General features: G+C 72.3%; 45 protein-coding genes, 2 tRNA genes and 2 pseudogenes (2 of these 49 running past the window's edge). 25 read left to right on the plus strand and 24 right to left on the minus strand.

Features of this window, described 5'->3' with window-relative positions; genetic code table 11:
- Positions 1-2562 carry the 3' portion of a PAS domain-containing protein gene (locus ACGFYV_RS11240; RefSeq protein ID WP_393878091.1) on the plus strand. Its footprint begins 2133 nt before the window's first position, so the window shows 2562 of its 4695 coding nt (coding positions 2134-4695); its start codon lies beyond the left edge, outside the window; the stop codon is at positions 2560-2562.
- Between the two features lie 108 nt (positions 2563-2670).
- On the opposite strand, the gene ACGFYV_RS11245 is transcribed toward ACGFYV_RS11240, so the two are convergent.
- The 6 genes and pseudogenes from ACGFYV_RS11245 to ACGFYV_RS11270 form a co-directional block, all read right to left on the minus strand.
- Positions 2671-4326, minus strand: a complete 1656-nt coding sequence (locus tag ACGFYV_RS11245; protein ID WP_393878092.1) for a long-chain fatty acid--CoA ligase — start codon at positions 4324-4326, stop codon at positions 2671-2673.
- 789 nt (positions 4327-5115) lie between these two features.
- Complete coding sequence (locus tag ACGFYV_RS11250; RefSeq protein ID WP_393878093.1) at positions 5116-5712, minus strand: SigE family RNA polymerase sigma factor; 597 nt, start codon at positions 5710-5712, stop codon at positions 5116-5118.
- 201 nt (positions 5713-5913) lie between these two features.
- A pseudogene (locus ACGFYV_RS11255) lies at positions 5914-7077 on the minus strand (lipid-transfer protein); the annotation flags it as partial.
- Positions 7078-7172: 95 nt separating this feature from the next.
- A pseudogene (locus tag ACGFYV_RS11260) lies at positions 7173-7556 on the minus strand (MaoC family dehydratase); the annotation flags it as partial.
- Positions 7553-8479 (minus strand): bifunctional MaoC family dehydratase N-terminal/OB-fold nucleic acid binding domain-containing protein, encoded by a 927-nt coding sequence (locus ACGFYV_RS11265; RefSeq protein ID WP_393878094.1) that lies wholly within the window; start codon positions 8477-8479, stop codon positions 7553-7555. The gene ACGFYV_RS11265 and the pseudogene ACGFYV_RS11260, both read right to left, overlap by 4 nt.
- A 276-nt stretch (positions 8480-8755) precedes the next feature.
- Positions 8756-9067, minus strand: coding sequence for a hypothetical protein (locus tag ACGFYV_RS11270; RefSeq protein WP_393878095.1), 312 nt, complete (start codon positions 9065-9067; stop codon positions 8756-8758).
- Positions 9068-9433: 366 nt separating this feature from the next.
- Between ACGFYV_RS11270 and ACGFYV_RS11275 the strand changes: the two genes are divergently transcribed.
- Positions 9434-10363, plus strand: coding sequence for a bifunctional DNA primase/polymerase (locus ACGFYV_RS11275; RefSeq protein WP_393878096.1), 930 nt, complete (start codon positions 9434-9436; stop codon positions 10361-10363).
- A gap of 50 nt (positions 10364-10413) precedes the next feature.
- Here the strand turns inward: ACGFYV_RS11275 and ACGFYV_RS11280 are convergent, their stop codons facing one another.
- Positions 10414-11550: an MFS transporter gene (locus ACGFYV_RS11280; RefSeq protein ID WP_393878097.1), complete on the minus strand. Its 1137-nt coding sequence runs from the start codon at positions 11548-11550 to the stop codon at positions 10414-10416.
- Between the two features lie 352 nt (positions 11551-11902).
- Between ACGFYV_RS11280 and ACGFYV_RS11285 the strand changes: the two genes are divergently transcribed.
- The 3 genes from ACGFYV_RS11285 to ACGFYV_RS11295 all read left to right on the plus strand — a co-directional run bounded on the left by ACGFYV_RS11285 (position 11903) and on the right by ACGFYV_RS11295 (position 14452).
- Positions 11903-12469: a heme-binding protein gene (locus ACGFYV_RS11285; protein ID WP_393878098.1), complete on the plus strand. Its 567-nt coding sequence runs from the start codon at positions 11903-11905 to the stop codon at positions 12467-12469.
- A 163-nt stretch (positions 12470-12632) separates the two neighbouring features.
- Positions 12633-13247, plus strand: a complete 615-nt coding sequence (locus tag ACGFYV_RS11290; protein WP_393878099.1) for an ankyrin repeat domain-containing protein — start codon at positions 12633-12635, stop codon at positions 13245-13247.
- Entirely contained in the window at positions 13244-14452 is a 1209-nt protein-coding gene (locus ACGFYV_RS11295) for a YncE family protein (RefSeq protein ID WP_393878100.1), read from the plus strand. Before ACGFYV_RS11290 ends, ACGFYV_RS11295 begins: the two co-directional genes overlap by 4 nt.
- A gap of 81 nt (positions 14453-14533) precedes the next feature.
- On the opposite strand, the gene ACGFYV_RS11300 is transcribed toward ACGFYV_RS11295, so the two are convergent.
- The 5 genes from ACGFYV_RS11300 to ACGFYV_RS11320 all read right to left on the minus strand — a co-directional run bounded on the left by ACGFYV_RS11300 (position 14534) and on the right by ACGFYV_RS11320 (position 22368).
- Positions 14534-15415 (minus strand): GNAT family N-acetyltransferase, encoded by an 882-nt coding sequence (locus ACGFYV_RS11300; protein ID WP_393878101.1) that lies wholly within the window; start codon positions 15413-15415, stop codon positions 14534-14536.
- Between the two features lie 160 nt (positions 15416-15575).
- Entirely contained in the window at positions 15576-15950 is a 375-nt protein-coding gene (locus tag ACGFYV_RS11305) for a hypothetical protein (protein ID WP_393878102.1), read from the minus strand.
- Positions 15951-16952: 1002 nt separating this feature from the next.
- Positions 16953-20174, minus strand: coding sequence for an FG-GAP repeat domain-containing protein (locus ACGFYV_RS11310; protein ID WP_393878103.1), 3222 nt, complete (start codon positions 20172-20174; stop codon positions 16953-16955).
- A gap of 374 nt (positions 20175-20548) precedes the next feature.
- Positions 20549-20635 (minus strand) — tRNA-Ser (locus ACGFYV_RS11315).
- A 143-nt stretch (positions 20636-20778) separates the two neighbouring features.
- Positions 20779-22368 carry a S1C family serine protease gene (locus tag ACGFYV_RS11320; RefSeq protein ID WP_393878104.1) on the minus strand — a complete coding sequence of 530 codons (1590 nt, stop codon included), beginning with the start codon at positions 22366-22368 and terminating at the stop codon, positions 20779-20781.
- Between the two features lie 337 nt (positions 22369-22705).
- Between ACGFYV_RS11320 and ACGFYV_RS11325 the strand changes: the two genes are divergently transcribed.
- The 3 genes from ACGFYV_RS11325 (at position 22706) to ACGFYV_RS11335 (ending at position 25902) form a co-directional block, all read left to right on the plus strand.
- The gene (locus ACGFYV_RS11325) at positions 22706-23533 is read left to right on the plus strand and encodes a glycerophosphodiester phosphodiesterase (protein ID WP_393878105.1); all 828 of its coding nucleotides are present in this window, start codon (positions 22706-22708) and stop codon (positions 23531-23533) included.
- A 211-nt stretch (positions 23534-23744) separates the two neighbouring features.
- Positions 23745-24383 carry an ATP-binding protein gene (locus tag ACGFYV_RS11330; protein ID WP_393878106.1) on the plus strand — a complete coding sequence of 213 codons (639 nt, stop codon included), beginning with the start codon at positions 23745-23747 and terminating at the stop codon, positions 24381-24383.
- Positions 24384-24936: 553 nt separating this feature from the next.
- Positions 24937-25902, plus strand: a complete 966-nt coding sequence (locus ACGFYV_RS11335) for a DUF5926 family protein (RefSeq protein ID WP_393878107.1) — start codon at positions 24937-24939, stop codon at positions 25900-25902.
- Between the two features lie 206 nt (positions 25903-26108).
- Here the strand turns inward: ACGFYV_RS11335 and ACGFYV_RS11340 are convergent, their stop codons facing one another.
- Complete coding sequence (locus tag ACGFYV_RS11340; RefSeq protein ID WP_393878108.1) at positions 26109-26633, minus strand: hypothetical protein; 525 nt, start codon at positions 26631-26633, stop codon at positions 26109-26111.
- A gap of 223 nt (positions 26634-26856) precedes the next feature.
- A complete protein-coding gene (locus ACGFYV_RS11345) occupies positions 26857-27522 on the minus strand; it encodes a bifunctional DNA primase/polymerase (RefSeq protein ID WP_393878109.1) in 666 nt (221 codons plus the stop codon).
- A 495-nt stretch (positions 27523-28017) separates the two neighbouring features.
- Between ACGFYV_RS11345 and ACGFYV_RS11350 the strand changes: the two genes are divergently transcribed.
- Together ACGFYV_RS11350 and ACGFYV_RS11355 are read left to right on the plus strand one after the other, a co-directional pair.
- Positions 28018-29709, plus strand: a complete 1692-nt coding sequence (locus ACGFYV_RS11350) for a PP2C family protein-serine/threonine phosphatase (protein WP_393878219.1) — start codon at positions 28018-28020, stop codon at positions 29707-29709.
- A gap of 222 nt (positions 29710-29931) precedes the next feature.
- The gene (locus tag ACGFYV_RS11355; RefSeq protein ID WP_393878110.1) at positions 29932-31416 is read left to right on the plus strand and encodes an aminopeptidase P family protein; all 1485 of its coding nucleotides are present in this window, start codon (positions 29932-29934) and stop codon (positions 31414-31416) included.
- Positions 31417-31511: 95 nt separating this feature from the next.
- Here ACGFYV_RS11355 and ACGFYV_RS11360 read toward each other — a convergent pair whose 3' ends face one another.
- Together ACGFYV_RS11360 and ACGFYV_RS11365 are read right to left on the minus strand one after the other, a co-directional pair.
- Positions 31512-32060, minus strand: coding sequence for a GNAT family N-acetyltransferase (locus tag ACGFYV_RS11360; RefSeq protein ID WP_393878111.1), 549 nt, complete (start codon positions 32058-32060; stop codon positions 31512-31514).
- A 79-nt stretch (positions 32061-32139) separates the two neighbouring features.
- The gene (locus ACGFYV_RS11365) at positions 32140-32583 is read right to left on the minus strand and encodes an ATP-binding protein (RefSeq protein ID WP_393878112.1); all 444 of its coding nucleotides are present in this window, start codon (positions 32581-32583) and stop codon (positions 32140-32142) included.
- 261 nt (positions 32584-32844) lie between these two features.
- Between ACGFYV_RS11365 and ACGFYV_RS11370 the strand changes: the two genes are divergently transcribed.
- The 10 genes from ACGFYV_RS11370 (at position 32845) to ACGFYV_RS11415 (ending at position 43534) form a co-directional block, all read left to right on the plus strand.
- A complete protein-coding gene (locus ACGFYV_RS11370) occupies positions 32845-33765 on the plus strand; it encodes a hypothetical protein (RefSeq protein ID WP_393878113.1) in 921 nt (306 codons plus the stop codon).
- Positions 33766-33895: 130 nt separating this feature from the next.
- Complete coding sequence (locus tag ACGFYV_RS11375; protein WP_393878114.1) at positions 33896-34714, plus strand: YcnI family protein; 819 nt, start codon at positions 33896-33898, stop codon at positions 34712-34714.
- 91 nt (positions 34715-34805) lie between these two features.
- Positions 34806-35459 carry an SCO family protein gene (locus ACGFYV_RS11380; protein ID WP_393878115.1) on the plus strand — a complete coding sequence of 218 codons (654 nt, stop codon included), beginning with the start codon at positions 34806-34808 and terminating at the stop codon, positions 35457-35459.
- Positions 35456-35956: a copper chaperone PCu(A)C gene (locus tag ACGFYV_RS11385; protein ID WP_393878116.1), complete on the plus strand. Its 501-nt coding sequence runs from the start codon at positions 35456-35458 to the stop codon at positions 35954-35956. Before ACGFYV_RS11380 ends, ACGFYV_RS11385 begins: the two co-directional genes overlap by 4 nt.
- 42 nt (positions 35957-35998) lie before the next feature.
- Complete coding sequence (locus ACGFYV_RS11390; protein WP_393878117.1) at positions 35999-37924, plus strand: copper resistance CopC/CopD family protein; 1926 nt, start codon at positions 35999-36001, stop codon at positions 37922-37924.
- 8 nt (positions 37925-37932) lie between these two features.
- Entirely contained in the window at positions 37933-39219 is a 1287-nt protein-coding gene (gene efeB / locus ACGFYV_RS11395) for an iron uptake transporter deferrochelatase/peroxidase subunit (protein ID WP_393878118.1), read from the plus strand.
- Between the two features lie 118 nt (positions 39220-39337).
- A complete protein-coding gene (gene pheA, locus ACGFYV_RS11400; protein WP_393878119.1) occupies positions 39338-40267 on the plus strand; it encodes a prephenate dehydratase in 930 nt (309 codons plus the stop codon).
- 647 nt (positions 40268-40914) lie between these two features.
- A complete protein-coding gene (serS, locus tag ACGFYV_RS11405) occupies positions 40915-42243 on the plus strand; it encodes a serine--tRNA ligase (RefSeq protein ID WP_393878120.1) in 1329 nt (442 codons plus the stop codon).
- On the plus strand, positions 42240-43058 hold the full coding sequence (locus ACGFYV_RS11410) for an HAD family hydrolase (protein ID WP_393878121.1): 819 nt from the start codon (positions 42240-42242) through the stop codon (positions 43056-43058). The genes serS and ACGFYV_RS11410 overlap by 4 nt, the downstream gene beginning before the upstream one ends.
- Before the next feature lie 74 nt (positions 43059-43132).
- Positions 43133-43534 carry a hypothetical protein gene (locus ACGFYV_RS11415; protein WP_393878122.1) on the plus strand — a complete coding sequence of 134 codons (402 nt, stop codon included), beginning with the start codon at positions 43133-43135 and terminating at the stop codon, positions 43532-43534.
- Between the two features lie 106 nt (positions 43535-43640).
- Here ACGFYV_RS11415 and ACGFYV_RS11420 read toward each other — a convergent pair.
- From ACGFYV_RS11420 to ACGFYV_RS11445, 6 genes are all read right to left on the minus strand, one after another.
- A tRNA-Ser gene (locus ACGFYV_RS11420) sits at positions 43641-43725 on the minus strand.
- Positions 43726-44047: 322 nt separating this feature from the next.
- Positions 44048-44290, minus strand: coding sequence for a hypothetical protein (locus ACGFYV_RS11425; RefSeq protein ID WP_393878123.1), 243 nt, complete (start codon positions 44288-44290; stop codon positions 44048-44050).
- A gap of 82 nt (positions 44291-44372) precedes the next feature.
- A complete protein-coding gene (locus tag ACGFYV_RS11430; protein WP_393878124.1) occupies positions 44373-45092 on the minus strand; it encodes an ABC transporter permease in 720 nt (239 codons plus the stop codon).
- 10 nt (positions 45093-45102) lie between these two features.
- Entirely contained in the window at positions 45103-46014 is a 912-nt protein-coding gene (locus ACGFYV_RS11435) for an ABC transporter ATP-binding protein (RefSeq protein WP_393878125.1), read from the minus strand.
- Positions 46011-46931, minus strand: a complete 921-nt coding sequence (locus tag ACGFYV_RS11440) for an ABC transporter permease (protein WP_393878126.1) — start codon at positions 46929-46931, stop codon at positions 46011-46013. Before ACGFYV_RS11440 ends, ACGFYV_RS11435 begins: the two co-directional genes overlap by 4 nt.
- Positions 46921-47889, minus strand: coding sequence for an ABC transporter ATP-binding protein (locus ACGFYV_RS11445; protein ID WP_393878220.1), 969 nt, complete (start codon positions 47887-47889; stop codon positions 46921-46923). Before ACGFYV_RS11445 ends, ACGFYV_RS11440 begins: the two co-directional genes overlap by 11 nt.
- A gap of 269 nt (positions 47890-48158) precedes the next feature.
- Here ACGFYV_RS11445 and ACGFYV_RS11450 point away from each other — a divergent pair, with 269 nt between their 5' ends.
- From ACGFYV_RS11450 to ACGFYV_RS11470, 5 genes are all read left to right on the plus strand, one after another.
- A complete protein-coding gene (locus ACGFYV_RS11450; protein WP_393878127.1) occupies positions 48159-49001 on the plus strand; it encodes a M24 family metallopeptidase in 843 nt (280 codons plus the stop codon).
- The gene (locus tag ACGFYV_RS11455; protein ID WP_393878128.1) at positions 48998-50752 is read left to right on the plus strand and encodes an SDR family oxidoreductase; all 1755 of its coding nucleotides are present in this window, start codon (positions 48998-49000) and stop codon (positions 50750-50752) included. Before ACGFYV_RS11450 ends, ACGFYV_RS11455 begins: the two co-directional genes overlap by 4 nt.
- Positions 50753-50960: 208 nt before the next feature.
- On the plus strand, positions 50961-51548 hold the full coding sequence (locus ACGFYV_RS11460; RefSeq protein ID WP_393878129.1) for an RNA 2'-phosphotransferase: 588 nt from the start codon (positions 50961-50963) through the stop codon (positions 51546-51548).
- Between the two features lie 93 nt (positions 51549-51641).
- Positions 51642-52544 (plus strand): LLM class flavin-dependent oxidoreductase, encoded by a 903-nt coding sequence (locus tag ACGFYV_RS11465; RefSeq protein ID WP_393878130.1) that lies wholly within the window; start codon positions 51642-51644, stop codon positions 52542-52544.
- A gap of 173 nt (positions 52545-52717) precedes the next feature.
- Positions 52718-53644, plus strand: a complete 927-nt coding sequence (locus tag ACGFYV_RS11470) for an HAD hydrolase family protein (RefSeq protein ID WP_393878131.1) — start codon at positions 52718-52720, stop codon at positions 53642-53644.
- Positions 53645-53776: 132 nt separating this feature from the next.
- On the opposite strand, the gene cydD is transcribed toward ACGFYV_RS11470, so the two are convergent.
- A complete protein-coding gene (cydD, locus tag ACGFYV_RS11475; RefSeq protein ID WP_393878132.1) occupies positions 53777-57409 on the minus strand; it encodes a thiol reductant ABC exporter subunit CydD in 3633 nt (1210 codons plus the stop codon).
- Positions 57410-57469: 60 nt separating this feature from the next.
- Positions 57470-57671 carry the end of a cytochrome d ubiquinol oxidase subunit II gene (gene cydB / locus ACGFYV_RS11480; RefSeq protein ID WP_393878133.1) on the minus strand. Its footprint extends 803 nt past the window's final position, so the window shows 202 of its 1005 coding nt (coding positions 804-1005); the start codon falls outside the window, past its right edge; the stop codon is at positions 57470-57472.

Below are 57671 nucleotides of genomic sequence, written 5' to 3' on the forward strand. Positions count from 1 at the left end.
GGCGGGGGAACCGCCGGGGACGGTGTGAGCGAGGGTGCCGTGGTGACGGCGGCCGAGCATGCCGCGGGTGCCGCGGCCTCCGGTACAGGACTCGGCGCCGCCGTGCCGCCGCAGGGCGTGCCCGTGCCCACGGGCCGGCGTGCCCGGCGCGATTCCGGCGAGCCGCAGGCGGCCCTGCCGCCCGCGCTGCCGGTGTCCACGGGTGGCGCGGGGACGGGCCAGGACGCGAACGCCGTTCCGGCGCAGGGCGCTCAGAGTGCACAGGGCACTCAGGGCACTCAGGGCACTCAGGGCGAGGACGCCCAGCCGACGGGGCGGCGCCGGCGTGCGCTGGCCGCCGCGGCGGAGCGGGCGGAGGCGCTGTCGCAGGCGCAGGAGGCGGGCGGCCGTACGGTCTTCGCCCTGCCGCCGGCCGAGGCCGACCGTTCGCCCGAGTCCGCGCAGACGGCGACGGGCGCGGTTCCGGTGCCCGGTGCGGTCACCGACGCCGACGCCGATGCCGACGCCCACGCCCACGCCGACGCGCAGGGACCGGGTACGGCGACGGGTGCGCCTACGAGTGCGGCGACGAGTGCCGTGCCGGGCCAGGCACCGGTGCCCTTCGGCGGGATTCCCGGCGACGACGGCCGGCACGACGCCGTACCGCACGACCAGGCCGAGGACCACACCCCGCCCCAGCCGCATCCCACCAGCGCGCCGACCGGCCGACGCCGGCGCGCCGTTGTCCAGCAGGCGGAGGCCGCGCAGAACGGCGTACCGGCACAGGCGGCTCCGGTTCAGGGCGTGCCGGGCCCCGGTGCACCGGTTCAGGGCGTTCGGGCCCCGCAGGCTCCCGGGCAGCCCACCCCCGGCCACGGAGTTCCGGCGCAGGCAGCGGCGCAGCCCGGTGCCGTGGCGCAGCCCGGTGCCGTGGCGCAGGCCGGTGCCGCTCGGCAGGCGCCGGTTGCCGATGCCGTCGCGTCCGCGCAGGGCACCGACGGTCAGGGCATCCCCATGCCGGTGCCGCCGGGGCTGCCGATCCCGGCGCAGGCCGCCCCCGCCCAGGCCGGTGCCCCCGCGCTGCCGGCCCAGGCCCAGCAGCCTCAGCCGGTGGCCGTTCCGGCAGGTCAGACCACTCCGCCGGCCGGTACGGCGACGGCGGGCGCGGCGGCGGGCCCCGGCGCGCAGCCGCTCCCGGCGGAGGCCGCCGGCAACCCGACCGCGGCCGCAACCCCCGCCGCCGGTGTCCCCCAGCAGTGGCCCGGTGTCGACGACACCTCCGGTGGCACCTCCGGCGCGGGTACACCCGTCGCTCAGACGGCTCAGACGGCTCAGACGGCTCAAGCGACGCAGGTCCCCGGTGCCCCCACCCCGGCCCCCGGTACGCCGCTGCGGGCCGCGCAGCCGTTGCCCGCCGAGGCCTCCGGGAACGCGGCGGACCCGAACTCCACGCAGGGGCGGGCGATCAGCGTGCGGACGCTGGGGCAGGGTGTGCCGTTCGCCCGGCAGGCCGCGCAGGTGCAGCAGTCGACCACGACCGCGACCCCGCCGCCGCACGCGCCAGGTGGTTCCGGCCGCCGGCGCAAGCTGGGCACCCCGCCCGACCCGGCCGCGCGCCCCGAGGGGCAGCCGGAGCAGACGGCCCGTCCGCACCCGAGCACCGAACCCCAGCCCGCGCAGTCGTCCCTGGCCGGGCAGTCCCGGCTCGCCCCGGGCACCGAGGGCGCCGGACGGTCGTACGCCATAGGGGCGCCGGACGCGAACGCCGCCGAGGGACCCGAACCGCTGGACGGGCCCGGCGGGGCCGTCGAGATCTCGGACGCCCCGCGCCCGCAGCCGATGGACGACGAGCTGCCCCCGGAGCCGCTGGACAACCCGCGCCGGCTGCTGGTGTGGCCCGCGCCGGACGTGACGACCCAGCAGGCGCTGAGCGACCGCGGCTACCGGCCGGTCATCGTGCACTCCCGCGAGGAGGTCGACGCGCAGATCGCGGCGTTCCCGGCCGCGCTGTTCGTGGACCCGCTGACCGGGCCCATCACGCGTACGGCGCTGCAGTCGCTGCGCCAGGCCGCCGTCGCGGCCGAGGTGCCGGTGCTGGTCACGGCCGGGCTCGGACAGGCGACGCGCGAGGCGGCGTACGGCGCCGATCCCGCCGTTCTGCTGAAGGCGCTGGCGCCGCGCGACAGCGAGCAGCATCCGCCGCGGGTGCTGCTGATCGAGGAGCACGCGGAGATCGCGCTCGCGCTGACCGCGACGCTGGAGCGGCGCGGGATGCAGGTGGCGCGGGCGGCGAGCGACGGCGACGCGGTGATGCTCGCGGGGCAGTTCCGGCCCAACCTCGTGGTGATGGATCTGATGCAGATGCGTCCGCGGCAGGCCGGGGCGACCGGGATCATCGACTGGCTGCGCGTGAACGGGCAGCTGAACCGGACCCCGCTGGTCGTCTACACCGCGGCCGTCGACCAGGCCGAACTGCCGCGGCTGGCCTCGGGCGAGACGGTGCTGTTCCTCGCGGAGCGGTCCACCAGTTCCGAGGTGCAGTCGCGGATCGTGGACCTGCTGGCGCGGATCGGCACGAACTAGCCGGACGGGGCTTGGCCGACGAGGCTTGGCCGACAAGGCTTGGCCGACAAGGCTTGGCCGACGGGGCTTGTGGGGGGGGCGCGACACCCCCCGCAAGCCCCGCAGGTGTCAGAGCGTCGTCACTTCCAGCTCGCCCTGCGCGTACTGCCTGCGCAGCACCTTCTTGTCGAACTTGCCCACGCTGGTCTTCGGCACGGACGTGATGACCGTCCAGCGTTCCGGCAGCTGCCAGCAGGCGATGCGGCCCTCCTCGGCGAGGAAGGCGCGCAGGGTCTCGAAGTCGATGCTGACGCCCTCCCTGAGGACGACCGTGGCCAGCGGGCGCTCGCCCCACTTGTCGTCGGGGACGGCGACCACGGCGGCCTCGGCAACGTCCGGGTGGGACATCAGCGCGTTCTCCAGCTCGACCGAGGAGATCCACTCGCCGCCGGACTTGATGACGTCCTTGGCACGGTCGGTGAGGGTGAGGAAGCCGTCGGGGGAGATGGTGCCGACGTCGCCGGTCTTCAGCCAGCCGTCCTCGCTGAACTTGTCCGCGGGGCGCAGGGGTTCGGCGTCGGGGCCGTTGTAGTAGGCGCCCGCGATCCAGGGGCCGCGTACCTCCAGCTCGCCGGCCGAGACGCCGTCCCAGGGCAGGCGCTCGCCGCCGGGGCCGGTGAGGCGGGCCTCGACACCGGCCGGGAAGCGGCCCTGGGTGAGGCGGTAGGCGAACTCCTCGTCGGTGCCGACCGCGTGGGCCGGCGGGCGGGAGACCGTGCCGAGCGGAGAGGTCTCGGTCATGCCCCAGGCGTGGCAGACGCGCATGCCGAGCGCGTCGAAGGCCTCCATCAGGGAGGGCGGGCAGGCGGAGCCGCCGATGGTGACCTGGGTGAGGGTGGAGACGTCCCGGGGGCGGGCGGTGAGTTCGGCGAGCAGGCCCTGCCAGATGGTGGGGACGGCGGCCGCGTGCGTCGGCCTCTCGCCCTCGATGATCTCGGCGAGCGGGGCGGGCTGCAGGAAGCGGTCGGGCATCAGCATGTTGACGCCGGTCATGAAAGTGGCGTGCGGCAGGCCCCAGGCGTTGACGTGGAACTGGGGGACCACGACCAGCGAGGTGTCCTGGTCGGTCAGGCCCATCGACTCGGTCATGTTGACCTGCATGGAGTGCAGGTAGATCGAACGGTGGCTGTACACGACGCCCTTGGGGTCGCCGGTGGTGCCGGAGGTGTAGCACATCGCGGCGGCCCGGCGTTCGTCCAGCTCGGGCCAGTCGTAGCCGGTGGGGCGGCCGGTGAGGAGGTCCTCGTACTCGTGCACCCGCGCGCCGGTGCCCGCGAGCGGGGAGCGGTCGCCGGGGCCGCAGACGACGAGGTGCTCCACCGTAGGAAGCTGGTTCAGCAGCGGCGCGAGCAGCGGGATCATCGAGCCGTTGACGATGATCACGCGGTCGGCGGCGTGGTTGACGATCCACACCAACTGCTCGGCGGGCAGCCGCAGGTTGAGGGTGTGCAGGACCGCGCCCATGGAGGGGATGGCGAGGTACGCCTCGACGTGCTCGGCGTTGTTCCACATGAGCGTCGCGACCCGGTCGTCGTCGCGGACGCCGAGTTCGTCCCGCAGGGCGTGCGCCAGCTGGGCCGCGCGGTCGCCGATCTCGGCGTAGCTGCGCCGGTGCGGCTCGGCCTCACCGGTCCAGGTGGTCACCTGTGACGTTCCGTGGACCGTCGACCCGTGGGTCAGGATCCTCGAGATCAGCAGCGGTACGTCCTGCATGGTGCTCAGCACGGTGGTCCTCCCGGGGGCAGCGTCGCCTACGCATCGCTAACGGCTGCGCAGATTCTGCGCACATACCGCCCGGTATGTCACTAGGCGGAAGCGACAAACGCCGTTTGGGTTAGGGAAGGGACCCCTACGGGGCCGGGGCCAGGGAGGTAGGGGCCGGGGGCCGGGACCGGACGACTACGCGGCCAGGGGTTGGGAGCCGGCAGCCTACGCGGCCAGGGGCTAGGAGCGGGGAGCCGGGGTCCGGGAGCTTGCGCGGCCACGGGTCGAGGGCCGGGGGCCACGGGTCAAGGGCCGGGAGGCAAGGACCACGGGCCGGGAGGCAAGGGCCACGGGCCGGGAGGCAAGGGCCACGGGCCAACGGCCGGGAGGCAAGGACCACGGGCCAACGGCCGGGAGCCAGGGACCAAGAACTGGGAGCCAGGAGCCGGAGCCGGGGCCACGGGCCAAGAGCCAGGAGCCAGGAGCCGGAGCCGGGGCCACGGGCCAAGAGCCGGAGCCAGGGGCCACGGGTCAAGGGCCAGGGGGCAGGGAGGGCACGGGCCAACGACCAGGAGCCAAGGGTCAGGAGCCAGGTCCGGGCGCCTACGTGGCCAGGGGACCGGGCCGGACGCCCACCGACCGGGTGCCTATCGCCCGGACGCCACCGACTGGGCGCCCACCGGCCAGGTGCCCTCCGACCGGGTGCCTACCTGCTGGGGCCCACCGACCAAGTGCCCACCGACCGGGTGCCCATGGACCGGACGTCCACCGACCGGGTGGCCGCCGACCGGACGCCCACCACCCCGACGTCTACCGGACCAGGTCCAGTTCCGGGTCCTCGCGGAGTTTGCCGAGCGCACGCGACACCGCCGACTTCACCGTGCCCACCGAGACGCCGAGCACCTCGGCGGTCTGGGCCTCGCTGAGGTCCTCGTAGTAGCGCAGGACGACCATCGCCCGCTGGCGGGCGGGGAGTTTGGCTATCGCCCGCCACATGGCGTCGTGCAGCGCCTGCCGCTCGGCGGGGTCCTGCTGCGCATCGGGCGCGGGCTCCGGTTCGGGCAGCTCGTCGCACACGAACTCGTCGACCCGGCGCTTGCGCCACTGCGAGGTCCGGGTGTTGAGCAGCGCCCGGCGCACATAGCCGTCGAGCGCCCGGTGGTCCTCGATGCGCTCCCAGGCGACGTACGTCTTGGCGAGCGCGGTCTGCAGCAGGTCCTCGGCGTCGCTCGGGTTCGCGGTCAGCGAGCGCGCGGTGCGCAGCAGGACGGGCTGGCGGGCCTGGACGTACGAGGAGAAGGACGGGTAGAGCAGGGGTCCCGCACCCGGGCGGAGGCGGGGGAGAGGGAGAGCCTGTCCCGCTGGCGCGGCAGCGGCCGAGGCGCTGGTGCAGACGGCTGTGGTCATGGCTCCACGCTAGAAGCGGACATGCCCCGGCGGATCGGTCGCAGGTCCCGAAGCGGGCTCCCCCTCAGGTTGTAGGCGTGGTGCTGCCCCCACCTCCTGAGGGTGGAGTACGGCTCCACCTCCCCTGAGGGTTCCACCCTGAGTCCCTGAGCCCCTGAGGGGTCGACCCTGAGTCCCTGAGGGGTCACCGCTGAGGGGCCAGCCGTCCGCCGTCAGGACCAGGCCCGACGTGGGCACCCCCGTGCCGGCCGTCACCAGGGTCCGCCGCGCCCCTGTTATCTGGTTCACGGCCGTGCCCCGCAGCTGGCGCACCGCCTCCGCGATCCCGTTCATGCCGTGCAGATACGCCTCCCCGAGCTGGCCCCCGTGCGTGTTCAGCGGCAGCCGCTCACCGGCGACGAAGCCGGCCGCCTCCCCCTTCCCGCAGAACCCGAACTCCTCCAGCTGCATCAGCACGAACGGGGTGAAGTGGTCGTACAAGATGCCCACGTCGATGTCGGCCGGGTCCAGCCCCGAGGTCCGCCACAGCTGGCGGGCCACCACGCCCATCTCCGGCAGGCCGGTCAGGTCGTCGCGGTAGAAGCTGGTCATCTGCTCCTGGCCCCGGCCGGCCCCCTGCGCCGCCGCCGCGATCACGGCCGCCGGGTGCGGCAGGTCGCGGGCCCGCTCCAGGGAGGTCACCACGAGGGCCTGGCCGCCGTCGGTCTCCTGGCAGCAGTCGAGCAGGCGCAGCGGCTCGGCGATCCAGCGGGAGGCGGCGTGGTCGGCGAGGGTGATCGGGCGGCCGTGGAAGTAGGCCGCCGGGTTGGTCGCCGCGTACTTCCGGTCGACGACGGCCACGTGCCCGAACGCCTCCGGGGTCAACCCGTACGTGTGCAGATAGCGCTGGGCCGCCATCGCCACCCAGGAGGCCGGCGTGAGCAGCCCGAACGGCAGGGCCCAGCCGAGCGCCACCCCCTCCGCGGAGGGCTCGCGCCGCGTCACGCCCGCACCGAACCTGCGGCCCGAGCGCTCGTTGAACGCCCGGTAGCAGACGACCACCTCCGCGACGCCCATCGCCACGGCGAGCGCCGCCTGCTGGGCGGTGGCGCAGGCCGCCCCGCCGCCGTAGTGGACGCGCGAGAAGAAGGACAGGTCGCCCATCCCGCAGGCCTGGGCGACCGTGATCTCCGGGCTGGTGTCCATGGTGAACGTGACCAGGCCGTCCACGTCGGCCGGGGTGAGCCCGGCGTCGTCCAGCGCGGCCCGTACCGCCTCCACCGCCAGTTTCAGCTCGCTGCGCCCGGAGTCCTTGGAGAACTCGGTGGCCCCGATGCCGGCGATCGCGGCCCGGCCGCCGAGCGAGTCCCGCCGCCGCACGCTCATGAGAGAGACTCCCGCGAGCCGGACTCCCGTACGACGGACTCCCGTACGACAGACTCCCGGTAGCCAGCCTCCCGTGAGAGGACCTCCCCTGAGATCGCCTCCGGGACGGTGACCCGCACGGTCCCGGTCACATGCGTGCCGATCCCGTTCGCCCCGACGACACGGACCGTCGCCGTGTCGCCGTCGACCTCCTCGATCCGTCCGGTCAACACCATCGTGTCCCCGGGGTAGTTGGGCGCACCGAGCCGGATGGCGACCGCGCGGAGCGTCGCCGTGGGGCCGAAGTGGTCCGTGACGTACCTGCCCACCAGGCCGTTCGTCGTCAGGATGTTCATGAAGACGTCCGGTGCGCCCTTCCGCCGGGCCAGCTCCGGGTCGTGGTGCACGTCCTGGTAGTCCCGGGAGGCGATCGCCCCCGCCACGATCAGCGTGCGCGTCACCGGGATCTCCAGCAGGGGAAGCTCCTCGCCGGCCTTCACCGCTCCACCCCCTCGAACACGGGAAGGGTCACGTCGTCGTAGGACCGGAACGCGAGCCGCACCGGCATCCCGATGCGCACCTTGTCGTACGGCACCCCGACCACGTCGCTCACCATCCGCACGCCCTCGGCGAGTTCGACCAGGCCGACGGCGTACGGCGGATCGAAGGCGGGGAAGGGCGGGTGGTGCATGACGACGTACGAGTACACCGTGCCCTCGCCGCTCGCCTCGACCGTGTCCCAGTCCGGGCAGCCGCAGGCGTTGCAGCCCGGCAGCCAGGGATGGCGCAGCGTGGCGCAGCCCGTGCAGCGCTGGATGAGCAGCCGGTGTCCGGCCACGCCTTCCCAGAAGCCGGCGTTGTCCCGGTTGACCACGGGACGGGGGCGGGTGCCCGGGGATCTTCGGGGCTCGGTGTCCTTCGGGGCCGGCGTCCGGGGCGCAGGCGCGTACTTGAGGATGCGGAAGCGGTGCGTGCCCACCGGTTCGCCCGCCACCCGGACCTCGGTGCGGGTGGTGACGAAGTAGCCCGTGCCCAGCTTGGTGGTCTTGCGGCCGGAGACCGACTCGACGACCGTGTCGAAGGTGACCTCGTCGCCCGGACGCAGCGGACGCAGGTACTCCTGCTCGCAGTCCGTCGCCACCACGGACGTACAGCCCGACGCGTCGAGCAGGCCGAGGAGTTCGTCGTAGGCGCCGGTGCGGCTCTCGTGACCGGACAGGCCGCCCATCGTCCACGCCTGGAGCATCGTGGGCGGGGCGACGGCGTCGGGGCCCGCGTAGGCCGGGTGGGTGTCGCCCGTCGCCTCGCACCAGTGCCGGATCATCGCCGCGTTCACCGGGTCCTTGCCGACGCCGGTCGAAGCGGCGGGCCGCCCCTCGTACGCCTTGAGCCGCGTTCCCAGCTCGTCCGACTCGCCGCCCACCACGGCCCCCTCACCGTCCGGCTCACACCCCGATCAGAACCGTTTCTGACTGTCCGTCAGATACGGTTCCCTGTCAAGGAATCCACCGATCCGCACGCCCCGGCACCAGCCGCACGCCCCCACAACCCCCCAGGCAGCCCCGCACACGCGGCCCCCACACCTCCAGACAGCCCCGCACACGCCTGCGCGGCGGCACCGAAGTGCCGCCGCGCGGACGTCTTGCGACCCCGAAGCACACCCCTGAGGGCCCTCCCCACGAGGGACCTCAGCCGTGGGTCACCACAGGTGGGTGAAGTGGATGGCCACGTTCTCGTTGCCCTGCTGGATGGCGGTCCACGCGGAGCCGTTCACCTGCGCGGTGTTGCTCTGGTTCGAGGCACCGGAGCCGACCGCGTTCTGCTGGGTGGTGGACGAGTTGCCGTTGTTGTCGTGACCGACCCCGCTCCCGATGATGCTGGCCACGCCCGCGTTCGATCCGTCGTCCGCGATGGCGCCGTTGTCCGCCGCCGCCACGCCGGTGAACAGAGCGGCTGCGAGCGGGAGAGCGGAGACGGCGGCGAGAACGCGGGCGGTACGGATGCTTGCCATGTTGTTCCTCCAGAACCAAGCACTCAGGCCCAAGCGGCCGGATGCGCATGAACTACTGCTTGTGTCAAGGCAGTTGGCCGACCGCCTCGACTTCGTGGACGACGTCGCGAGTCCAGAGTTGCCCACCGAATCCCCGGCGAACCACATCGGAAGCCATGATTAGCACGCAAGCGTGATGACAAGTCGATAAACCCCTATCGCCACCTTTAGTCATTTCACGCCGCAAGAACGGGCAGGATGGACCTTCACTCCCCAAGCGGCACGAGCGAGGAACCGTTCCGGCCCATTTCCGGCCACCTGCGCCCGACGGGCGCGCCCCGACCGGCCCCCCTTCCCTTTTTCGAACGTACGTACGAACATGGAGGCATGGCCACCCCCGACCGGCAGGCCACGACGCTGGCCCTCGCACACGCCCTGTCAGCCGCCGAACGCGGACTGGCCGTCATCCCCCTGTCCCGGACGAAACTCCCGGCCCTGCGCTCCCCGCACCGCGACGCCTCCGGCCCGGCCGGCCCGCCCGGATCACCCGGATCACCCGGATCGCCCAGACCGCCTGGCCCGCCCGGACCTCCCTGCCACGGCGAGTGCGGCCGCTTCGGGCACGGCGTGTACGACGCCTCCACCGACCCCGTCCGCATCCGCGAACTGTTCGCCGCCGCGCCCTGGGCCACCGGCTACGGCATCGCCTGCGGCCTGCCCCCGCACCACCTCATCGGCGTCGACCTCGACACCAAGACCGGCACGGACTCCTCGGCCGCCCTGCGTGAGCTGGCCCTGCGGCACCTGTTCACGATCCCCGAGACGGTCGTCGTCCTCACCCCCAGCGGCGGCCGTCACCTGTGGCTGACCGGCCCGCCGGACGTCGTCGTCCCCAACTCCGCCGGCCGGCTCGCGCCGGGCATCGACATCCGGGGCGCGGGCGGCTACCTCGTCGGCCCCGGCTCCCGCACCGAGCACGGCGTCTACGCCACCGCCCCGGGCACCGCGCACCGCGCCCCCGCCGCCTGCCCGCCGGCCCTCCTCCGGCTGCTCCTGCCCCCGCCCCGCACCACCACCCACCAGGCATCGCCGTCCGCCGGCGACCACGGCCGGGGCCTGGTCCAGTTCGTGCTGACCGCCCACGCGGGCCAGCGCAACACCCGCCTGTTCTGGGCGGCCTGCCGCGCGTACGAGAACGGCATCGGCCCCGCCCTCACCACCCCCCTCGTCGAAGCGGCCCTCTCCACCGGCCTGACCGAACACGAGGCCCTCGCCACGATCGCCTCGGCCGCCCGAATGACGGGCCACCGGGCCTGAGCAGGTGTTTTTGACCTCTGACCGTGATGCGCGAGCATGGAAATCAACCCTCAGGCAAGAGCAGGGGCCGCTGCCAAGGTCGCCACCAGAGTGCCGACTCCTGCCAGTTGAAGGGCACCGGCCCCGCCCAGGAGGCCGGCCATCGGGGCTCCCCACGCGGTTCCCGCGAGGTTGGCGCCGTTGAGAACGGCACCGGAGGACGCGAAGGCGCGGCCTCGCACCTCGGGCGGGACGCGATCGTGAATGAGGTTGCGGATGGCCAGTCCCTGCAGCGAGTTGGCGACGCCGGTCAGGATGAAAGCGGCTAGTGCGACGGCGAACACCGGCACGCCGGCACTGGTGAACAAGGCACTTCCCATGAGTGCCCCGGCGCCGACGAGAACCCGGGGCTGCCAGGACAGAGGGATCCGCGGGGCCAGCAGGAGCGAGGCGAGCAGCATGCCCACGGTGTGAGCTGTCACCAGCCATCCGTAGCCTGCGTCCGAAGCGTGCAGGTCGTCGCGGATGAAGAAGACCCGGGCCACACTCAGCATGGCGGTGAAGACGATCGCACAGGCCAGAGCCCCGATCGCCGTCCGCAGCAGCCGGTCACCGGCGAGTACGCCGACGCCTTGGCGGACCTGGGCCGGCCAGCCCATGGCGCTGGAGGCGGACGGCACCGGTTCGCGGCGTACGGAAAGAAGCAGGAAGGCCGCGGTCATCACAGCGAAGGTCCCGGCGTTCATGAGCAGGGCGACGCGGTCGCCGGCTGCTGCGACGAGCACACCGGCCAACGCCGGGCCGACGACATTGCCCGCCGTACGGAACGCCTCCAGCCGGGCATATCCGTGCGCTGCCTGTCCGGATCCGACCGGCTGCGGTACGAGCAGTTGCAGGGCGGGTGAGACCACGGAAAGGCCGGCTCCCAGCAGCACCAGCAGGCCGATCGTCACCGCCACGTCCTCGACCACCACCAGCCCTGCGGCGACAAGTGTCTGCACGGCGGTCACGACGACGACCAATCGGCGGCTCTCCATTCGGTCCACCAAAGGGGCGGCAAGCGGTCCCACCACCACGGCAGGTACAACGCTCGCGATCACGAGAGCCGAGATCAACGATGCGGGCTGCCCCTGGTCGTGGAGCCGAAGAGTCAGGGACACGACCGCCAGCTGATCACCCATCGACGACAACCCGTACGAGGTGGCCACCACCAGCAGCGCCGCGTTCCATCGTCGAAGCATCCGCAGATGCTGCCATCGCCACTTCGAAAAACCCACTGAGCACACCTGGGTCGTAGCCGGTCACAGCTCCCCGGGAGCTTCGCCCTCTCCCCGAAGCTCCCCCAGAGCCCCTCCCTCCCCCCGGAACTTCCCCGGAGCCCCCTCTCCCTCGCACAGCCCGCCCGCGTCCGGGGTCATCCGATCGGATGACACCGCCGTCACCCGACCCGCTCGCCGGGAGCACCCGGAACGCCGACGGGCGGGGTGGGTTCCGGGCGGGAAGCTGGAAGCACGGCGCGAGAGGAACACGCCGACACGACACGAGAGGGAGTTGCTCACCATGCAGCACAAGGCCAGGAAGTTCTCCACCCGCGCCCGGATCGTCACCTCCGCCGCCGCCGTCGCGGTCGTCGGTGCCGGCGTCTTCGGCACGGTGTCCGCCTCCGCGGCCACCCCGGCCGCCACCCCCGCCGCGGCCTCCGTGCCCGCGAGGGCCACCACCACCAGCACCCACCTGACGGTCCAGGCCGCGACCCAGGCCGCCCAGGCCGCGCTGCAGGCCGCCCAGAAGGAGGGCCAGCGGGTGAGTGTCGCGGTGGTCGACCGCAACGGCAACACCATCGTCACCCTGCGCGGCGACGGCGCCGGCCCGCAGTCCTACGAGTCCGCGGCCAAGAAGGCGTACACCGCCGTCTCCTGGAACGCGCCCACCTCCGAGCTGACCAAGCGCCTGGAGTCCGCGCCGACCCTGAAGGACATCCCCGGCACCCTGTTCCTGGCCGGCGGCGCCCCGGTGGACTACAACAACGCTCCGATCGCCGGTGTCGGTGTCGCGGGCGCCCCGTCCGGCGACCTGGACGAGAAGTTCGCCCAGGCCGGTGTCGCGGCCCTCGGCAACGGCCGCTGACCCGCGAGCCCCTCGGATGAGCGCCCACCCCCTCGGGCAGGCCGCTTTGGCACCGGCGGCGTGCGGACTCCCCCCGGTCGCACGCCGCCGGCCGATTCGGCGCGGGCTGCCGCACCGCCGTACGGTCCTGACGCCTGTTCTCACCGTCTGGAGGAGTTACCTCATGACCAAGAAAGCACCGTCCGCGGCCGGTCTCGCCCTGCTGGACGCCGCCGACCGCGGTGACGTGGCCGCCGTGCGCGCCGCCCTGGCCGACGGCGCGGATCCCGGGACACGCGACGCGAACGGCCGTACGCCGCTGCTGCGCGCCGCCCTCGCCGACCGGGTCGAGGCGGCGGCGCTACTGGTCGCCGCCGGTGCGGACGTGAACGCGCAGGACGACCGCGAGGACAGCCCGTGGCTGGTCACCGGCGTCACCGGCAGCGTGGCGATGATGCGCGCGCTGCTGCCCGGCGGCCCGGACGTCACGCTGACCAACCGGTTCGGCGGCGTGTCCGTGATCCCCGCGAGCGAGCGCGGCCACGTGGCCTACGTACGGGCCGTGCTCGCCGAGACCGGCATCGACGTCGACCATGTCAACCGGCTGGGCTGGACGGCCCTGCTGGAGGCCGTGATCCTCGGCGACGGCGGCCGCACTCACCAGGAGGTGGTCGAGGTGCTGCTCGCCGCGGGCGCCGACCCACTGCTGCCGGACGCCGACGGTGTCACGGCGCGGGAGCACGCCGAGCGCCGCGGATTCCAGGGGATCGCGGCAGCGCTGCGAAAGGCAGAGGAGTGAGCGGCGCGCGGCGCGGCAGCACGTACGCCCTCGGAACGAACGCCTTCGGAACGAGGGCCTTCGGCGCGTACGCCCTCGGCGCGCTGGCCGCCGCCGTACTGCTGGCCGGGTGCGCGTCGGACTCCGACGCCCCGGCCGCGACCTCGTCATCCCCCGCTTCCCCGGCCGTGACCCGGCCGTACCTGCCCGAGCCGACCGCGGGGGCCGGAACCGGAGCCGGGGCCGGGGAGACCCTGGTGGTCACCGACTTCGGCGCCGACACCGTGACCTTCGTCGACCCGTCGCAGCGGGGCGCGAAGGCCGTGCTCGGCTCGGTCACGGTCGGCACGGCCCCCTACGGGATCGCCCTCGGAGACGACGGAACGGCCTGGGTGGCGACGGCCGAGGGCGTCGCGGCGGTCGACACCGCGAAAGGGCGGCGGACCGCGCTGATCCCCTACTCCACGGACGTCGGCCCGGTGACCACCGGCGAGTACCGGGGCGGCGGCATGGGCATCGCGCTCTCCCCCGACGGCCGGCACGTGTACGTGGGCGTCAACGTACCCGGCGGCAACGGCACGTTGGAGGTCATCGACACGCACAGCCGCGAGGTGGTGCGCAGCGTCCCGGTCGGACGCCGTCCCTTCGACGTCGACGTCTCCGCCGACGGCCGGCAGGTGTACGCCACCGACCACGACTCCTTCGACGTCACCGTCGTCGACACCGGCGACTGGACCACGCGGCGCATCGAAGTCGCCCCCTACGGCACCGAAGGCGGCCTCGGCTCCTGGCTCAAGCCGCACTACACCGCCGTACGCCCGTCCGACGGAGCGCTCCTGCTGCCCTTCGAGGGCGAGCGGCTGGCCGTGGTCGATCCGGACACCGGACGCGTCCGCGTCGAGCGCATGACCGCCGACACCCACCAGCACGGAGCCACGGTGGGCGCCGACGGCACGCTGTACGTGGTCGGCACCGGCCCGATCGACCCGTCGAAGGACGAGGGCCCGTCCCTGACCGTCCGTGCCCCCGACGGCCGTGAGCGCGTCATCCCGCTGGACGGCCCGCACGAGGACGTGACCCTGTCCGCCGACGGCCGCACCGCCTACGTCTCGGGCGGCTTCACCCGCGACGGCTTCTGGAACGGCCTGAGCCTCGTCGACCTGCCGTCGGGCAAGGTGACCCGACTCCCGGCCGGAACAAGGCCGTTGGGCATGGCGGTTCTCTGACGGAGCCCTCCGGAGTTCCCCCCGGTTCCCCGGAATCCCCCAAAATCCCCCGGAGTTCTCAGGACGCCGCCCCCGGAGAACTCAACCGCCCTCCGGTGCGGGGTACGAGAACGTGTACCCCGCCCAGTCGCCGAGCGCGCGATAACCGAGGCGCTGATAAAGGGCGTTGCTGGTGGGGTTGGACACGTCCGCGAACAGGACGACGTCACGCGCGCCCGCGGCCAGCGCGGCCCGGCTCACCTCCGCCGTCACGGCGCCCGCGTATCCGCGACCGCGCAGGCCGGCCGGGGTGTAGACGATGTCCACCTGGATCTGGCCGCCGATCAGCGGGTTCATGCCCGCGACGGAGACGGGAGTACTGTCCGGGGTCTCCCAGAGCGTGTAGACCTTGTCGGCGTAGCGCGTCCGCGCCCACGTGCCGGCGTCGATGGAGACGTCCTCCCCGACGGCCTTGGCGAACTCGCCGCACCAGAACATGACTTCCTCGAGATCCCGTTCGCCCAGGACACGGCCCCGGCCCGCCGGAAGCGGCTGCGGCGGGGTGAGCGTGCCGAGGCGGTACAGACGGACCCGTGCGTCGCGCGGGTGCGGCATCGCCCCGGTGTGCCGCCGCCAGGCGTCGGCGAACGCGGCGGCACTGCCGTGGTCCGCGCCGACGGAGTGCGGACGGTGCCCGAGATCGGCCAGGCGGGCGGCGAGGGAGTCGGCCTGTTCGGCCGTGAGCGGAGAAAGCCCCAGCCCACCGGGCCGAAGCCAGTAGAAGGTGGCACACACCTCACCCGCCCTCTCCAGCACACCGAAAACGGGGGCTCCACCGCCGAACGCCGCCGCCCCGCGCCTTCGCACCCTCTCCGCCCACGTCAGCTGCATGACGTGCGCGGCGGGCCGGGAGCGCAGGAACTCTCCGGCCAGGGCGAGGAATTCGTCGACGTCTTCGGTGAGGTGCCAGTCATCCGGTCGCATGCCTCATGCTTTCCCAGGCCGCGCCCGCACGAAAGGGGTGCCCCCACCGAGGGGCACCCCTACTGGTCCCGGTACTGGTTCCCGTACTGGTTCCCGTACTGGATCCGTTACTGGATCCGTTACTGGTTCCTGCCTGCGAGACGGTGCTACCCGACCCGGATCAGGGAGTGGTCAGGGTCGGGTTGTTGACCACCTTCGCGCAGATGGCATAGGCCCGAAGGGTCCCCGCGTTGGCGGTGTCCGTGTTCGTCGCGAAGGCCCACCACCGCTCCCCGCTGATCGGCGCGCTCGCGTGCAGCAGGTACCGCTCGGCGTGCGAGTTGCCGGCGGTCACGATGGCGCCGCCACCGGTCCGGGTCTCTCCGGTCGGGCAGTCGGCCACGGCCGCGGCCCGGCCGGGGTAGCCACCGGAGGCGACGGGGATCGTCACCGCCGGGCCCTCCACGACGCGCACGACGTCGTCTGCCTGCGCCAGCGTGGCCGGCCCGACGACCATCGCCACGGCTGCGGCGGCTACGAATGTCTTCTTGAGCACGGGTACTCCGCTCTCGTTCGGTTCTTGGGGAGCCATCACACTCGGTACGAACCGCACGACTCTTCGAGCCACGCTCACACAGATGGAAGGTTCACCCTGCCAGCCGAGGTGATCAAGCCCCCGCCCCCGCGCCCGCCCTCCTCGCGATACGCCAGGATTCGCCACCCCCTGCGACGCGCCTACCTGGCAGTTCATTTTTCCCCGCCCCGAAATGGGCTCGCGCCACCTCTCAACGCCACCGACAGCCACGGCCTTCGCCAGGGGACAAATCAGGGCACCCGACACGGATGCTTGATGCGGGCGACAACTTGGGGTTCCCTCGTCCTGCGGGCCGAAAAGAGTCAGCGACGTTCGGCCCTCCCGCAGCGCGCAAGGGAGCCCGGCCCCGGGAGGCACCCCGGGGCCGGGCCCCGCGCGCGGGTTCGGGGATGGGTCCGGCCGAACACGTGTCGGCCGGGCTCATTCACGCCCGACCAGCCGTCCGGCCCATCGTTCATGCGTTACACGAAGTGTTCGACGCAACCCGCGATGGCAGTGATCGTGGTGAGGACCAAGGTCGCCAGCTGTACCCAGTCAGGTAACCCGCTCCGCCTGCGACACCTCTTGCTCCTAGTCGATCGCGCCATCTGATCCGACCTCCCGTCCCTCAACGTTCCCAACTCGGTTGGGACCCACCTGGTTCAGGCGGGCGCACAGGGAGAGACGCCATCGGACCCTCCGGACGCTACAGGCGGCCCGACTGCCGAACCGGCGATTCCAGGGTGGCGAATCATGGCGAACTCCCCTCTCACCGCTGCCTCATCCGAAGCGGCACCATCCGGACGCCGACGTGGCGTCGACGCGACGCCGAGCAAAGTCGAGAGCCACCGATCACGGACCGACGGCCGCAGTACGCACGACACGAAACGGCGAAACGGCCCCCGACCGAGTTTCCCGGTCAGGGGCCGTTCTCACTCCGGCTCCCGGTGGAGGTGCGGGCCTGGAGGCTGCTGTTCCGGGGCGTCAGTACAGCGTCTTGTAGACGCCCCAGCCGCCGCTGATCTTCACGCGTCCGCCGAAGCCGCCCTTGCCGTTGCCCGACCAGCGGTACAGGTTGCCGGCGGTGTCGCGGGTGAGGAGGTCGTTGCGCCCGTCCTGGGTCAGGTCGCCGATACCGACCAGGGCGTTGTACGTGTTGAAGCCCGAGGCGATCTTCACGCGCCCCCCGAAGCCGCCCTTTCCGTTGCCGTACCAGCGATAGAGGTTCCCGGTCTTGTCCCGGCCGAGAAGGTCTCCGGTTCCGTCGCCGTTGAGGTCGCCCATGCCCACCAGCGCCGTATAACCGGACAGCCCGGTGCCGACGCGCACCCGGGCCTTGAACGTGCCCTTGCCAGTGCCGGCGTAGAACCACAGGACTCCGGACCGGTCACGGGCCAGCAGGTCGGACCGGCCGTCACGGTTGAGGTCCCCGGCCGATGTCAGCAGGTTGTACGTGTTCCAGCCCTTGCCGATGACGGTGGACTTGTTGGTTCCCCGGGCGAAGTACACCTGCCCGAAGCCCCAGTACGCACGCAGTTCGCCGGTGGAGTCGCGGACCAGCATGTCCGCGAACCCGTCACCGTTGAGGTCGCCTGCCGGCACCAGGGTGGAGGAGGTCGGCCAGTCCGCGGTGTCGATGCCGTTGCGGAAGTACCCCTTGGGATGCCCCTCCCATGAGTCGGTCCGGCCGTCCTTGCGGACCGCCACCAGGTCCGGAAACCCGTCGCAGTCGTAGACATGGGTCGGCAGGGCGCCGCACATCACGTCCAGGCCGCCGCTTCCCACCCGCACCGGCGCGGTCCCGCCGCCGGACTTCGCGGTCAGCTGCCAGGTGTAGAGACCGCTCGGGGCGGGAGCGCCGTTCGACTCCCGGCCGTTCCACGAGGCCGAGATGCCGTCGAGACCGCGTTCGGCCCCACCGCGCACCACGGCCACCCGGCGCCCGGTCGTCTTCTGGACGATGCTCAGTTCCCAGGAGTCCACGGGCCGGCTCAGCAGCAACGAGGCCGTCCAGGTCGAGTAGTACGACGAAGTGGTCCTCGGCGCGACGCTCCCGGTGGTGTACGCCTCTCCGATCACCGGAGCGGAGTCCGCTACCCCGTCCGCTCTCACATGCACGCGGCGATCGGCGTCCACGTAGGCGATGTGGCCGCTGTACTTGTCCACGGTCCACGTGATCCTGCGGTCGTCCGCGAGCGTTCCGGCCGGGAGGGCGGCGACGGAGCGCTCCGCAAGCGGGCTGCCGGTGTGGAAGTCCGTCAGCTTGAGCTCGCCCGCGTTCCGGTCGTGCCGGACCACGTAGCCGTCGCCGAGCATGGCAGGGCCCGACGGAACGGTGAAACCACGGTTGTTCGTCAGGTCGTACACCCCGGCCTGCTTGTCGGCACCGCACGACCAGTAGAGCCAACGCGCTGTCGCCTGGAGCTCGGTGGGCACGCAGGCGGCACCGGTCCGCACGGTGCGGACGGGCTTGCCGGGAGTGGTGGCGTCCGAGGTCAGCCGCTCCGCGGTCAGCGTGCCGGGGCTGCCGGGGGTCGCGCTCCACAGGGTGGAGTACCAGAGCGCCGCGGCCTGCACCGGGCGACTGCGGATCACCTTGTTGTAGCCCGGGTCGATCAGGTACTGGGTCCTCGGGGAACCGCCGTCCACCACCACGTACGAGGAGGACGCGTCCCTGACCTCGCCGCCGCTGCCGGGCACCTTCATCTCCACGTGCGACGTGTAGGCGTCCACACGGGTCTGCAGGTACGTCTGCCCGCCCGTCTCGGACAGGAAGGACAGCCCGTACCCGTTGCCCTCCACGATCCGTACGCAGTCCTCACCCGTCGCACAGCGCACGGTGGAAGAGGGCATGCCGGCGGGCAGGGGCTTGGCGGCTCCCGCGACGGGGACCGGCCCGGTACCGACGTCCTGCTGGTGGATGGAGAGCTTGCCCTCGGTGCTGTCCACCCGGTTGAGGGTGCCCCGGTACAGGTTCAGTCCCAGGACCTTGCCGATCACCGGGGGCAGCGGCTGGACCACCTCGTGCGCCGGCGTCCCGTCGGGGCCGGCGGCGAAGCGGTGCACCGCCCAGTCACCGGTGCCGGAGCCGCCGACGAGCAGGGCGCTCCCGTCCGCCGTCTGCGGCGGGGAGTCCGACACGAGCGCGATGTGGTCGAGTGCGGTGCTCGGGTCCCCGCCGTCGAGCGGCCGGGCCGTCAGCCGCCGGCCGAGCGTGGTGCCCGAGGTGGTGTCCGGATCCGAGGTCAGGAGGGTGCCGCCGAGGAGGGCCACGGGGGCCGCGTCGTCGGGGAGCGGGAACTCCTGCGCCCCGGAGGAGACGTCACCGCGGGGCAGCCAGCGCAGCCCGGTGAAGCCGTGCCCCCACCAGGCGATGCGGTCGGCGCTCAGCAGGATGCGCAGGCCCTCGCCGCTCATCGCCTCGGGGAGAGGGGTGATCACGGCGGTCTCGGGGTCCAGCAGGCCGTAGCGGTACGCGCCGTCCTGCCGGAAGGAGATCACCGCGCCGTGGTCGTCCGTGGCGCCCTGCTGCAGGGAGAGGCTGCTCAGCTGAGCGCCCGCGGGCAGGCCGGTGACGGGCAGCGGCTGCGCGGGATCGGTGCCGGTGTCGAGGAGCACACCGGCGGAGCTGGTGGTGCTGGTCGCGGACTCCAGGGCCAGCACCTTGCCCGCGACGGTCCCCCGGAACGTGTAGTACGCCGGGAGCTGCACCTCCCGGCGCTCACCGGTGTGCGGATCGAGCAGGGTGTACCAGGCGGAGCCCCGGGCCGGGCTCGGTGAGACGGCGAGCAGGTCCGCGCCGGCACCGACGGGGCGTACGAGCGCGTTGGCCGGCAGGCTCTGCAGGCCGGGCACCTCCGTCGAGGTGCCGCTCGCGAAGTCGGTCCAGGTGTAGCCGTCCCGGCTCTCCTGCTGGTGCAGGAAACCGGTGCCGCCCACCGCCAGCGGGGTGTCCACACGGGGTGTGGCCCGGTCGGCGGGCGGGATCACGACCTCCTGGGACGAGTCCGCCGCAGTCGCCGACGACGAGTCCGCCGCGGTCGCCGACTGGGCGGCCCACGCGGGCGGCGCACCCACGGCGAGCGGGACGGCCGTTCCCGCGACCGCCAGAATCGTGACGGCCGCACCGGCCGCGAGGCCCGCGCCACCTCTGCGGCGGCGGCCTCCGTGCAGTGGTTCAGTCGACGTCCGGGTCAATGCCCCCACGTCTCCCCCCTCATTGATGCGATGATCTGCCGCCGCACGGCGCCCCGCCGTGGCCGGTCGCGCTGCCGCGCCACCCCCCGGTGGCTGCGGTGGATCTTGTCGATCGCTTGTGCGGTAGACGCTAGCCGATCAGCGAGGTCCCGGTCCGCCCTGGCGGGATTACGATCAGACAACCCGACGACACCCTGGCGGGGCGGCCCCCGACGACACCCTGGCGGGGCGGCCAGGGAGCAACCAGGCTCTTCTCACGGCGACTTGGCCGCCGGGTAACCGGACGACGTGACAGAGCCGGATCAAGGTGAGGCAGAACCCACGCAGAAGGGGTGCCCCTCATCGAGGGGCACCCCTTCTGACCAGCACGTCTATGACCTGTGCGGAGGCGGTGGGATTTGAACCCACGGTGACATCGCTGCCACGACGGTTTTCAAGACCGTTCCCTTCGGCCGCTCGGGCACGCCTCCCCGCGTCGCCCACCTGGGGCGGAGCGGGGTACAGCGTACCGGGGATCGGGGCGGGGCGTGGGGGCCGGGCGGGAGTCGGTACGGGTGAGCGGTGCCTCCCCCCGAGGGAGGCACCGCTCACGCGCGCGTGCGAGGCGGACGCGTCAGCTGTCGCCGACGCGCGAGCCGAGGGTCAGGGAGACCGTGTGGTCCTCGCCGCCGCGCTTGTAGGTGACCGTGACCTTGTCGCCGGGCTTGTGGGTCCAGATCTCGCCGATCAGGGTCGGGCCGCTGTCGATCACGGAGCCGTCGAGCTTGGTGATGACGTCCCCGGGCTTGAGGCCGGCCTGGTCGGCGGGGCCGCCGGACTCGACCGGGGAGGCGCCGCCCGCGCCCTGGTCGGTGATCTTCGCGCCGTCCGTGGAGTCCTCAAGGGAGACGGAGGCGCCGATCTTCGCGTACACCGGCTTGCCGGTCCTGATCAGCTCCTGGGCGACGTACTTGGCCTGGTTGATCGGGATGGCGAAGCCCAGGCCGATGGAGCCGGACTGGCCGGAGCTGCCGAGGCCGCCGTTGCTGGAGGACTGGATCGCCGAGTTGATGCCGATGACCGCGCCGGAGGCGTCCAGCAGCGGGCCGCCGGAGTTGCCCGGGTTGATCGACGCGTCGGTCTGCAGGGCGCTCATGTACGACGCCTTGCTGCTGGCGCTGCCGTCGCTGGAGGCCACCGGACGGTTCTTGGCGCTGATGATGCCCGTGGTGACCGTGTTGGACAGGCCGAAGGGGGCGCCGATGGCGATCGTCTCGTCGCCGACGGCCACCTTGTCGGAGTTGCCGAGGGCGAGCGGCTTGAGGTCGGACGGCGCGTTCTTGAGCTTGATGACGGCGACGTCGTAGCCCTGCGCGTGGCCGACGATCTCGGCGTCGTACTTCTTGCCGTTCGGGAACGTGGCCGTGAGCTTGCCGCCGTCGACGGCGTCGGCCACGACGTGGTTGTTGGTGACGATGTGGCCCTGGGTGTCGAACACGAACCCGGTGCCGGTGCCGCCCTCGCCGCTCGTGCTCTCCGCCTCGATGGTGACGGTGCTGGGCAGCGCCCTGGCGGCCACGCCCGCGATCGTGCCGGGGGCGCGCTTGACCTGGGAGGCGCCGCTGTCGGAGGAGACGGTGGTGGAGGAGCCGCTGTCGTTGTCCTTGGCCAGGGTGTAGCCGAGGCCGCCACCGATGCCGCCCGCGACCAGCGCGGCCACCAGGACGGCGGCGATGAGGCCGCCGCGCCCGTTGCGTTGCTTGGGGGCGGGCTGCTGGTACGACGCTCCCCAGCCGGTGCCCGCGCCGGCGTCGGCGCCGCCGTAGCCGGGCGCGGGGTGTCCGCTGGAGGGCGGGGGCGGCCAGGCGGCGCCGGGGGCGGGGTTGCCGTAGGACTGGTGTGCGTCCTGAGCCGGGCTGCCGTAGGGCTGGTGTGCGTCCTGGGCAGGGCTGCCGTAAGGCTGGTGCGGCGCGTTCGGGGCCGCCGGTCCTGCGGGGTGGAGGGCGATGGGCGTGGTGGGCGCGGTGCCGTCGGCCGGGCTCTGGTGGGCCCCTGCCGCGGGGGGCGTGCCTTCTGGGGCGGCCGGGGGTGCCGGGGGCAGCTGGGCTGTCGGCGCTTCGCCCTCGGGCGCGGGGCCCTGCGGGGAAGCAGCGGGAGATTCCACCGGCACGGGAGGTGCGGACGGGGCCGGGGGTACCGCGTTGCCCTCGTTCTCGGTGCTCACAGCTCTTCTCCTCGATCCACGGCTGTTGTCGTCGGTCGCATTCGGTCACACTCGCTCATGCTCGGTCACGCCGGTCGCGGCGTGGCTCATGCGTCGTCCGAGAGGCGGGAGCCCGGTGCGGTACGGCTGCGCATGGTTCCGTGTTCCTGTTGTATGCAGTCAGCTTTTCCCACGGGCCGTCAGAGCACCATAAGCGGTGGCTGTGGGTCCGAGGCCATCCTTTATATAGGACTGTTCCGGCAAAAGTTACATAAACGAGCAGGCCGTATGCGCACGTTCGCCGCACAGACCCGCTCACGCCGCCCCTCGTACCCCGGGACGGTGACACCATGACGCGGTGACCCACGCTCCACAGCACCGCATCCAGGTCGTCGCCCACCGGGGCGCCTCCGAAGACGCCCCCGAACACACGCTGGCCGCGTACCGGAAGGCGATCGAGGACGGCGCGGACGCCCTCGAGTGCGATGTACGTCTCACCGCCGACGGCCATCTGGTCTGCGTCCACGACCGGCGGGTGAACCGCACCTCCAACGGCCGCGGCGCCGTCTCCGCCCTGGAGCTGTCCGAGCTGGCCGCCCTGGACTTCGGCTCGCGCAAGACGCGTGACGTCTGGCGCGGCCGGGACGAGGAGCCGGACTGGGTGCACCGCCCCGAGGACCCCAAGGAGACCTCCGTCCTCACTCTGGAGCGGCTGCTGGAGCTGGTCGCCGACGTCGGCCGGCGGGTGGAACTGGCCATCGAGACCAAGCACCCCACACGCTGGGCGGGACAGGTCGAGGAGCGGCTGCTGGCCCTGCTGGGGCGGTTCGGCCTGGACGCACCGGCCTCGGCCGCCGAGTCGCCGGTACGGATCATGAGCTTCTCGGCGCGCTCGCTGCACCGGGTGCGCTCCGCGTCACCGACCCTGCCGACGGTCTACCTGGTCCAGTTCCTCTCGCCCCGGCTGCGCGAGGGACGGCTGCCCGCGGGCGTGCACATCGCCGGGCCCTCGATCCGGATCGTGCGCAGTCACCCGGGGTACGTGGAGCGGCTGAAACGAGCCGGCCACCAGGTGCACGTGTGGACCGTGAACGAGCCCGAGGACGTGGATCTCTGCGTCGAGCTGGGCATCGACGCCATCATCACCAACCGCCCGCGCGCCGTGCTGGACCAGCTCGGCCGCTGAGCCGAGGCCCCACGCGGCAGCAGCCGGGGCACAGCGTCGAAATCCGGCCACTCGCGACCGGCCACCCACCGCTCGCCCACCACTCGCCCACCGGTCGTCCGCCGCTCACCCATCGCTCGCCCGTCGCTCGCCTACTGCTCGCCCGTCGCTCGCCCACTGCTTGCTCACAGGGAGTGCTCCGGCGCGTTCGGTCCGTGATCGGCCTTTGCGGATGCGCCACCGGAAGAGGATTGGCCGGTTTCCGGTGCAGGCACAGGGGGCATCCACACCGTGGCGTGGGGCGAAGGAGGTCTCGGGGGTGGCGTTGGTGGTGGCACAGGAGGTGCCCACGTCGTCGAGCATGGCCGTACCCCATGGCCCTGCGGGCGTGGGGAACGCGAGACACCGGATGCAGGCGCAGCTGCGCAGCGGTGGTGTGTCGGAATCGGTCATCGACGACGCCGTACTGATTCTTTCCGAACTGCTGAGCAACGCGTGCAAACACGGCCGTCCCCTGGGCGGCGCGCTCGCCGGGGACGGCGCGGTCCGCGCCGCATGGCGGGTGGACGCGCGCGGCCGGCTCATCGTGGAGGTGACGGACGGCGGCGGCCCGACCCGCCCCGCTCCGGCGACCCCGTCGGTGACCGCGCACGGCGGCCGCGGGCTGAACATCATCGAGGCGCTCGCCGACGACTGGGGTGTCCGGGACGGCGTCCAGGGCCAGGTGACGGTCTGGGTGGTGGTCCACGAGGACGTGCACGATCCGGATGCGGGGACCCCGTGCGACGCCTTCGCTACGCGCGTCACATCCGCCCCGCCCCACAGACTCGCCGCACTGGACTTCGCGGACGCCTTCGACAACATGGACTGACCCCCCGCGCCGCGAGCCGGCCGCGCCGCCGGCCGCGACACCGACACAACGCCCGCAGCGACAACTGCGGCGAAGACGGCTGCGACTGCTACGGCGACGGCTGCGATGGCGACTGCGGCGATGCCCGCCACCACACGCGCGCCGACCCGCACCCGCCACACCCACGCCGCCCCACACCCGCGCTGACACCCGCGGCAGCGACTGCGCCGAGGCCCACGGCAGCCACCGCGCCGACACCCGCCGCGGCAACCGCGGACGACGACTGCGGCGACGCCCGCCGTCACACCCCGCGCCGATCCGCACCCTCCACCCCCACGCCGCCCCACACCGGCGGCAGCGACCACGCCGACACCCGCCGCAGCAACCACGCCGACCCCGCGGCAGCGACCACGCCGAGGCCCACGACAGCGACCGCGTCGGCCAAGTGCTTCGTCCCCCCGTTCACACCGTCGGCCCGGTCCCCGTGCGGGTTGTCCACAGGTTCCCGTCGGTCCCGGCACGAGCGGCTAGGCTCCCGCCGTACGAGACGAGCCGTAACCGGGAGACACCCACGATGGCCAAGAAGCGACCCCAGACGAAGGCCAAGCGCCCGCAGATCACGGACGGGGAGATCCCGGTCGTCGGCGCCCGCGAGCCCTGCCCCTGCGGCAGCGGCCGGCGCTACAAGGCGTGCCACGGCCGTGAGGCCTCGCACGCGGCGACCGAGCTGGTGCAGCGCCCCTTCGAGGGCCTGGCGGGCGAGGACGACTGGGTGGCGCTGCGCGAACTGGTCCCGGCCGCCACGGTCGAACTGACCCTGAAGGACGGCCTGCCCGAGGGCGTCCCCTCGGTCACGCTCGCCACGGTGCTCCCGATGGCCTGGCCCGCGCTGCGCCGCGACGACGGCTCGGTGCTCCTCGGCCTGCAGAACGACACGGCGTCCGGCGACATCAGCCGCGACCTCGCCGACACCCTCCAGCGCGCGCTGCAGGCGCAGCCCGGCACCCCCGTGCAGGGCCGCCGCGCCCCCGCCGAGGCCCCCAGGCTGCAGGACCTGCTCGACCCCGAGGGCGCCTTCGAGCCGGTCGTGCACAGCGGCTTCGAGTTCTGGGTGCCGGACGCGGAGAACGCCACCCCGGAGGTGACCGCCTCCCTGGAGCGGGCCAACGCCGCCGCGATCCCGACGGTGAAGCTGTCCGGCGTGGACGCCGCGTACTGGTGCGCGACCCCGGAGAAGAACCACCTGCGCTGGGTCATGCCGTACCCGGAGGAGCAGCTTCTGGACGCTCTCGCCCGGCTGCACGCGGCGGGTCGCTCCAGCCTCGGCGAGGGCACCCGGCTGGTGGGGTCCTTCCGTGCTCACGGCCTCATCGTGCCGGTCTGGGACCTGCCGAGCGGGGTCTCGGCCGAGGACGTGGAGAAGCCGGCCGCCGAGTTCGCCGAGCGTCTGACCGCGGCCCTCGCCGCCACCGAGCCGCTCACCGCGGACGAGCGCCGGGCGCGCGGCGGACTGACCAACCGGCAGGTCACGCTCAGCTGAGACCCCGCCAAGGGACACCGGGGCGGGTGACTCCTGTCACAACTCCCGGCGAGAACAGGGAAATCGGTGTCCGAATAGCCGAGATCGAATTTGCGAACCGCCGATCTCTTGTTACCGTTCCAATAGCCCGGTTGCTGGTGCATCCCCCGTCGCCAGCAACCGGGCCTTTTCATGCCCGCGCGCGATGTACAGCGCGCCACGGACCATCAACTCCCCGGACTCACCTCGGAGTTGCTGCCCGAGCGCAGAAGCAGCGGCCCGTCCGCCCCGCGCCCCGCGAACTCCGTGACGGCCGTGTAGGCGTCCGCTCCGCCCCGGGTGCGCTCACGGGGCGTCTCACAGGTGGCGGGCTCGTCGTCGGTACCGGTGGTGCAGTGCGTCTGCACGGTACGGCCGCCCGGCCCCATCAGACTCAGCACCGGATCCACGGCCTCGCCGGTGGTGTTGCGGTAGTAGGTGCGCCCCCAGGTGTCCTCGCCCTGGGTCATCACACAGGTCTGCGCCTCGATGCCGTCGGGGGAGGAGAGTTCGGGACCGCAGCGGGCGGCGGTGGCCAGCCCCAGACCCAGCAGTCGGGGCGCCTGGGCGGCGGGAGCGGCCGGGGCAGCGGGGAGAAGCTCGGCGCCGTCCCGGCCGGGCGCACGGACGGCGGCCGGAACGTCCTTCCCCGCGGTCCCCGTCGCCTCGCCCACCTGCCCGGCGGACGACACGGCCAGCGGCAGCGCGATCACGGCCGCCACGATGCCGACGAGGGTGATCAGACGGACCCTTCGGGAGTCCGGCGCGCCGCGGCGCCGCCTTCCGTCCCCTCGGGTCGTTCGATTCGCTCGGTTCCTTCGGTTTCTTCCGCTTTCCGGCCCCCCAGAAGCTCTTCCTGGCCCCCCAGAAATTCGCAGCATGGCCGGAAGATAACGACCGCGGACGGGCATCCGGGCCCGCCCGCCCGCGACACCCCTACAACTCGGGCGCGCTCACACCCGTACGAGTGAGGGCGTCGACGGCGGCGTCCACGACGGCCTCCACGTCGGGCACCCAGGGCGAGGCCGAGCCGGGCAGCGGGGCGCGCTCCCAGCGGACCGTGCCGTGCCCGGTCTCGGACGGCGGCAGGGCGAGGTAGCCGCCCTGGCCGTGGAAGCGCAGCGAACCGGGTACGAAGTCCTTGGCGTAGAGCAGTTCACCGAGCTGCTCCATGGAGTACGGCTTGACCAGCAGGGACCAGCGGGTCGGCGCGGCGACCACCGGGCCGAGGCGCATGCCGCGCCGGTCGAGCAGGTCGAGGGCACGGGCCGCGGCGGGCGCCGGCAGGCTGACCGCGCAGGGGGCCTTGTCGCCGGTCGCGAGAACGATCGGCGCGCTCGGGCGGTTGGTCCACCACCAGCGCACCATGCGCGCGTCGGTGGTGGCCGCGAACAGCCCGGGGTCGAAGGGGTGCGCACCGGGCACCGTGCACTCCGGGTCGGGGCAGCCGCAACGGGCCCGTCCCTGCGGGTCCGGGGCCACGCCCGGGAGTACGGGCCACTGCCATTCCGTCGCGAAGGTCAGGGCCGCGCTGATCAGCTCAGGCCTCCCGTCGTTCCGCCTGGACAGGAGCCTGCGTCGCCTTCCGAGGATCTCGCGCATGAGCGCTCGTTCCTTTCCGTTGCACCGCTGGCAACACCGTGGGCCACATCACACCATGTGTCGATCACTTCACTGGGCGTACCTGTTGCCGCATCACACTCCTGCACACGGCAGGAGGAACCCCTGGGGTTCAAGAGTCGGCCGCGCCCGCTTCCGTAGTCGTCGATCAGAAGCACGGTCGCGGCGTGGGGGGGGTGGCGAAGTCTGGCGTTTTCCGTCGCGCGTGTTTCTCTCCGCCTCCGCCACGGGAGGATGGGGCTCGGCCGTCGGTGGCTATGACGCCCGGGTCCGTCGCCAGGTTCCGGGTAGCCCCCAACCACCCCTGGCTTTCACCGAGTACGTACCCATCACGACCGCTGTGACGCTCTGTGGAGCAAGGCCAGTCGACCGCAATGAACCGATACCCGAGGCAGTTTTCAGCCAACTCGGCAGTAAGGCAAGGGGTCTACGAAAACCCACTCCAGACCCATGGACACCAGGAATCCTCGCAGGACAATGCTGGACATCCCCTCTCGGGTGCGTGTACATGTGGAGACACCGCCGGCGGCGCAGAATGACATGGGGGTTTGCGATGCTTTTGAGCAATACGCACCGGCCTGGAAGTCGGACACCATGAGTGCCCCGCACCCTTCGAAAGTGGCTGGAATCGACCCGATGGTTCCCACGCCCGCCCACACTGTCGCGCCCGCGTCCCCCGCGCACGGCGCCGCCCCCTCCCCGGACACCCCCTCCCCGGACACCCCCTCCGTGCCCGCCCCGGCCGCCCCCGCGCCGACGCCCGCCCCCGGCACCCTGCTGCAGGACCGGCTGGCCGGCTGGGTCTCGGACCTCACGACCCTCCACGAACTCACCGAGCGGCTGTCCCGCACGACCGCGCTCGAACCCGCCCTCGAGGAACTGCTGCGCGCCGGATCCGCCCTCGTCGGCGCCCGCCGCGGCCTCGTCGTCCTGGAGCCCGGCGACGGACTCGGCCCCCGCACCACCATCGGCCTCGGCCTCGGCTGCGCCGACCTCGGCCACATGGAGACCGTGCCGCGCGGCGCCCTGCCCTACGGCACCCTCCTCGACAGTGCGCCGGGCACCGGGGCCACGGCAGGCGTCGGCGCGGCGGCAAGCGCCGGGGCCACGGCAAGCGTCGCCGCCGCGGCAAGCACCGGCGCCACCGCGAACGCCGGCGCCACCGAGGTCGTCCACGCCGACCTGTTCGCCGAGGACGGCCTCGACCCCCGCCACCGCGAGGTGGCCGCCCGCCTCGGCTACGCCGCCAGCTACGCCCTCCCCCTGACCGCCCGGTCCGCCGGCCGCCTCGGCGCCGCCGTCTGGCTCTACGACGAGCCCGCCGAGCCGGACGAGCACCACCGCCACCTGGCCGGCCTGTACGTCCGCCACGCCGCCGAGCACCTCGCCCTGCTGGTGGAGGTGGAACGCTCCCGCGCGCGCACCGCGACCATCACCGAGGAACTGCTCCCCTCCCGGCTGCCCCGGGTCGCCGGCGTCCAGCTCGCCGCCCGGCACCGCACCGGACCGCGCGGCGGCGGCGACTGGTACGACGCCCTGCCGCTGCCCGACGCCGCGCTCGGCCTCTCCGTCGGCTCCGTCACCGGCGGCGGGCCCAGCGCGGTCGCCGCGATGGGCCGGCTGCGCGCCTCGCTGCGGGCCTACGCCGTGATGGAGGGCGAGGACCCGGTGGCCGTCCTGTCCGACCTGGAACTGCTGCTGCGGCTCACCGAGCCCGCGCGCTGCGCCACCGCCCTGTTCGCCTACTGCGAGCCCGCCCTGCGCAGGGTCACCCTGGCCGGCGCCGGGCACAGTCCGCCGCTGCTGATCGGCGAGCGGCGCACCGAGTTCGCCGAGACCTCCGTCTCCGCGCCGCTGGGCATGCTCGCCTGCTGGGAGGCGCCCAGCATGGAGATCCAGGCAGAACCTGGAGAAACCGTCCTGCTGTACACCGACGGGCTGCTGCACCGTACCGGCGACCCGATGGACCGCGCCTTCGCCCGGCTGCACGCGGCTGCCGCGAGCGTCCCGCGCGCCTTGCGCGCCGACCCCGGGGCCGTCGCCGACCACGTGCTGCGTACGGTGCTGCCGGACGGCCTCGACGGGGGGGCACCTCCCGGTCGAGCGAATTCGAGACTGGGGGACGACGGCGAGGAGGACGTCGTCCTGCTGGCGGCACGCTTCGACTGACAGCACGCTTCGACTGACGGGGCACGCTGCACGCGAACTCACGCTCGCACGCGCACTCGCACGCGCATCCTCACCCGCGGCTCGCATGACCGGGCATAACAGGTCATCCGCACCGGGTCCGCCTTGGTACAACCGTACGATGATGGGGGTTCCCCGCTCGGCCACAAGCAGGAGCGTCGCGGGCCCCGGGGGAGATCACCAGGCGTCATCGAGGAGGATCACGTGTCCGACGAGCTCAACCCGGTCGTGCCCGACACTGCTACCGCAGAGGGGCCCGAGACCGAGTCCGAGGAGCCGATCAAGCAGCGGAAGAACGGCCTGTACCCGGGCGTCTCCGACGAGCTGGCCGAGAACATGCAGTCCGGCTGGGCCGACACCGAGCTGCGTGACCTGCAGCCGATCGAGCAGGCCGCCGAGACCGCGCACCGCCGCGCCGCGCTCTCCGCCCGCTTCCCCGGCGAGCGCCTCGTCGTCCCCGCGGGCAACCTGAAGACCCGCTCGAACGACACCGAGTACGCCTTCCGCTCGTCCGTCGAGTACGCGTACCTCACCGGCAACCAGACCGAGGACGGCGTCCTCGTGCTGGAGCCGAAGGGTGACGGCCACGAGGCGACGATCTACCTCCTGCCCCGCTCCGACCGCGAGAACGGCGAGTTCTGGCTGTCCGGCCAGGGCGAGCTGTGGGTCGGCCGCCGCCACTCCCTCACCGAGTCCGAGGCGCTGTACGGCGTCCCGGCCTCCGACGTGCGCGAGCTGGCGGAGAAGCTGAAGGAGGCCACCGGCCCGGTCCGCGTGGTGCGCGGCTACGACGCCGGCATCGAGGCGGCCCTGACCGACAAGGTCACCGCCGAGCGCGACGAGGAACTGCGCGTCTTCCTCTCCGAGGCCCGCCTGATCAAGGACGACTTCGAGATCGGCGAGCTGCAGAAGGCCGTCGACTCGACGGTCCGCGGCTTCGAGGACGTGGTCAAGGTCCTCGACAAGGCCGAGGCGACCAGCGAGCGCTACATCGAGGGCACGTTCTTCCTCCGCGCGCGCGTGGAGGGCAACGACATCGGCTACGGCTCCATCTGCGCCGCCGGCCCGCACGCCTGCACGCTGCACTGGGTGCGCAACGACGGCCCGGTCCGCTCCGGCGACCTGCTCCTGCTGGACGCGGGTGTGGAGACCCACACCCTGTACACCGCCGACGTCACGCGCACGCTGCCGATCAACGGCACGTACAGCGAGATCCAGAAGAAGGTCTACGACGCCGTGTACGAGGCCCAGGAGGCCGGCATCGCGGCGGTGAAGCCCGGTGCGGGCTACCGCGACTTCCACGACGCCGCCCAGCGCGTGCTCGCCGAGAAGCTCGTCGAGTGGGGCCTGGTCGAGGGCACGGTCGAGCGGGTCCTGGAGCTGGGTCTCCAGCGCCGCTGGACCCTGCACGGCACCGGCCACATGCTCGGCATGGACGTCCACGACTGCGCCGCCGCGCGGACCGAGACGTACGTGAACGGCACGCTGGAGCCGGGCATGGTCCTCACCGTCGAGCCGGGCCTGTACTTCCAGGCCGACGACCTGACGGTCCCCGAGGAGTACCGGGGCATCGGCGTGCGCATCGAGGACGACATCCTGGTCACCGCTGACGGCAACCGGAACCTCAGCGCCGCGCTGCCTCGGCGGTCGGACGAGGTCGAGGCGTGGATGGGTTCGCTGAAGGGCTGAGGATTCCCTGAAGGGCTGAGAGTGCCTGGTAACTGAGGGTGCTGTGAATCGGCCGGGGGCGGGTCCGTGCGACGGATGCGCGCCCGGCCGTTCGTCTAAGGGTGGGCGGGCGCGTTGTCGTGCAGTACGCGTTGGAAGAGGCGGCAGTCCCGCCACTGGCCGTTGATGTGCAGGTAGTTCGGGGCGAGTCCGATCGGTTCGAAGCCGCACCGTGTCAGCACGCGTTGCGAGCGCGTGTTGCCGGTCAGTGTGGACGCCTCGACGCGGTGCAGGCCGAGCGGGTCGCGGGCGTGCGCGCAGGCTCGTTCCACCGCGGTGCCGGCCAGGCCCCGGTTCTGCTGGTCGGCGGCCACCCAGTACCCGACGCAGGCGCTGAGGAACGGCCCCCGGGTGATCCCCGTCAACGTGATCGCCCCCACGATCCGGCCGTCCACCGCCTCGAACACCCACGGCACGATGCTTCCCTCGGCGTACTGCCGCAGCAGCCCCTCGACGCGCTCCGCCTGGCCCGCGACCGTGAAGAAGGACTCCGGCCTGACCGGATCCCACGGTTCCAGGTGCTCGCGGTTCTGCGTGTAGGCGGCGGCGAGCGCTGCGGCGTCGCCCCGGGCGAGAGGGCGCAGGATCACGGGTTCGGCATCCATGCGCGCACCCTAACGGCGCGCCGGTCCCACGGGGACCGTCATGCGGTGAGCGGGGAACGTCATGCGGTGAGCCGGACCGTCACGCGGTCAGCAGGGAAGGGTCCTTCTTCCACTTGAGGATCTTGTCGAAGCTGACCACCGTGCCGCCCCGGCCCGGCTTCGCGCCGATGTGGACGTGATCGGCGAGTTCCTGGATCAGACACAGGCCTCTGCCGTGCTCGGCGTCCGTACGGACCGGCCGTATGTCCGGGGCGCGGGTGAAACCGGGGCCCGAATCGGTCACTTCGATACGGCACTTCTCGCCGTCCAGGTAGGCGGTCACCCGGTACGCCTCGGAGGTGCCGCGCGCCGCGTCGCCGCCGTGCTCGACGGCGTTCGCGCAGGCCTCGCTGAGGGCGACGGACAGGTCGTAGGAGATGTCCGGGTCGACGCCCGCCGTCTCCATGGTGCCGATCAGCAGCCGCCGGGCGAGCGGCACGCTCGCGGCCTCGCGGCGCAGATGGAGTGACCACCAGATGCTCATGCTCCACCCTCCCGGCCGCGACTCGACATACCGATACCTATTGCCACCCGTGCGCCCCCGTAAGCACTCCGTTGACGTGACTCGGCCCATATGGGCGATGCGCCCCGGGACGAATCGATGTATGAGGGGGCGGTTCCGTTTCCCCTGCGGGACAAACAGCGGGACAAACAGCGGCACAATCGGCGGAACACACGACCATGGCGGAATCCGGCGGGCCTGCCGCGGGAAGCGGGTGGGGGCAGTGCGATGATGAGCCCCGCCATGACAGCCCCCCACACGCGCACGACGCGCTCCGGACCCGGGGTCCGGATCCTGCGGGCCGCGGTGTTCGCCGCGGTCTGTGTCGTGCTGGCCGCGGCCGGGCACACCCTGGCCTCCTGCGCGACCGTGCCCCTGTGGACGCTGGGCGCGGGATTCCTGGGCTGTCTGCTGCTCGTCGTGCCCCTCGCCGGGCGGGCCCGCTCGCTGCCCGGCATCGCCGCGCTCCTCACCCTCGGCCAGGCCGCGCTGCACACCCTGTTCGGGCTGGGCCAGCACGGCGCGGCCATGGCCTCCGGGATGCCGACGGGACCGGCAGGGTCCATGGGCGGCATGAGCGGCATGAGCGGCATGGGCGGCCTGGGTGGCCTGTTCGGCGCGGAGGGCGTGTTCGGCGCGGGCGGCCACGCGAGTTCGGCGAACGGGGCGCTCGTCGAGCGGGCGGCACACCTGCTGTGCGGGTCCAGCCCGTCGGCGCTCACCCCCGGGCACGCCTACCGCCTCCTGCTCGACGCGCACCTCATCGACTCCTCGGGCCGGGCCGTGGGCGGCACGCCCGTCCTGCGGCACGCCGCCGACGCCACCGGCTCCTCGGCGGCCCTGCTGCCCTCCCTGCCGATGCTGCTCGGCCATGTCCTCGCGGCCCTCGCCGCGGGCTGGCTGCTGCGCCGCGGCGACCTGGCCGTGCTGCGGCTGATCGAGCTTTCGGCGCACGGAGTCGCGGAGGGGGCACTCGTACGATCGCTGCGCGCGGCACTCACGCTGGCGCACGCCCTGTGCGCCGGGCTGCTGCCCGCACCCGGACCCGACCCGCGCGGCCCCCGCCCCGACCGGGACGAGGCACCCGCCCCGCGCACCACCGCACTCCAGCACACGGTGATCCGGCGCGGCCCACCCGCCGCCGGCCTCCTTCTCGCCGCCTGACGCGACGCGCCACCCCTCCCTCCCGGTCCATCCGGAGGAGGCAGGCCGCCGTCGCGCGGCCGCGCGTGCGCCCCGCGTACGCGTGCCTCTCCTCCTCACCGGATCTCACTCAGAGTGGAGTGCTCCTGCCATGCAGGTTTCCCGAACCGCGTCCCGTACAGACACCGTCACCGCGTCCCGTACCGCGTCCCGTACCGCGTCCCGCGTCGCCGCCCGGGTCGCCGCCGCCGCTGCCGTCGCGGGCTCGGCCGTCCTCGTCCTGTCGGCCCCCGCCTCCGCGCACGTCAGCGTGCAGCCCGAGGGCATCGCGGCCAAGGGCGGTTACGCGGTCGTCGACTTCAAGGTGCCCAACGAGCGCGACAAGACGTCGACCACCAAGCTCGAGGTGAACTTCCCGGCCGACCACCCGCTGGCCTCGGTCATGCCCCAGCCCATCGACGGCTGGACCGTGAAGGTCACCAAGTCCAAGCTGGCCAAGCCGCTCACGCTGCACAGCGAGAAGATCGACGAGGCCGTCACCAAGGTCACCTGGACCGCCGACGGCAAGGGCATCGAGCCCGGCTACTTCCAGAAGTTCCCGCTCTCCGTCGGCGCCCTGCCCGAGGACACCGACCAGCTCGCCTTCAAGGCGATCCAGACGTACTCCGACAACGAGGTCGTGCGCTGGATCGAGGTGCAGCAGAAGGGCCAGGACGAGCCCGAGAACCCGGCCCCGGTGCTGGAGCTGTCGGCCGCCACGGACGACCACGGCGGCGCCTCGGCCGCTACGGACGACTCCGCCGAGGGCGACTCCGCCGCGGCGAACGGCAAGGACGAGAAGACGGCCGCCGCCGCGGACTCCACGAGCGGCAGCGACACCACCGCGCGCGTGCTCGCCGTCGTCGGCATCGTCATCGGTGCCGCGGGCGTCGGCTACGGCGTCGTAGCGGGCCGCCGCCGCACCTCCTGACCCACCCTTCCCCGTGCGTGCACCGGGGCCGTGCGACGCTCTTGTACGACCCCGGTGCGCGCCGGAGTTCTGACATCTGGGACATTTCTCTATGCGTAAGAAGACGTTCGCCGCGGCCGTGCTGCTCGGCGCCGCCGCCCTGACCCTCACCGCCTGCGGCAGCGGTGACGAGAACAAGCCGCCCGTCTCCGTGGTCTCGGACGAGACCGGCTCGGGCAAGGCCGCCACCGTCCTCGACCAGCCGTTCGCCAAGCCCGACCTGGTCCTCACCGACACCCACGGCAAGCAGTACGACCTGCGCGCCGAGACCAAGGGCCACCCGACCCTCCTCTACTTCGGCTACACGCACTGCCCGGACGTCTGCCCCACGACCATGAGCAACATCGCCGTCGCCAAGAAGGCACTGCCCAAGGCCCAGCAGGACGACCTGCGCGTCGTGTTCGTCACCACCGACCCCGGCCGGGACACCCCCGCCGAGCTCGGCAAGTGGCTCAAGGGCATCGACCCGCAGTTCGTCGGTCTGACCGGGAAGTTCGCCGCCGTCCAGGCCGGCGCCCGCTCCGTCGGCATCTCCGTCGAACCGACGACGAAGGACAAGAACGGCAAGCTCGTCTCGGTGCACGGCACCCAGGTCATCGCCTTCTCGCCGAAGACCGACGGCGGATACGTCCTGTACGGCGAGGACGCCACGGTCGACGACTACACCAAGGACCTGCCCAAGCTCGTCGAGGGAGCCAAGCCGTGAGGCGCACGATCCTGACGGCTGCCGCGCTCGTCGGCGCGCTGACCCTCGCGGGCTGCGGCACCGGGCAGGGCTCGGGCACGGGCTCCGGCTCGGACAAGAACGCGGGCGACGGCTCCGGTTCCGCCGCCGAGCTGTCCGTGAGCGCGTCGTACATGCCCCGGCCGGTCTCCGCCGACATGGCCGCCGGCTTCCTGACGATCAGCAACAACGGCGGGACGCAGGACGAGCTGACCTCGGTCACCAGCGACGTCGCCGGGCAGATCACCATGCACAGCACTGTCGGCGGCGCCATGGAAGAGAAAGCCTCCTTCGTCATACCGGCCCATGGCCGGCTCGTGTTCAGGAGCGGGGGCAACCACCTGATGTTCGAGAAGCTGAGGCACCGGCCGGAACAGGGCCAGACGGTGACGCTGAGGCTCGGCTTCGCGAAGTCCGGTCCCCTCACCGTCGAGATGCCGGTGAAGTCCGCCACGTACAACCCGTCGACCGGGCGCTGAGGACGCCCCGTCGACCGACCGGACACTGAGGGAAGGACCACTGTGACGCGGACCATCACCCCCCGCCTGCGGACCCTGGTGCTGCTGCTTCTCGCCGTCACCGGCGCCCTGTTCGCGGGCGCCGGGACGGCCTCCGCGCACGCCGCGCTGACCGGCAGCGACCCCGCACAGGGGGTGGTGGTCGCCAAGGCGCCCACCCAGGTGTCGCTCACCTTCTCCGAGAAGGTGGCGATGAACGACGACTCGCTGCAGGTGCTCGACCCCAGGGGCCGGAAGGTCGAGTCCGGCTCACCGGTCAACGTGAGCGGGACGACGTACGCCGTGAAGCTCAGGAGCGGGCTGGGCAAGGGCACCTACACGGTCGCCTACCAGGTCGTCTCGGCGGACAGCCACCCCGTGTCCGGCGCCTACACCTTCTCCATCGGGGCGCCCTCGGAGACCGTCGTCTCCGGTGTCGGCACCGGGACCGGCGGCGGGGTCGTGGGCGCGCTCTACGCGTTCGGGCGGTACATGTCGTACGCCGGTTTCATCGTGCTGGTGGGCGGCGCCGCCTTCGTCCTGGCCTGCTGGCAGCGCGGCTCGGGCGTACGGGCCCTGCAGCGGCTCGTGGTCGGCGGCTGGCTCGCGCTCACCGCGGCCACCCTGTGGCTGCTGCTTCTGCGCGGCTCGTACACCAGCTCCGGGAAGTTCGGCGACGTCTTCGACCTGGAGCTGCTCGGGCAGGTGCTCCAGACCAAGACCGGCGCCGCGCTGGTCTCCCGGCTGCTGCTGCTCGCCGCCGCCGCGCTGTTCATCGCCGTCCTCTTCGGCGCCTACAACCGGCGCGAGGAGGGCGAGGAGAAGCGGGACCTGAACTTCGGGCTCGCCGTCGGCGGAGTGGTCGTGGCCGCCGGACTCGCGGCGAGCTGGGCGATGGCCGAGCACGCCTCCACCGGGCTCCAGCCGGGCATCGCCATGCCCGTCGACGTCGTCCACCTGCTGGCCGTCGCCGCCTGGCTGGGCGGCCTCACCGCTCTCCTCGTCGCCCTGTACCGGGCACCCGCGGACGCCCCGATCGAGTCGGCCGCCGTCCACCGCTTCTCCCGGGTCGCCTTCGGCTCCGTGCTCGCGCTCGTCGCCACCGGCGTCTACCAGTCCTGGCGCCAGCTGGGCTCCTGGTCGGCGTTCGCCGACACCGCGTACGGGCAGCTGCTGCTGGTCAAGATCGGACTGGTGGCGCTGCTGGTCGGCATCGCGGGGATCTCGCGGCGGTGGACGGGACGGCTCGCGGCGGACGCCACCCGCGCTGTCGACATCGCCGAGAAGGACAAGGTCCCCGCGTCGCGGTCTGCGGCCGGCAAGGCTGCCTCCGGCGCCGCGCGGAACGCTGCGGCCGGTGACGGCAAGCGGGCCGCGCAGCTCGCGCGGCAGCGGGCCGCCGTCGACGCCGCCCGGCGCAAGCGGCTCAGGGACGCCGACGCGAACCGCTTCGGACTGCGCCGCTCGGTGTTCGCCGAGGCGGGCGTCGCGGTCGTCCTGCTCGCCGTCACCACCGCGCTGACGCAGACCGAACCGGGCCGCACCGAGCAGGAGGCGAAGGCCGCCAACGCGTCCTCCGCCGGCTCCTCGGTGTCCTCGTCCGCGTCCGGCACGCTGACCCTGGACATGCCCTTCGACACCGGCGGCACCGACGGCAAGGGCCTCGTCCGCGTCGACCTCGACCCCGCGCGCGTGGGCGGCAACGAGATGCACCTCTACGTGCAGCGGCCCAACGGGCGCGCCTTCGACATCCCCGAGGTGAAGGTCGCCTTCACCCTGGAGGCGAAGAAGCTCGGCCCGCTTCCCGTGACCCCGGACCACATCACCACCGGCCACTGGTCGGCGAGCGGCGTGCAGATCCCCATGGCCGGCGACTGGAAGATCGCGGTGACCGTGCGGACCTCCGACATCGACCAGGTGACCGTCTCCAAGAACGCTCAGATCGGCTGAACCCCACCATGCCCGACCAGTCCATCCCCCAGGCCCGCCGCACGCCCGACCCCGCGCTGCGGGAACCCGGCGCCGGCAGCGGCCGTGGTGTCTCCCGGCGCGCACTGCTCGGCACCGCCGGCGCCACCGGTCTCGTGCTCGGCGCGGCGGGCGGCGCCGTCGGATACGCCGCCGTGCCCGCGCAGGTCACCCCGCTGACCTCGCTCGGCTCCGGTCGGGCGATGTTTCACGGGAAACATCAGCCCGGCATCACCGAGGGGCTCCAGGCGCGCGGTCATCTCGTCGCCTTCGACCTGGTGGCCGGTGCGGGCCGCAAGGAGGCGGCGGCCCTGCTGCGGCGCTGGTCGAGCGCGGCCGAGCGGCTGATGGCGGGCGAGGCGGCCCCCCACGACGACACCGACGTGGCCCGGGACGCGGGCCCGTCCTCGCTGACCGTCACCTTCGGCTTCGGCCACAGCTTCTTCGCGCGGACCGGCCTGGACAAGCAGCGCCCGGCCGCGCTGGACCCGCTGCCCGACTTCTCCTCCGACCAACTCGACAAGGCCCGCAGCGACGGCGACCTGTGGGTGCAGATCGGCGCCGACGACGCCCTGGTCGCCTTCCACGCCCTGCGCGCCGTCCAGAAGGAGGCCGGCGGCGCGGCCCGCGTCCGCTGGCAGATGAACGGCTTCAACCGCTCCCCGGGCGCCACCGCGCACCCCATGACCGCGCGCAACCTGATGGGCCAGATCGACGGCACCCGCAACCCCAAGCCCGCCGAGGCCGACTTCGACCGCCGGATCTTCGTGCCCGCCGCCGGGGAACCCGCCTGGATGGCGAACGGCTCCTACGCCGTCGTACGCCGTATCCGCATGCTCCTCGACGACTGGGAGAAGCTCTCGCTCAGCGGCCAGGAGGCGGTCATAGGGCGCCGCAAGGCCGACGGGGCACCACTGTCCGGGGGCGGCGAGACGACGCCGATGGACCTGGAGAAGGCCGACGCGAAGGGCGAGTACGTCGTCCCGCTGAGCGCCCACGCCCGCATCACCCGGCCCGACCAGAACGGCGGCGCGGCCATGCTGCGGCGCCCGTTCTCGTACCACGACGGCATCGACCCGGACGGCACCCCCGACGCCGGTCTGCTGTTCGTCTGCTGGCAGGCGGACCCGCTGCGCGGCTTCGTCCCGGTGCAGCGCAAGCTCGACCGGGGCGACGCGCTGTCGCGGTTCATCCGGCACGAGGCGAGCGGTCTGTTCGCGGTGCCCGGGGGCGCGGCCGAGGGGGAGTACGTGGGACAGCGCCTGCTGGAGGGCTGATTCCGGGGGTTGGTTCTGGCTGATTCCGGAGGGCTGATCCAGGGGTTCAAACCACCCGGTCGAGTGGCGTTCATGAGACGCGGGCGCCGCCTTCGGCTGCGGCCATTAGGGTGAGTGCATGCCAGCGAGCTATGCGTATCTCGGTCCCGAAGGCACCTTCACCGAAGTCGCCCTGCGCACGCTTCCGGAGGCCGCGACCCGGGAACTGATCCCGTACGTGTCGGTGCAGTCCGCGCTGGACGCGGTGCGGGCCGGCGAGGCCGAGGCCGCGTTCGTGCCGATCGAGAACTCCGTCGAGGGCGGCATCACCACCACCCTGGACGAGCTGGTCGCGGGCGAGCCGTTGATGATCTACCGCGAGGTGCTGCTGTCCATCACCTTCGCGCTGCTGGTCCGGCCGGGCACGAAGCTGTCCGACATCAAGACGGTCTCCGCGCACCCGGCCGCCCAGCCTCAGGTGCGCAACTGGCTCCGGAAGAACCTCCCGGACGCCCTGTGGGAGTCGGCCGCCTCGAACGCGGACGCCGCGCGGCTGGTCCAGGAGGGCCGGTACGACGCCGCCTTCGCGGGCGAGTTCGCCGCCGCCCGGTACGGCCTGGAGGCGCTGGAGACCGGGATCCACGACGCGGAGAACGCGCAGACCCGGTTCGTGCTGGTCGGCCGTCCGGCCCGGCCCGCCGCCCCGACCGGCGCCGACAAGACCTCGGTGGTGCTGTGGCAGAACGACGACCACCCCGGTGGCCTGCGCGAGCTGCTCGGCGAGTTCGCCACCCACGGCGTCAACCTCATGCTGCTGCAGTCGCGGCCGACCGGCGCGGGCATCGGCAACTACTGCTTCTGCATCGACGCCGAGGGCCATATCTCGGACCGACGGGTCGCCGAGGCGCTGATGGGGCTGAAGCGGATCTGCCTCGTGCGCTTCCTCGGCTCCTATCCGCGCGCGGACATCACGCCGGACGAGGCCCCGCCCGTCCGGCCGGGCACCACCGACGAGGAGTTCGCGGCGGCGTCGGACTGGGTGGCACGCTGCCAGGACGGCCGGTTCTAGGGCGGGAGCGGCCGGTTCCGGGACCGAAGCGGTCGGCTATGGGGCTGGAGAAGCCGGTTCCGGGGCTGAAGCGACCGGTTCCGGAGCCCGGCCCGATGGCCGGAATTGCCAATTCCGGCAGTCGTACCTGCATATCTTCGTTATCCACAGAAGTTATCCACAGGTCCGCTTCTCGACCTGGGGACAAGTCGACAAGGGAGAGTCGCGCCGTCGACAAATCGCCCCGGAAGCCCCAGATACGGCCACCGCCCGGCAGGTCACCCTTCGTCCACTCGTTTCCTTTGGTTCATCTTTTGGAGCGACGCCTTTCCACCCGAAAGTAGGTGTCACCCCTGTTCGAACCGGGAATTCCTCGCTCCGGGCGGAACTTCCGGAGTGATCAATTCCGAAGTCCACAGACTTTCCGCACAGCCTGTGGATAACTCTTCCCGGGATGCGGGCTCCTGTGGACAACCGCGCCGCCAAGTGCGGCTCTCCACAAGGGAATCCGGTCAACCGGGGACCCGCCGACTGCCCCGTTCCAGGTATTGAGACGGCCTTTATTGACCTCATGGGACACTCTGCGCAATTGCCGCATGACGCCACGCGAGGCGCGTATGGCAATAGTGAGTCGTGGCCCGCGAGCCGACACCGGTAGCCTTGGCCTCGTGATTGACCTTCGCCTGCTCCGTGAGGACCCCGACCGTGTGCGCGCGTCCCAGCGCGCCCGTGGAGAGGACGTCGCGCTCGTCGACTCCCTCCTGTCTGCCGACGAGCGGCGCAGGTCCTCCGGCGTCCGCTTCGACGAACTGCGTGCCGAGCAGAAGCAGCTCGGCAAGCTGATCCCCAAGGCCTCCCCCGAGGAGAAGGCCGAGCTGCTGGCGCGCGCCGAGCAGCTGAAGGCGGACGTCAAGGCCGCCGACGCCGAGCGCGACGCCGCCGACACCGAGACCCATGAGCTGCTGCTCCGCCTCGGCAACCTCGTCCACCCCGACGTCCCCGTCGGCGGCGAGGAGGACTTCGTCACGCTGGAGACGCACGGCACCATCCGCGACTTCGGTGCCGAGGGCTTCGAGCCCAAGGACCACCTGGAGCTGGGCCAGATCCTCGGCGCGATCGACGTCGAGCGCGGCGCCAAGGTCTCCGGCTCCCGCTTCTACTTCCTCACCGGTGTCGGCGCCCTGCTGGAGCTGGCCCTGGTGAACGCGGCGATCGGGCAGGCCACCGAGGCCGGCTTCACGCCGATGCTGACCCCGGCGCTGGTGCGCCCGCAGTCCATGGCCGGCACCGGCTTCCTCGGCCAGGCGGCCCAGGACGTCTACCACCTCGACAAGGACGACCTGTACCTGGTCGGCACCTCCGAGGTCCCGCTCGCGGCGTACCACATGGACGAGATCATCGACGCCGACCGGCTGCCGCTGCGCTACGCCGGGTTCTCCCCGTGCTTCCGCCGCGAGGCCGGCTCGCACGGCAAGGACACGCGCGGCATCTTCCGCGTGCACCAGTTCGACAAGGTCGAGATGTTCTCGTACGTCGCTCCCGAGGACTCGCAGGAGGAGCACAAGCGCCTGCTGGAGTGGGAGAAGCAGTGGCTGACCTCGCTGGAGCTGCCGTTCCGCGTCATCGACGTCGCCTCCGCCGATCTCGGCTCCTCGGCCTCGCGTAAGTACGACTGCGAGGCGTGGATCCCGACCCAGGGCAAGTACCGCGAGCTGACCTCGACCTCGGACTGCACCGAGTTCCAGTCCCGGCGCCTGTCGATCCGGGTCCGTGAGAAGTCCAGTGGGAGCGAAGCGACCTCCGGCCGGGGTGGTGGTCGGGCGACGGGCGGGCAGGTCAAGCCGCTGGCGACGCTCAACGGCACGCTGTGCGCCGTGCCGCGCACGATCGTGGCGATCCTGGAGAACCACCAGCAGGCCGACGGCTCCGTGTACGTGCCCAAGGTGCTGCGCCCGTACCTGGGCGGCCGCGAGGTCCTGGAGCCGGTCGCCAAGTGAGCGCCGAGTCGCCCGCCGCGGGATTCCCGTACCGGCTGATCGCCACCGACCTCGACGGAACGCTGCTGCGCTCCGACGATTCGGTCTCCCCGCGCACCCGTGACGCGCTCGCCGCGGCCACCGCGGCGGGCGCCGCGCACATCGTCGTCACCGGCCGCGCCGCGCCCTGGACCCGGCACATCCTCGACGACCTCGGCTACACCGGCCTCGCCGTCTGCGGCCAGGGCGCGCAGGTGTACGACGCCGGGGCGCACCGCCTGCTGACGTCCGTGACCCTTGACCGGCAGCTGGCGAGCGTGGCCCTGGCGAAGATCGAGGCCGAGGTGGGTCCGCTGTACCTGGCGGCGAGCCAGGACGGCCTGGACGGCGAGGTGCTGGTGGGGCCGGGCTACGCCGTCACCGGCGCCGTCCCCGCCACCCCGTTCACGGACGCGTCCGACCTCTGGACCGCCCCGCTGAACAAGATCTACATCCAGCATCCGACGCTGGGCGACGACGACCTGGCGGAGGCCGCCCGGCAGGCCGCCGGCGGTTTCGTCGGCGTCGCCATGGCCGGCGCGGGCATCGTCGAAGTGCTCCCCCTCGGCCTCTCCAAGGCCACGGGCCTGTCCATCGCCGCCCGCCGCCTCGGCCTGAAGGCCGCCGACACGATCGCCTTCGGCGACATGCCCAACGACATCCCGATGTTCGCCTGGGCGTCCCGGGGCGTCGCCATGGCCAACGCCCACGAGGAACTGCGAGCGGTCGCGGACGAGGTGACGGCCTCCCACGAGGAGGACGGTATCGCGCTGGTCCTGGAACGCCTCCTGGGCTGAGGGCGCCCGTCCGGGCACCCCAGGCCACACCGGTCACCCCGGGCGCACCGCCGCCGCTGCTGGATTCGGCGGCCATGCGCTCCCGCGAATACGACGTCGACTTCCGCGACCGCTCCAGCCGGACACGCACCTGGGGCATCGCCCTGCTCGCCGTGGCGGGCCTGCTGTGGGCCTGGTGCGCCGTCCTTGTGCTCACCCCGTACGACGTCGACCGCCACTCCGGCGACCACTACCCCGAGCACTGCGAGTCCCGCCTCCTGACGGATCGCGGCACGGCCAACGAGGGTGTCCAGCGGGGCGACTACTGCGCCGACGAACGCGACTGGCCCGAGGCCCTCGCCCTTCTCGGCCTCTCCCTGCCGACCTCGATCACCGGCGTCGCCCTCTTCACCACCGGCACCCTGAGCCGCCGCATGAGCGCCCACGCGGAAGCCATGCGCGAACTGGACCGCATCGCGGACGAACGGGGCGTCTGAGAGGCCGACTTCACCTGCCGGCGGCTGCCGCCGACCCGCAGACTCGACGTACCCCTGGCCCTGAATCGCAGCCAAGTCCCGGCCAAGTCCCAGTGACAACGTCTCGCGGAGGATGCACGGATCGAACGTGCGCGGGGTACCCCCCGACCATGGCTTAGCAAGCCAGTGCCTTACCACTCGGCCAATCCTCCGGGTGGGCGGCCCACGCGAGAGCGACATCGCGTGCTCGAAGCGGCCGCCCCGGGCAGTTCCCGTGGCTCTGCGGAGCGGTAATGGCTACTCCGGAGCCGGCCTCGGACTGCCCTGTCGGGAGCCGGGCGCATTGCCGTGCATGGGCATCGCCCTGCTCCTCTCCCAGAACGTGACGCCGGGACACTCCCGGCGGATGGGGCACAACCACTGTGCCCCGCCACCGAGTTGGGCGCCACCGAATTAACGGCGGCGCATCACCGCCTCCGCCGGCACAGTCCCCGCCGGCACAGCCCTACCGACACCGCTCCCGCCGGCACCGCCCTACCGGCGGCGCCACCTGCGCCGGCGTGCCCTGCTGAAGAACCAGCCCGCCGGTGGCTCGTCGGAGCGCCAGGGCTGCGGCTCCGGTTCCTCGGCGCGCCAGCGGGCCGCGAGCATCCGGGCCCGCGCGGACGGCTCGGAGGTCTCGGCGGACCGCACGAAGGCCTCGTCCAGGACCAGCTCGTCCCAGAGGTCGTCGCCGGTCCGCCCGGAGGCGTCGTGCCGCGGAATCTCCTCTGCCATCTGCCGGCCTCCTCGCCTTACATCCGTTCTGTCCAGTCTGCCCGGACCGAGGTGAAGCCCCCGTCAAGACCGCGAGGGCACCTCACTCCTCGCCGGCGAGCGTCAGCGACCTCAGCTTCTGGCCGGCGTACCAGGTGGCCAGCACGGTGACCACGACCAGCAGCACCGTCGCCGTGGGCAGGCCGACGTCCGAGGTCACCAGGTCCCCGCCGGCCACCTTGTGGGCGACCGCGAGCGCCCACTGCTGGACGCTCAGGGTGCGGGCGCCGGACACCAGGGAGCCGAACAGGGCCTCCCAGACGAGGGCGTAGACGAGACCGAACACCACCGCGTGCCGGGACACCGTGCCGAGCAGCAGGAACATCGCCGCGTAGGCGATCGAGGCGACCAGCGCGGCCACGGTGTAGGCGACGGCGATCTGCTGCCCGTTGCCGTTGAGGATGAAGCCCGCGATGAGCGTCGGCAGGGCCGAGAACACCATCGTCACGGCGATGGCCACGATCAGCTTGGTGAAGATGATCGTCGGCCGCTTCACCGGCTTGGACAGCAGGTAGACGACGGAGCCGTCGTCGATCTCCGGGCCGATCGCGCCCGTGCCCGCGATGACGCCGATGATCGGCACCATCGTGGCGAGCGCGAGCCCGCCCAAAAGGTCGGCGGCCGTCTGGTCGTCGGCGCCGGCGAGGCCCCGTACGACGACGGAGATCGCGATCAGCAGGACGGGCAGGGCGCCCAGGATGAGGGCCCTGCGGCGGCCGAGCAGGGCCCGGTAGGTGAGCCGGGCGACTGTGGGGTCGTACATCTTCGGCCTCCTACGCCGCGACCAGGTACGAGAACACGGACTCGAGGGACTCGTCGGACGGCGAGACCGTCAGCAGCCGGATGCCGTGGTCGCGGGCGACCTTGGGCAGCAGGGCCGTGAAGCGGCCGAAGTCGACGGCCTGGATGCGCAGCGCGCCCTCGGCGTGGTCGACCTCGATGCCGGACGTCGACGGGTCGGCGATCAGCGCGGCCGCGAGCGCGCGGTCGTCGCTGGAGCGGACCAGGTAGCGGTGCGGCCGGTCGGTCATCAGACGGCGGATCTTGCGGAAGTCGCCGCTGGCCGCGTGCCGGCCGGCGACGACGACCTCGATGTGCCAGGCGAGCTGCTCGACCTCTTCGAGGATGTGGGACGAGAACAGCACCGTGCGGCCCTCGTCGCCCATGCGCCGCAGCAGGTCCATGAGCTGCATGCGCTGGCGCGGGTCCATGCCGTTGAAGGGCTCGTCGAGCAGGAGCAGGGAGGGGTCGTGGACCAGCGCGGACGCCATCTTCACGCGCTGGCGCATGCCCTTGGAGTACGTCGCGATCTTGCGGTCCTGCGCGTACTCCATCTCGACGGTGGCGAGGGCCCGTTGGGCCGACTTGTCACCGAGACCGTGCAACTCGGCGTTGGCGACGACGAATTCGCGGCCGGTGAGGAAGTCGTACATCGCCTCGCGCTCGGGGACGAGGCCGATCTTCTGGTAGATCGACTCGTTGCGCCACACCGGCTGCCCGTCGAGGGTGACGGTGCCGGTGGAGGGGGCGAGGAAGCCGCCCATCATGTTGATGAGGGTGGACTTCCCGGCGCCGTTGGGGCCGAGCAGGCCGGTGACGCCGGGGCCGATGGTCATGGTGATGTCGTTGACGGCGACCACGTTGCCGAACCAGCGGGAGACGTGGTCGATGCTGAGGGTTGTCACAGGCCCACCTTCTTGTAGCGGCGCAGCAGGAGGCCGTAGCTCGCGGCGATGAGGCCGAGGACGACGAGGACGTAGACCACGCCCTCGCCCTTCGAGGGACCGACCCCGCCGGGGAACGCGGAGGTCGCGCCGAGGAACGCGGCCTGGACCCCGTCGATCAGCGTGACCGGCGAGAACAGGCCGATCCAGGGCACGGCGCTCGTGTTGCCGTGCGTGTCGGCGATGGCCTGGAGCGTGGAGACCGCGCCGTAGGAGATCGTCATGACGGCGATGACGGCCGCGATGCCGAAGCCGCGCCGCGGGGTGACCGAGGCGATGACCAGGCCGATTCCGGCGAACAGCAGCGAGAGCAGTGCCACCGAGACGATTCCCTGCGCGAATCCCTTGGTCTGGTCGGCGAAGTCGAGCTTGGCCAGCAGCGCGCCGATGTAGAGCACCAGCAGCGGGGCCCCGGTGAGGACGAACAGCGCGGAGGCCAGGGCCGCGTACTTCGCACGCACGTAGTCGGCGATCTCGATCGGCCGCGAGAAGTACAGCGGCACGGTCTTGAAGCGCAGGTCGCGCGAGACGGACTGCGGGGCCTGCGAGGCGACGTACAGGCTGATGACGGCCTGCATGATGATCGCGTAGCGGGTGTAGTCGACCGGCAGGTCCTTCGCCTTCGTGGCGACCGCGACGGCGACCATGATGGCCGCCGGCACGCACATCACCACGAACAGCAGCATCGGCAGCACCTTGGACTTGACCGAGCGGCCGAGACCGTAGGAGCCGCGCAGGGACTGCGAGTAGAGGGAGCGCGTGGCGTAGGAACGGCCGAGGCGGGGGCCGTCGTAGGAGCGGTACCCGATGTCGTGGATGCGGGTGTCACCCGCGGGCGCGACAGTGGCGGATGTCCGCGTGGGCTGCTCAACGGCCATGGCCTGCCCCCTCCTTGCGCTGCTCGTCCTCGCTCGTGAAGACCTCCGAGATGTGGTGCCTGCGCTGCTCCATGCGGACCAGGCCGAGCCCCAGGCCGGCGACGACGTCACGCACCAGGTCGTACGTCTCCTCGCCCTGCGCGGTCAGCAGCAGGATGTGGCCGGCGCCCGGCAGCCCGCTGCCGGCCTCGACGCTCACCCCGCGCGCGTCGAGCGCCTCGCGGACGGCGCCGGTGCCGTCGGGGTGCTCGTCGGTGTCGGTGACCTCGATCGCGAGGGTGGTCGTGGTCTGGGTGAAGTCCGTGGTGGAGCTGGAGCGCAGCAGCTTGCCGCCGTCGATGACGACGACGTGGTCGCAGGTGCGCTCCAGTTCGCCCAGCAGATGGGAGGTGACCAGGACCGAGATGCCGAAGTCGGAGTGGATGCGGCGGATCAGGCCGAGCATCTCGTCGCGGCCGACGGGGTCGAGGCCGTTGGTCGGCTCGTCCAGGAACACCAGCTGCGGGTCGTGCACCAGCGCCTGGGCGAGTTTCACGCGCTGCTTCATGCCGGTGGAGTAGCCGCCGATGGGGCGGTAGCGCTCCTCGTACAGGCCGACATGGCGCAGGGTGTCCGCGGTGCGCTCGCGCGCGGCGGCGGGCGGCAGGCCGGACATGCGCGCCATGTGGACGACGAACTCGGTGGCCGAGACGTCGGGCGGCAGGCAGTCGTGCTCCGGCATGTAGCCCACGCGTTCGCGGATGGCGGCACCCGACGACGGCGCGGCGACGTCGAGGCCGAGCACCTCGGCGCGGCCCTCCGTGGCGGGGGACAGACCCAGCAGGATCTTGATCAGGGTGGACTTGCCGGCGCCGTTGGCCCCGACGAGTCCGGTCACACCGGGTCCGATGTCCACGGACAGCCGGTCGAGCGCGGTCACCCGGGGGAACCGCTTGCTCAGGCTTTCGGTCGCGATCACAGTCACGCATCCGAAGGTAGTGACCCGGACCACGCCGGTCGTCAGACCTCAGAGCCGTCTTCACGTCAGCCTCGAGTAGTACGGGCTCCGCCCTGGGGCCCTAGGGGGCGCCGGGCGGGACGTCGGGGACGTGGGGCGGGCGGACGTCGGGGCCGGGCGTTGTCCGCAGCCCTTGATCCCGTCTATTGACGCCGACTCTAACAACTGCGACATTCACCAGTGTCAAGTTACGGACGCGTACCGCAGTCGACGGGACGGGACGGGGCGGGATGACGACGGCAGTGAAGAACGAACTCTCCGTGGAGCTGCGGGGGTTCAGGCGGGTGCAGCGCCTCGCCTACGAGTGCGCGGAAGCGGTCGCCGCACGCCTGGAGCCGGGCGTGACCGAGCGTGAGGCCGCCCGGATGCAGCGCGACTGGCTGCGCGAACGCGGGGTGCGGGACTTCTTCCACCTCCCCTTCGCCTGGTTCGGCGACCGCACGGCGTTCGTGAACTTCCGCGTCCCGCTGCAGTTCTTCCCGACGCATCGCGCGCTGGAGCCCGGGATGCCGTTCATCCTGGACGTGGCCCCGGTCTTCGAGGGCTGCACGGCCGACATCGGCTACTCGGGCTCGCTCGGCCTCAACCCGGTGCAGGACCGGCTGATGGCCGACCTGGAGGCGCACCGCGAGCTGATCCTGCGCGAGGTGCGCGAGCGGCGCCCGCTGCGCGAGATCTACGAGGACGTGGACCGCCTCATGGTCCGCCAGGGCTACGCCAACCGGCACCGGGCCTACCCCTTCGGCGTGATCGCCCACAAGGTGGACCGGGTGAAGGAGCGCCGCTTCTCGCCGCACCTGTTCGGGTTCGGCACCCAGTCCCTGAAGGGGCTGGCGAGCGACGCGCTGCACGGCCACCGCGAGGGCTGGTCGCCCCTGTGGTCGCCGTACCGCTTCTCCGACCACCCGCCGCGGCCGGGCCTGTGGGCGGTCGAACCCCACCTCGGCTTCCGGGGGACGGGCGCGAAGTTCGAGGAGATCCTGGTGGTCACCGACTCCCGGGACCCCGAGGAGGGCGCCTTCTGGCTGGACGACGATCTGCCGCACGTGCGGCGCTGGGCGGAGGAGAAATGACGCTGAAGGGCGCGCGTGAGCGCTGGGTGCGGACCGGCGGGATCGAGCTGTGCGTGGCCGAGCTGGGTGATCCGGAGCAGCCGACGGTGGTGCTGGTGCACGGCTACCCCGACAGCAAGGAGGTCTGGTCGGAGGTCGCCGTCCGGCTGGCCGACCGCTTCCACGTCGTCCTCTACGACGTCCGGGGCCACGGCCGCTCCTCCGCGCCCAAGCCGCTGCGCGGCGGCTTCACCCTCGCCAAGCTCACGGACGACTTCCTGGCCGTCGTCGACGCGGTGAGCCCGGACCGCCCGGTGCACCTCGTCGGGCACGACTGGGGCTCGGTGCAGTCCTGGGAGTTCGCGACGACCGGCCGCACGGAGGGCCGTATCGCCTCCTTCACCTCGATGTCCGGCCCGTCCCTCGACCACTTCGGGCACTGGATCAACGCGCGCGTGAAGCGTCCGACACCTCGCCGGGTGGGACAGCTCCTCGGCCAGGGCGCCAAGTCCTGGTACGTGTACATGCTGCACACCCCCGTCCTGCCGGAGCTGGCCTGGCGCGGCCCGCTCGGCAAGCGCTGGCCGAAGATCCTCCAGCGGATCGAGAAGGTCCCCGCCGGCGACTACCCGACCCCCTCGCTGCCCACCGACGCGGCGCACGGCGCCTGGCTGTACCGGGACAACGTCCGCGTCCGGCTGCTCCACCCGCGCCCGGACGCGCACGCACACGCGCCCGTGCAGCTCATCACGCCCGAGGGCGACGCGTTCCTGTCGGAGCGGCTCTACGACGACCTGGAGCAGTGGGTTCCGCGGCTCACCCGGCGCACGATTCCGGCCAAGCACTGGGTCCCGCGCACGCGCCCCGACCAACTGGCCGACTGGATCGAGGAGTTCGTGACCACTGTCGAGGGAGGCCGCACCGAGGTGAAGGCCACCGGACGCCATGCCGAGCGCTTCGGCGGTCAGTTGGTACTCGTCACCGGCGCGGGCAGCGGCATCGGACGGGCGACGGCGTTCGCCTTCGCGGAGGCGGGCGCGCGCGTGGTGGCCGTCGACCGCGACGCGGAAGCCGCCACCCGCACCGCCGAGTTGGCCCGTCTGGTCGGCGCCGCCGGGGCCTGGGCGGAAACGGCCGACGTCTCCGACGAGCAGGCCATGGAGAAGCTCGCCGAGAAGGTCCACCGCGACCACGGTGTGGTGGACGTGCTGGTCAACAACGCGGGTATCGGCCTGTCCGGTTCCTTCTTCACCACCACAACCGAGGACTGGCGCACAGTCCTTGACGTCAACCTGTGGGGTGTCATCCACGGTTGCCGCCTCTTCGGTGCGCGCATGGCCGAGCGCGGCCAGGGCGGTCACATCGTCAACATCGCGTCGGCGGCGGCCTATCAGCCCTCCCGCGCCCTGCCCGCCTACAGCACCTCCAAGGCGGCGGTCCTGATGCTCTCCGAGTGCCTGCGCGCCGAACTGGCCTCCCAGGACATCGGGGTGACGGCCGTCTGCCCCGGGTTCGTCAACACCAACATCACCTCGACGGCGCGCTTCACCGGTGTCGACGAGGAGGAGGCGCGCCGCCGCCAGAAGCGCTCCGCGCACCTCTACGGTCTGCGCAACTACCCTCCGGAGAAGGTCGCCGACGCCATTCTCGACGCGGTCGTCCGCAACGTCGCGGTGGCCCCGGTGACGCCTGAGGCGCGCGGCGCCCACTTCATGTCCCGCTATATGCCGGGGGCGTTGAGGCGGATCGCCCGGGTGGAACCCAGACTGTGAAGGGAGTTGGGGCGGGGATCGGGGCTGGGGTCGAGGATGCTTGACCCATCAGCCCCATTTCCCAGTCAAGTTGATGAACTACCCCATATCACCCGTCGGTTGTCCACACCTTCGTCAAATCTCCTGTGGATAACGGCACTTGGCTGTGGATCAAACGTGGAAGCGGAAATCATCTGCGTGATCCGCGTCTCTCCTTCACTCTGATGATGTGAACGAAGGACAAGACGAAGAGACGACCGACAGCCGCACCGACGACAGGCGCACCGTGAAGGTGTCGAAGTACCTGTCGAAGCACCTGCGCCACCAGCCCGAACGCATCGGCCTCACGCTCGACGAGGGCGGCTGGGTCGAGATCGACACCCTGATCGCCGCAGCCGCCGCCCACGGATTCCGGTTCACGCGCGAGGAACTCGACCACGTGGTGGCCGCCAACGACAAGAAGCGCTTCGCGGTCGAGGGCACGAGGATCCGCGCCAGCCAGGGCCACAGCATCGAGATCGACCTCGGCCTGCCCCCGGCCACCCCGCCGCCGTACCTCTACCACGGCACCGTCGCCCGCAGCCTCGACGCGATCCGCGCCGAGGGGCTCAGGCCCATGAGCAGGCACGACGTCCATCTGTCGGCGGACCGCGAGACCGCGACCCGGGTCGGTGCCCGGCGCGGCCACCCCGTCGTCCTCGCCGTGGACGCCGGCGCCATGCACCGCGACGGCCATGTCTTCCACGTCAGCGCGAACGGCGTCTGGCTGACCCGGGCCGTGCCACCCCGCTACCTGAGCTTCCCCGGCCCGCACTGACCCGTTGACCCGTAGTCGCCGATCCGTGGCCGTTCCGGTGCGTGAAGTGACCGATTTCGTCCGTCGTCGCAGCCGCCCCGTACGCTCGGACCCATGAGTCTGCGACTGAGCACCGTCATCCTGCCGTACCGCCGCTGGAGCGAAGGCGGCCGAGCGGCCTGGGAGCGGGCCGAGCAGCTCGGTTTCCACACCGCGTACACCTACGACCACCTGTCCTGGCGCAGCTTCCGCGACGGCCCCTGGTTCGGCGCCGTCCCGACCCTGACCGCCGCCGCTGCCGCCACCGACCGGCTGCGCCTCGGCACGCTGGTCACCTCGCCGAACTTCCGCCACCCGGTGACCCTCGCCAAGGAACTGATTTCCCTGGACGACCTCTCCGGCGGCCGGATCACCCTGGGCATCGGCGCGGGCGGCACCGGCTTCGACGCGACCGCCCTCGGCCAGGAGCCGTGGACGCCGCGCGAGCGCGCCGACCGGCTCGCCGAGTTCGTTCCGCTGCTCGACCGGCTGCTCACCGAGGACGCGGTGACGCACGAAGGCCGGTTCTACTCGGCACACGAGGCGCGCAACATCCCCGGCTGCGTGCAGCGCCCCCGGCTGCCCTTCGCCGTGGCGGCCACCGGCCCGCGCGGCATGAAGCTCGCCGCGCGCCACGGGCAGGCCTGGGTCACCACCGGCGACCCGAAGCTGTACGAGAACGGCACCCCGGAGCAGTCGGTCGAGGCGCTGCGCGAACAACTGGGCAGGCTGGGCGACGCGTGCGCCGAGGCCGGCCGGGACATCGCGGAGCTGGACAAGATCCTGCTCACCGGCTTCACCCCGGACCGCGGCCGGCCGCTCGAGTCCCTGGACGCCTTCGTCGACTTCGCGGGCCGCCACCGGGAGCTGGGCTTCACCGAGATCGTGATCCACTGGCCCATCCCGGACTCCGACTTCGCCGCAGACCAGAAGGTCTTCGAGCAGATCGCCATGGAGGCGCTCTCCCAGCTGCCGTGACGACTCCGTTGGCCCCTGTGTGATGGATCCATCGACCCCATGCGACGGGTCTCCGCCCCCTGTGCGACGGACCTTCGACCCCTATGTGACGGACCTTCGACGCATACGTGACGGGCCTCCGGCCCATATGTTTCGACTCATATGTGCGGAGTCCCGCACGGCCGTGCTGGCATATGCGCGAGAATGACCGGGTGACCTCAGCGACCAGACAGCCCGGGACTCCGGCCTCCCCCACGCTCTCGACCTCGCTCCACCAGGGAAACACCACCAGCCCACCACCCCGACTGATCGCAACCGATCTTGACGGAACGTTGCTGCGCGACGACAAGTCGGTCTCCCCGAGGACCGTCGCCGCCCTGGCCGCGGCCGAGAAAGCCGGTATCGAGGTCTTCTTCGTCACCGGCCGACCGGCCCGCTGGATGGGCGTCGTCAGCGACCATGTGCACGGCCACGGCCTGGCGATCTGCGGCAACGGCGCCGCCGTGGTCGACCTGCACGGCGGCCCCGGCGCCCACCGGTTCGTGAAGGTGCGCGAGCTGACCAGGCGGAACGCGCTGGACTCCGTACGACTGCTGCGCGAGGCCGTGCCCGGCACGGTGTTCGCGGTCGAGCAGACGTACGGCTTCCACCAGGAGCCGGACTATCCCAAACTGCACATGGAGATCCCGGACAACCTGCTGCCCGCCGAGGTCCTCCTCGCGGCGGACGGTCCGGACGCCGACCAGCCCGTGCTCAAGATCCTCGCCTACCACCCCGACCTGGACCCCGACGCCTTCCTCTCCGTGGCCCGGATCGCGGTCGCCGACCGCGCCAGCGTCACCCGCTCCAGCCCCAGCGCCCTGCTGGAACTCAGCGGCCCCGGCGTCTCCAAGGCCAGCACGCTGGCGCTGTGCTGTGCCGAGCGCGGCATCTCGCCCGCGGAGGTCGTCGCCTTCGGGGACATGCCCAACGACGTCGAGATGCTGACCTGGGCCGGCCGGTCGTACGCGATGGGCAACGCCCACCCCGACGTGGTCGCCGCCGCCTCGGGCCGTACGGTCGCCAACAACGAGGACGGGGTCGCGGTCGTCATCGAGCAGATACTCGCCGACCGGGCCTGACACCGGCTCCCCTGCCGGCGGATCCGGCAGGGGACGTCCACACCACACCATCTGCGGCGCGTCACACCGTCCGCGCCTCACCGCCCGCCTCAGACGATCGGTCCGCAGACCGTCCGCATCACGCCGCCTGCCTCACACCGCCGCCACCAGCGAGTCGGCCTCCGCCTCCCGTCGCGCCATCGTGCGCAGCGGGCCGTCCACGGTCACCAGCTCCGCGTACGGGCCGCGCTGCACCACCCGTCCCGCGTCGAGGACGACGACCTCGTCGACGGCGTCGAGCCCCGCGAGCCGGTGGGTGATCAGCAGGGTCGTACGGCCCTCGGTCGCGGCCAGCAGGTCCGCGGTCAGCGCGTCGGCCGTCGGCAGGTCCAGGTGCTCGGCCGGCTCGTCCAGGACCAGCACCGGGAAGTCGGCGAGCAGCGCGCGGGCGAGCGCGAGGCGCTGGCGCTGGCCGCCGGAGAGGCGGGCCCCGTGCTCACCGACGTGCGTGTCCAGGCCGTCGGGCAGACCTGCCACCCACTCCCGCAGCCGGGCCCGGTCCAGCGCGTCCAGCAGCTCGGCCTCGGTGGCGTTCTTGCGTGCGATCAGCAGGTTCTCGCGCACGGTGCTGTCGAAGAGGTGCGCGTCCTGGGCGCACAGGCCGACGAGGCGTCGTACGTCGTCGCCGTCCAGCGCGTTCGCCGCCACCCCGGCGAGCGTGTACGTGCCCGCGCCCGGGTCGAGGAAGCGCAGCAGCACCTGGGCGAGGGTCGTCTTGCCCGAGCCGGAGGGCCCGACCACGGCGATCCGGCGGCCCCGTTCCAGCGTGAGGTCGAACCCGGCGAGCGCGTCGCGGTGCTGTCCCCCGTGACGGGCCGACAGATCCCGGACCACGACCGGGAAGGGCCTGGCGGGCGCCGGCAGGGGCCGCTCCGGCTCCCGCACGGGATCCGGCGCGTCCAGGACTTCGTACACGCGCTCCGCGCTGCGGGCCACCCGCTGCCGGTAGCGCACGGCGAGCGGCAGCCCGAGGACGGCCTCGAAGGCGGCCAGCGGGGTGAGGACGACCACGGCCATCAGCACCCCGTCGAGCCGGCCCGCGGCCACCGCCTGGGCGCCGAGCAGGGCGGTGGCGGTGACGGTGAGGCCGCAGACCAGGGCGGTGAGCCCGTCGCCGAGCGCGGTGACCGCGGCCGCCCGTGAGGCGATCCGGGTGAGCGTGCCGTCGGACTTCCGGGCCGCCGCCGTACGAGCCGGGAGAGCGCCGGCGACCGTCAGCTCGGCGGTGCCGGTGAGCAGGTCGGTCACCCGGGTCGCGAGCACACCCCGGGCCGGCGCCAGCCGCCGCTCGGTGCGCCGGGCCGCCGCCGCGGTGATCAGCGGGACGCCGACGCCCGCCGCGAGGAGGCCGGCCGCGAGCGCGGCACCGGCCTCGGGCAGCAGCCAGGCGGTGAAGCCGGCCGAGGCGGCGCAGACGGCGACCGCGACACCGGCGGGCAGCAGCCAGCGCAGCCAGTAGTCCTGGAAGGCGTCCACGTCGGCGACCAGCCGGGTCAGCAGATCACCGCGCCGGGTCGCCCGCAGCCCGGCGGGCGCCAGGCGTTCCAGCCGCCGGTAGACGGCGACCCTGGTGTCGGCGAGCATCCGCAGCACGGCGTCGTGGGACACCAGCCGCTCGGCGTACCGGAAGACGGCCCGGCCGATCCCGAAGGTCCGCGTCGCCGTCACGGCCACCATCAGATACAGCACCGGCGGCTGCTGGGAGGCCCGCGCGATCAGCCATCCGGAGGTCGCCATCAGGCCGACGGCGCTGCCGAGGGCCAGCGCCCCGAGCAGCAGGGCCAGCGCGAGCCGCCCGCGCCGGGCACCGGCCAGGGCCCGGACACGCTCCAGCACGCGGCCCGTGGACCCCGCCCCGCCGATCGCGGAAACACCGGCCTCGGGCACACCGGCCTCATGCACAGCGGCCTTGCGCTCACCGGCCTCAGGCTCACTGCTCTCGGCCGGGTCGGCTGCTTCGGGGGAGCGGGTGCCAAGGGACTCGGTGAACGGCGCACCGGCCTCGGGAACGTGCGTGCCAGGCGCGGGAACGTGCGTGTCGGCCTCGGAAACGTGCGTGCCGGGCGCGGACGTCGCCGGTCCGGCGGCGAGTGCCTCGGGAAGCCGCAGTCGTACGACACGGTCCGCGGCCTCCAGCAGCGCCGGCCGGTGCACCACCAGGAGCACGGTGCGGCCCACGGCCAGCCGTCGTACCGCCGCCACGACGTCCGCCTCGGTCGCCCCGTCCAGGGCGGCCGTCGGCTCGTCGAGCAGCAGCACGGGCCGGTCCGCGAGGAAGGCGCGGGCCAGCGCGAGCCGTTGCCGCTGCCCCGCGGAAAGACCGGCCCCGTCCTCCCCGAGCACCGTGCCGGCTCCCTCGGGCAGCGCGTCCACGAACTCCAGCGCGCCGGCGTCCCGCAACGCCCGGCGTACGGCCGCGTCGTCGGCGTCGGGCCGGGCCAGCCGCACATTCTCCGCGATGGTGCCGGCGTACAGGTGCGGACGCTGCGGCACCCAGGCGATCCGCGACCGCCACTCCTCCAGGTCGAGGCCGGCGAGATCGGCTCCCCCGACCCGCACCAGGCCCTCGGTGGGCCGTACGAACCCGAGCAGCACGTTCAGCAGGGTCGACTTGCCCGCGCCGCTCGGACCGACCAGGGCCACGGTCTCGCCGGGCTCGACGGTGAAGGACACGTCGGTCACGGCGTCCACGGACCGGCCTGGGTAGCGGACGGTCACCGCGTCGAAGTCCATCGCGCCCATGGGCACGGCAGCGGTGCCGGACACCGGGACCGGCGTCTCCAGCACCGTGAAGATCTCCTCGGCCGCGGCCAGCCCCTCCGCCGCCGCGTGATACTGCGCGCCGACCTGACGTAGCGGCAGATACGCCTCCGGTGCCAGCACCAGGATGACCAGGCCGATGGAAAGGTCCATGTCGCCGTGCACCAGCCGCATGCCGATCGTCACGGCGACCAGCGCGACCGACAGCGTGGCGAGCAATTCCAGCGCGAAGGAAGAGAGGAAGGCGATCCGCAGGGTCCGCAGCGTGGCCTGCCGGTACTCGCCGGTGATCCGGCGAATGGACTCGGCCTGCGCCTTGGCCCGGCCGAACACCTTGAGCGTCGGCAGGCCCGCGACCACGTCCAGGAAGTGGCCCGAGAGCCGGGACAGCAGCGTCCACTGGCGGTCCATCCGCGCCTGGGTGGCCCAGCCGATCAGGATCATGAAGATCGGGATGAGGGGCAGGGTGGCGACGATGATCGCCGCCGACACCCAGTCCTCGGTGACGATCCGCGCCAGGACGGCGACCGGGACGACCACCGCGAGCCCCAACTGCGGGAGATAGCGCGAGAAGTAGTCGTCGAGGGCGTCGATCCCGCGCGTGGCCAGCGTGACCAGCGAGCCCGTCCGCTGCCCTGCGAGCCACCCGGGACCGAGCGCCGCCGTCCGTTCCAGGAGCCGCGCCCGCAATTCGGACTTCACCGCCGCGCTGGCACGGTGGGCCGCGAGTTCGGTCAGCCAGGAGACCAACCCGCGGCCACAGGCCACGGCCGCCAGCAGCACCAGGGGAGTGACCAGGTCACCGGCCGACCGGCCGTGCTGGAAGGCCCCGACCACCACCTCGGCGATGAGCATCGCCTGAGCGATGACCAGCCCGGCCCCGACCCCGCCCAGGGCGATGACCGACACGAGGAAGAAGCGCGTGGCACGGGCGTATCGCATCAGGCGGGGATCGATCGGTTTCACGTGAAACGTGTCCTTCAGTCCCGAGGGGCGTGTTTCACGTGAAACATACCCTTGGCGGATTCAGTGAGCGGTGTCGGCGATGTGGTGCGTGCCGATCCGCTTGCGGAACACCCAGTAGGTCCAGCTCTGGTACAGCAGGACGAGGGGTGTGGCGATCGCCGCGCACCAGGTCATGATCTTCAGGGTGTACGGACTCGACGAGGCGTTGGTGACCGTCAGGCTCCAGTGCGCATTGAGCGTGGAGGGCATGACGTTCGGGAAG

Origin of the sequence: Streptomyces sp. NPDC048297 (assembly GCF_043201585.1) — a bacterium.
Taxonomy (GTDB): domain Bacteria; phylum Actinomycetota; class Actinomycetes; order Streptomycetales; family Streptomycetaceae; genus Streptomyces.

Excerpts from the sequence above, each read along its gene's own strand:
- ACGFYV_RS11250 (WP_393878093.1), bottom strand. The coding sequence starts at position 5,712 with ATGACCACAGCCGTCTGCACCAGCGCCTCGGCCGCTGCCGCGCCAGCG.
- ACGFYV_RS11270 (WP_393878095.1), bottom strand. The coding sequence starts at position 9,067 with ATGGCAAGCATCCGTACCGCCCGCGTTCTCGCCGCCGTCTCCGCTCTC.
- ACGFYV_RS11275 (WP_393878096.1), top strand. The coding sequence starts at position 9,434 with ATGGCCACCCCCGACCGGCAGGCCACGACGCTGGCCCTCGCACACGCC.
- ACGFYV_RS11285 (WP_393878098.1), top strand. The coding sequence starts at position 11,903 with ATGCAGCACAAGGCCAGGAAGTTCTCCACCCGCGCCCGGATCGTCACC.
- ACGFYV_RS11290 (WP_393878099.1), top strand. The coding sequence starts at position 12,633 with ATGACCAAGAAAGCACCGTCCGCGGCCGGTCTCGCCCTGCTGGACGCC.
- ACGFYV_RS11300 (WP_393878101.1), bottom strand. The coding sequence starts at position 15,415 with ATGCGACCGGATGACTGGCACCTCACCGAAGACGTCGACGAATTCCTC.
- ACGFYV_RS11330 (WP_393878106.1), top strand. The coding sequence starts at position 23,745 with ATGCGCCACCGGAAGAGGATTGGCCGGTTTCCGGTGCAGGCACAGGGG.
- ACGFYV_RS11335 (WP_393878107.1), top strand. The coding sequence starts at position 24,937 with ATGGCCAAGAAGCGACCCCAGACGAAGGCCAAGCGCCCGCAGATCACG.
- ACGFYV_RS11345 (WP_393878109.1), bottom strand. The coding sequence starts at position 27,522 with ATGCGCGAGATCCTCGGAAGGCGACGCAGGCTCCTGTCCAGGCGGAAC.
- ACGFYV_RS11350 (WP_393878219.1), top strand. The coding sequence starts at position 28,018 with ATGCTGGACATCCCCTCTCGGGTGCGTGTACATGTGGAGACACCGCCG.
- ACGFYV_RS11360 (WP_393878111.1), bottom strand. The coding sequence starts at position 32,060 with ATGGATGCCGAACCCGTGATCCTGCGCCCTCTCGCCCGGGGCGACGCC.
- ACGFYV_RS11365 (WP_393878112.1), bottom strand. The coding sequence starts at position 32,583 with ATGAGCATCTGGTGGTCACTCCATCTGCGCCGCGAGGCCGCGAGCGTG.
- ACGFYV_RS11370 (WP_393878113.1), top strand. The coding sequence starts at position 32,845 with ATGACAGCCCCCCACACGCGCACGACGCGCTCCGGACCCGGGGTCCGG.
- ACGFYV_RS11375 (WP_393878114.1), top strand. The coding sequence starts at position 33,896 with ATGCAGGTTTCCCGAACCGCGTCCCGTACAGACACCGTCACCGCGTCC.
- ACGFYV_RS11380 (WP_393878115.1), top strand. The coding sequence starts at position 34,806 with ATGCGTAAGAAGACGTTCGCCGCGGCCGTGCTGCTCGGCGCCGCCGCC.
- efeB (WP_393878118.1), top strand. The coding sequence starts at position 37,933 with ATGCCCGACCAGTCCATCCCCCAGGCCCGCCGCACGCCCGACCCCGCG.
- pheA (WP_393878119.1), top strand. The coding sequence starts at position 39,338 with ATGCCAGCGAGCTATGCGTATCTCGGTCCCGAAGGCACCTTCACCGAA.
- ACGFYV_RS11415 (WP_393878122.1), top strand. The coding sequence starts at position 43,133 with ATGCGCTCCCGCGAATACGACGTCGACTTCCGCGACCGCTCCAGCCGG.
- ACGFYV_RS11425 (WP_393878123.1), bottom strand. The coding sequence starts at position 44,290 with ATGGCAGAGGAGATTCCGCGGCACGACGCCTCCGGGCGGACCGGCGAC.
- ACGFYV_RS11430 (WP_393878124.1), bottom strand. The coding sequence starts at position 45,092 with ATGTACGACCCCACAGTCGCCCGGCTCACCTACCGGGCCCTGCTCGGC.
- ACGFYV_RS11440 (WP_393878126.1), bottom strand. The coding sequence starts at position 46,931 with ATGGCCGTTGAGCAGCCCACGCGGACATCCGCCACTGTCGCGCCCGCG.
- ACGFYV_RS11450 (WP_393878127.1), top strand. The coding sequence starts at position 48,159 with ATGACGACGGCAGTGAAGAACGAACTCTCCGTGGAGCTGCGGGGGTTC.
- ACGFYV_RS11455 (WP_393878128.1), top strand. The coding sequence starts at position 48,998 with ATGACGCTGAAGGGCGCGCGTGAGCGCTGGGTGCGGACCGGCGGGATC.
- ACGFYV_RS11465 (WP_393878130.1), top strand. The coding sequence starts at position 51,642 with ATGAGTCTGCGACTGAGCACCGTCATCCTGCCGTACCGCCGCTGGAGC.
- ACGFYV_RS11470 (WP_393878131.1), top strand. The coding sequence starts at position 52,718 with ATGCGCGAGAATGACCGGGTGACCTCAGCGACCAGACAGCCCGGGACT.